Genomic DNA, 54817 nt, shown 5'->3' with positions numbered 1-54817 from the left:
GGCGCCTTGGCGTGTAGGAAACGTCCCGGGCCCAAAGGGCCTGCATGATCCGTGACATCGGCCGGCGACGGCCCGCGGCCCGCTCAGCGGTCGGCGATGATGAGGTCGGCGGCGTGCCAGGCCATGGCCATGACGGGGCCGTTGAGGTTGCCGGAGACCATGGTCGGCAGGATCGAGGCGTCGACGACGCGGACGCCCTCGAAGCCGCGCAGGCGCAGGCGGGAGTCGACGACGTCGTCGTCGGACGGGCCCATCGCGCAGGTGCCGATGGTGTGGTACCCGCAGAAGCCCTGGTCGAGGGCCGCGTCGATGATCTCGTCGTCGGACCGGACGCCTGGTCCGGGGAGCGTCTCGTGCTTCAGCCGGGAGGCGATGGGTTCGGCGGCGAACAGGTCGCGCATCCGGCGGAAGACGGCGGCCCCGGCCTCGCGGTCGGATTCCGAGCGCAGGTAGCCGGGGTCGAGGTCCAAGGGGGCGTCGGGGTCGGACGAGGTGATGGCCAGGGAGCCCTCGGAAGTCGGGTTGAGGACGTAGCCGACGCAGGAGACGCCCGGTTCCCGTTCCACGCCGACGCTCTCGCCGGCCCGGTAGGTGCCGGGGGACATCGGGCCCATGAGGAGCTGGGCGTCGGGGCGGGCCAGGCCGGGCCGGGACTTGAGGAAGGCGATGACGTCGTAGGCGGGTGTGGACAGCGGTCCCGCGCGGTCGACGAGGTACTTCAGGGCGGTGAGGGCCTGGCGGCCGGGGGTGCTCAGCAGGCGGTTGTAGCCGATGTTCTCGTGCAGGCGGAACTTCAGCGCCATGCAGCGGTGCTCCCGGAGGCGGGCTCCGACGTTCGGGCGGTCCAGGCGCACCGGGACGTTCGCGGCGCGCAGCACGTCGGCGGGGCCGATGCCCGACAACTGGAGGAGTTTCGGGGTGGCGAGGCTGCCCAGGGACAGGACCACTTCGCGGGCCGCCCGGTATTCGACGGCGTCGCCCCGGCGGTCGCGGCCCCAGACGCCGACGACCCTGTCCTTGAGGAACAGCAGCCCGGCGACGGTGGTGCCGGTGACGACGGTGAGGTTGGGGCGGTCGGCGACCGGGGCGAGGAACGCACGGGAGGCGCTCACCCGGCGCCCGTCCCTGATGGTGGCGACGGTGTAGCCGATGCGCTCCTCGTCGGACTCGTTGGGGTCGTCGACGGGCTTCAGGCCCAGGGCCGCGCCGGCCTCGATCATCTCGTCGCACAGGGGCTCGGGGCGCCGGGGCGGGGAGACCCGCAGCGGACCTCCCGAGCCGCGGGTGCCGGACGGGCCGAGCGCGTGGTCCTCGATGGCGAGGAAGGCGGGGAGGAGGGTGTCCCAGCCCCAGCCGGGGTTGCCCAGCCGTTCCAGTTCGTCGTAGTCGTCCCGGTGGCCGCGGTTGTAGACCATCCCGTTGATGGAGCTGGACCCGCCGAGGGCGCGGCCGCGCGGCCAGATCTCGTGCCCTCCCGCCGGCCCGAACGGGCGGGTGGGGTGCCGCCAGGCGGTGCGCGGGTCGTCCATGAGCCTGCCGAAGCCCTTGGGCATGGTGAACATCAGCCCCCGGTCCGGCCCGCCCGCCTCGATGAGCAGCACGCTGACGCCGGGGTCCGCCGACAGCTTGTTGGCGAGGACGCATCCGGCAGAACCCGCGCCGATGACGAGATAATCGAACATGGTGACTGTCTACTGCACCCTGCCCGTCGTTCCCCGGGTTTCTCCGGACTTACTTTGTCAAGGCGCCTGACGGTGCGACCGGCCGAGAGGAGAACACCCCTCGCGGCCGGGCACCGGATCACGGTCAGGGGCGGTGCCGTACGGCCTCCGGGAAGTGGGAGGCCAGGAGGTCGGGGGACTCCTCGCGGCCGTCCAGCACCCGGTTGGTGCGCCGGGCGGCCCGCCAGCCGGAGGGGGTGCGGCGCAGCTCCCAGCGGTTGGCGGTGGCGCGGCGGACGGTGAAGCCGTCCGGGGTGTTGACGATCATCAGCGTGTAGCAGACCGCGGTCGCCTCGTCCCCGTCCAGCGTGATGTGCGGCGGTCCGGCGAAGTGGGCGCAGCCTCCGCTGATCCACGCCTGGTGCGCGGACGAGCGGACCATCCCGGAGAGCTGCCCGTGCCCCCGCATGAAGATCTCGTCCACGTCGTAGACGCCGTCCTCCTCCCACAGCCCGGCGACCTGCTGGTCGCAGCCGCTGTCGACGAGGGGCGCGTAGGAGAGGATCAGCTTGGTGATCTCCTGCTCGTCCTCCAGGCGCCGGAGGCGGGCCTCCATGGAGGCGAGGCGCTGTTCGAGGTCGCTCACAGTCTCTCCCCGAAGGTCAGGTCGAAGTCGTCGGCCAGGTCGCGCAGGGCGGCGAGCTGGTCGCAGTAGTGGTCGGCGGAGCCGGCCTTGATGCGCACTCCGGCGACGGTGGCGCCGGCCTTCTTCAGTTCGAGCAGCGCGGAACCGGCGGCCTCGGGGGAGGCCAGCGGGTCCAGCGCGCGGGTGGGGGAGAGCACCACGTCGAAGTCCTCGGGCAGCTCGACCTTGCCGAGCATCTCCGTCAGGGCGTCCGAGGGCAGGCCGAAGGGCACCCAGCCGTCGGCCTGGGCCGCGCGGCGCAGGGAGCGCAGGGTGCGTCCCCCGATCCACAGGGGGACCTTCTTCTGGACGGCGTGGGGTTCGACGACCAGGCCGGAGAAGGAGTAGTACTCGCCCTGGTAGGAGGGCTCCCGCCGGGAGAGGGCGGCGCGCAGGGCGGCGAGGGCGTCGTCGGCGCGGGCGCCGCGGTCCTTGAACGGGGCGCCGAGCAGTTCGAACTCCTCCTCCAGGCTGCCCACGCCCAGGCCGAGGACGACCCGCCCGCCGCTGACGGCGTCGAGGGTGCCGTAGCGCTTGGCGATCTCCAGGGGGTGGTGGTAGCCGAGCACGAGGACCTGGGTGGCCAGGCGGACGCGCCGGGTGCGGGCGGCCAGGTAGCCGAAGGTGGCCAGCGGGTCCCAGTAGACTCCGCCGCGCTGGGCGGCGGCCTCGGCGGGCACCGCCACGTGCTCGCTGCAGGTGAGGTGGTGGTATCCCAGCCGGTCGGCGGTCTCGGCGATCAGTCCGAGCTCCTCGATGCCGGCGGAGGCCTCCCACGCGCCGTGGCCCAGGGGTGGCTGGGCCACCACGGGGGTGATGATGCCGATCCGCATCCCGATTCCTTCCTCGTCAGCTGGCGTTCGGCCAGGGATAAGAAAACGTTCTAGTCGACGAGAGGTCCAACAGAGCGGTATCCGCCCAGTCACCGGAACGTGTGAACATGGAGTTAACCAGGCAAGACAGACCCCCTTCACAAGGGGCCGGTGGATTGCTACATTCTGGTTAACAAGAATTCATTTCAGTCGCGTTGGAGGTGCGGTGAACGAGCAGATCGCCGAGACCATGGTGCGCAACGACCCGCCCCCGTCGATGGTGGAGCGGATGACCCTCATCCTCGACGCCTTCAACGGGCGGTCGGCCCGGCTGACCTTGGAGGACGTGGCACGCCATACCCGGCTGCCCCGCTCCACCGCCCACCGGATCCTCGACCAGCTCGTCCGCCAGCGCTGGCTGGAGCACAACTCCTACGGCTACGCGCTGGGGCAGCGCGCCCTCGGTCTCGGTGGGCAGGACCGCGGGCACGGCAAGCTCCGCGAGGCGGCCGCCCCGCTGCTGCACGAACTGCAGGTCACCACCGGTCTGGTGGCCCACCTGGCGGTCCTGGACGCCGCGGAGATCTTCTACCTGGACAAGGTCGGCGGGCGCTTCGCCTCGTCCGTGCCCTCCCGGGTCGGCGGCCGGGCCCCGGCCCACTCCACCGCGCTGGGCAAGTCGATCCTGGCCTGGCTGGAGCCCGAGGAGGTCGACGAGAAGATCGGCGGCGGGCTCGACCGGCTGACCAACCGCACCATCGGCGAGCTGGGCACCCTCCACCAGGAGCTCTACCGGGTCCGCCAGCGCCGCGGCCTGGCCTTCGAACGGGGCGAGACCTTCCCCGGCATCGCCTGCGTGGCCGCGGCGATCCGCGGCCCCGAGGGACCGGTCGCGGGCATCTCGCTGGTCGGGACGCTCAACACCCCGCTGGAGAAGGTGGCGCCCCTGGTGGCCGCCGCCGCCCGCGAGACCTCCCAGATCCTCTTCCCCAGCGCGGCCTCCCCGCGCCGCGACCCCCGGCGCACCCCCCGGAGCCGTACCGCCCAGGACAGCGGCACCTGGTCCGCCGAGACGATGAACCGGCTGATGGCGCTGGACGGCCGCGGCGACTGGATGTGACACGCTCAGCCCCACTGCCCGCCCCCGGACCACGTCTCGGGGGTGAGCAGCGGGGCCGGCCCGTCCAGCCCGAAACGGCTGCGGAAGAAGACCATCGGACGCTCCTCCGACCCGTGCTCCAGGGCGAGGACCCGTCCGATCACCACGTCGTGGTCGCCCGCCGCGTGGACGGCGTGCACCTCGCAGTGGACGCGCACCAGCACGCCGGGCAGGGACGGCGCCCCCCACCGGGAGAGCTCCCAGTCCAGCCCCTCGTACCTGAGTCCTCTGCTCGACCCGAACCTCCCGCACAGGTCCTGCTGCTCCTCACCCAGGATGTTCACGCAGAACCGGCCCGACGTCCGGATCCGTGGCCAGGAGCGGCCACGGTGGTCGGCGCAGAACAGCACCAGCGGCGGCTCCAGGGAGACCGACGCGAACGACTGGCAGGCGAAGCCCACGGGCTCCGCGCCGTCCATGCCGGTGATCACGGTGACGCCGGTGGCGAACTCCGCCATGGCGCGCCGGAGCTCGGCCGGGGCGGGCGGCTGGAGGACGGCGGTCGGGGCGGGCGGGCACTCGGCTGTCATGCGATCACCTCGGGTCTTCGCGGGAGGTCGGGCCGGTCTAGGCTCAGCGCCCCGAACGTAGGACGCGGGTCCGGACCGCGGGCAGGAGGATCCCGATGAGTGGAAGAAGGCCCGGATCTCTCTCCGCCGAGACCGTGGAAGGCCTGCATCCCGCTCATCGGGATCGGTTCGGGCACCGCTGCGGACCGCTCATCTACGTTCCGAACAGCCTGAGAATCCGGAGGACCGAGGGACGATGACCACAGAGCCGACCTACGAATCGACGTTGCGCGAGCTCCCCACCGACCAGGGTGTGCTGCGCTACCACGAGGCCGGCGAGGGGCCGCCCCTGCTGATGCTGCACGGCTCCGGCCCCGGCGTCACCGGCTGGCGCAACTTCAAGGGCAACCTCGCCCGGTTCTCCCGGCACTTCCGCTGCCTGGTCCTGGAATTCCCCGGCTTCGGCGTCAGCGACCCGACCGAGGAGCACCCGATGCTCGCCGCGTCGGGCGCGGTCGGGCGCTTCCTCGACGGTCTCGGCCTGCAGAAGGTCGACATCATCGGCAACTCCATGGGCGGCATCGTCGGCACCCGGTTCGCCCTGGCCAACCCCGAGAGGGTCGGCCGGCTGGTGACCATCGGCGGCATGGGCACCAACGTCTTCAGCCCCTCTCCGGGCGAGGGCATCAAGCTGCTGATGGAGTTCACCGACGACCCCAGCCGCGAGAAGCTGGTCCGCTGGCTGAACTCCATGGTCTACAACCCCGCGATCGTCACCGAGGAGATGATCGAGGAGCGCTGGGCCCAGGCCACCGACCCCGAGACCCTGGCCAGCGCCCGCCGCATGTACGGCAGCAGGGCCATGGCCGCCAACTTCAAGGCGCAGGCCTCCTCCGACACCCCGCCCTACTGGGCGATGCTGCACAAGCTGAAGGCCAAGACACTGATCACCTGGGGCCGCGACGACCGGGTCAGCCCGGTCGACATGGCACTCCTGCCCATGCGCACCATCCGCGACGTCGAGGTGCACATCTTCCCCAACTGCGGTCACTGGGTGATGATCGAGCAGAAGGAAGCGTGGGAGAGCACCGTCTTGGCCTTTCTGACCCGTGAGGAGCAGAAGGCATGACGGACACGCAGAGCTGGGACGCCGAGTACGACCTGGTCGTGGTGGGCAGCGGGGGCGGCGGCATGGTCGCCGCGCTGACCGCCGCCGACGCGGGGCTGAGCGTGCTGATCATCGAGAAGGGCTCGAAGTTCGGCGGCAGCACCTCCATGTCCGGAGGCGGGATCTGGATCCCCAACAACCCGACGCTGCGCGCCAAGGGCCACGACGACAGCCGCGAGTCGATCCGCCGCTACCTCGACCTGCTCACCGAGGGCAAGGTCCCCGCGGCCCGGCTGGACGCCTTCGTCGACAACGGCCCGCCCATGATGGAGCTCCTCCACCAGAGCAAGTGGATGAAGTTCTTCTGGACCAAGGGCTACTCCGACTACCACCCCGAGCTCGAGGGCGGACGTCCGCAGGGCCGGTCCATCGAGGCCAAGCCCTTCGACACCCGCAAGCTGGGCGAGGACGAGAAGTTCCAGCGGCCCAACAACATGAAGGGCCCGCTGGGCCTGTGGGTCACCGGCAAGGACTACCACGACCTGGCGATGGTCAAGCGGACCTGGCGCGGACGCCGGGCCTCGCTGGTCGCCGCGTGGCGGGTCTCGTCCAACCTGGTCCTGCGCCGCCACATGTCGACCGGCGGCCGGGCGCTGGCCGCGCGGCTGCGGATGGCGCTCAAGGACGCGGGCATCCCGCTGTGGGTGCGCACCAGCATGACCGACATCATCACCGATGAGAACGGCGTCGTCACCGGCATCGTCGCGACCGAGCGCGAGGGCAAGACGCACCGTCTGCGCGCCCGTCACGGGGTGCTGCTGGCCACCGGCGGGTTCGACCACAACGCGGAGATGCGCAAGAAGTACCTGCCCGAAGGCGGCCAGGACAACTTCGCGATGGGAGCCCGGGAGCTCACCGGCGACGGCATCACGCTGGGCGAGAAGCTCGGCGCCGCCCTGGACTTCATGGACGACGCCTGGTGGATGCCCGCCGTGCGGCACCCGGCCGGCGCCGTGATCCCGCTGGTCTCCGAACGCGCCATCCCCCGGCACGTGATCGTCGACAAGAACGGCAAGCGCTTCACCAACGAGGCCTCGCCGTACGTCAACTTCGTCCACGACCAGCTCGAGGGCGGCCACGTCCCGGCCTGGTTCGTCATGGACGCCAAGTCCCGCTCCCGCTACCCGTTCGCGCAGATCCTGCCGGGCGCGCCGATCCACAAGAAGTTCTTCGAGAAGGGGATCGCCTACACGGCCCCCACCCTGGAGGAGCTCGCGGAGAAGATCGGCGTTCCGGCGGACGCGCTGGCGGAGACCGTACAGAAGTTCAACGGGTACGCTCGGGACGGTAAAGACCCCGAATTCGGGCGGGGCGAGAGCGCCTACGACCACTACTACGGCGACCCCACGCTGAAGAACCCCAACCTCGACGTCATCGAGACCGCGCCGTACTACGCCTTCCGGCTGGAGGTCGGAGACCTCGGCACCAAGGGCGGCCTGGTCTGCGACGAGAACAGCCGGGTGCTGCGCACGGACGGCTCGGTGATCGAGGGCCTGTACGCCACGGGCAACACCTCGGCGTCGGTGATGGGCAACGAGTACGCGGGACCAGGCGCGACGATCGGCCCCTCGATGGTCTTCGGGTACATCGCCGCCAAGCACGCCGCGGCCAAGCGCAAGGCAGAACCATCATGACGGGATCCCTCAAGGCCCGGGTCGCCCGGGTCATCCGCGAGACCCGGGACGCGCACTCGCTCGTCCTGGAGCCCACGGAAGGCCAGGAAGACCGTTTCTCCTACCGGCCCGGCCAGTTCCTGACCATCCGGGTGCCCGCCGGCGACGGCTGGGCGGCCCGCTGCTACTCGCTGTGCAGTTCCCCCGACACCGACGACGGCCTCCAGGTGACGGTCAAGCGGGTGGACGGGGGCCTGGGCTCCAACTGGATCTGCGACCACGTCACCGAAGGCGACGTGCTGGAGGTGCTGCGTCCCGCCGGGACGTTCACGCCCTCCTCCCTGGACGGGGACTTCCTGCTCGTCGCGGCGGGAAGCGGCGTCACCCCGGTGATGTCGATCCTCAAGTCGGCCCTGGTCCGGGGGACCGGGAAGATCACCCTGCTGTACGCCAACCAGGACGAGCAGTCGGTGATCTTCGCGGAGGAGCTGCGCGGGCTCGTCGCCGCGCACCCCGGCAGGCTGTCGGTGGTGCACTGGCTGACGTCGGTGCAGGGGCTGCCCACCGCGGACACCTTCCGCGCGCTGGCCGCCCCCTACACCGACCGCCAGGCCTTCATCTGCGGCCCCGGCCCCTTCATGGAGCTGGCGACCGAGGCGCTCGCCGGGCTCGGCATGCCCGGGGACCGGGTGCACACGGAGAAGTTCTTCTCCCTGGGCGGCGACCCGTTCGCCGAGACCGGACCCGAGGCAGAGGCCGAAGGCACGGACGGAGCGGACGGCGCGCAGGTCTCGGTGGAGGTCGAACTCGACGGGCAGACCAGCACCGTCACCTGGTCCGGCTCGGGCCACCTGCTGGACGCGCTGCTGCGCGCCGGCATCGACGCCCCCTTCTCCTGCCGCGAGGGCTCCTGCTCGGCCTGCGCCTGCGTGGTGCTGGAAGGAGAGGTCTCCCTGGACGCCAACACGGTCCTGGACGACCAGGACCTCGCGGACGGCCTCATCCTCGCCTGCCAGGCGAAACCCCTCAGCGACAGACTCAAGATCAGCTACGACGGCTGATCGGTACAGAATTCTCACGGGAGATCAGGCGATGAGCGACAGCGTTCTCGACAAGGTGATGGAACAGGCGGAGCAGATCCGCGAACTCGGCCCCGTCAACGAGTCCCTCGGGAAGCTCGACGACAAGGCGGCCAAGGTGCTGCGCGACTCCGGCGTGATGCGGATGCTGCAGCCCGTGACCCACGGCGGTCTGGAGGTGCACCCCCGCGAGTTCGCCGAGACCGTCATGGGGGTCGCGTCCCTCGACGGCTCCACCGGCTGGGTCGCCGGCATCGTCGGCCTCCATCCGTGGGAGATGGCGTTCGCCGACGAGCGGGTGCAGCAGGAGATCTGGGGCGAGAACCAGGACACCTGGATCGCCTCCCCGTACGCGCCGATGGGCGTGGCCCGCCCCGTGGACGGCGGCTACATCCTGAACGGCCGCTGGCAGTTCTCCTCCGGCACCGACCACTGCGACTGGATCTTCCTGGGCGCCATGGTCGGCGACTCCGAGGGCAAGGTCGCCCAGCCGCCGAACGCGCTGCACGTGATCCTGCCCCGCTCGGACTACCAGATCGTCGAGGACTCCTGGAACGTCGTCGGCCTCGAGGGCACCGGCTCCAAGGACATCATCGTCAAGGACGCCTTCCTGCCCGAATACCGGACGCTGAAGTACACCGAGGTGGTCGACGGGACCGCGGTGCGCCGGGCCGGGCTGACCAACCCGCTCTACAAGGTGCCCTACACCTCGATCTTCCCCCTCGGCATCACCTCCGCCGTGGTCGGCATCGCCGAGGGCGCCCTGGCCGCGCACCTGGCCTACCAGCGCAGCCGCGTCCAGATCACCGGCACCAAGATCAAGGACGACCCGTACGTCCTGTACGCGATCAGCGAGGCCGCCGAGGAGATCAAGGCCTCCCGCGTCCTGCTGCTGGACTACATCTCGCGCATGTACGACCAGGCCGCCGCGGGCAAGGAGTTCACCTTCGCCGAGCGCGCCGCGGCCCGCCGCACCCAGGTCCGCTCGGCCTGGCGCGCGGTGCACGCGATGACCGAGATCGTGGTCCGCTCCGGCGGCAACGGCCTGCGCAAGGACAACCCGATCCAGCGTTTCTGGCGCGACGCCCACATGGGCCTGGCCCACGCCATCCACGTGCCGGGCTCCGTCTACCACGTCTCGGCCCTCACCCAGATGGACATCGAGCCCCCCATGGGCCCGATGCGCTCCATGATCTGACGGCTGCTCGGACAGACGAAGGCCCCGCTCCCGTGAGGGAGCGGGGCCTTCCGCGTGCCCGCCGGCCGTTCAGCCGGATCCGGCCGGGGCGTCGAGCCCGGCGACGAGCTTGGGAGTCCAGATCACCTTGCCGAGGAGGCGCTCGGCCTCGGGGGAGGAGGCGAGCCACACGACGGCCCTGCCCGGCGCATCCTCGGAAGCGGGCTCGAAGCCCTGGTCGGCGATGGCGTCGGTGCCGCCCCTGGCCGCGCCCGCCTCGGTGACCACGAAGCCGGGGTCGAGGTTGAAGGCGCGGACGCCGCGGCCCAGGTACTCGGCGTTGACCGCGCCGGCCAGCCGCCCGAACGCGGCCTTGGACGCCGAGTAGGCGACGCCCCAGCCGCCCTCACCGGGCGGGGCGGGCGGGTCGGTGGTGGCCGAACCCGAGCACAGGTTGACGATCGTGCCGCCGCCCTGCTCGAGCATGGCGGGGAGCACGGCCTGGATCAGGGCGAGCTGGTGCAGGTGGTTGCCGGTCATCGTCCGGGCGGCGACGTCCAGGTCGAGGTCCAGGATGCGGTCGTGGTTGCCCGGCAGGTGCGCCACGGCGTTGTTCACCAGGAGGTCGACGCGCCCCCACTGCGAGAGCACGGTTCGGGCGGCGTTCCGGACGCTTTCCAGGTCGAGCAGGTCCATCCGGACGGGCAGGGCGCGGGCTCCGAGCGCCTCGATCTCCGCCCCGGTCGTCTCCAGGCTTCCGGGCACGGAGACCGTCTCGCCACCGCCGTAGCGCGGGGGGATGCTGCCCTGGCCCTCCTCGACGGTGCGCGCGGTGAAAGCGACGTCGTAGCCCGCTCCGGCCAGTGCCAGAGCGATCCGGCGTCCGATGCCGCGGCTGGCCCCGGTCACCAGGGCCACCGGTCGTTCGGAGAGAGGCGCGGCGGCGGATTCGACGGGTGGAGTCATGCCCCGATGAGACCGCCGGGAGGCCGGAGGACGGTGAGCACTCTCACTCAGCGGGAAAGCCCGGACGCCGCACCGCCCCGCTTTGACAGCTTGAACCCTGCGGCCGGAGGCTCGGCCGTGACATCGGAAGACGGGATCGAGGACGTACGGTGACGCTGATCCGAGGACTTGGCTATCTGAAGGTCCAGACGAGCCACATCGATCGCTGGCGCGAGCTGGCGGTCGAGGCGCTGGGGTTCGCCGAGGGGTCGGGTCCGAACCCCGACGGCCTTTACCTGCGCATGGACGAGCGCAGATACCGGCTGGCGCTGCTGCCCGGCGACACCGACAGGGTGCTGGCCATCGGCTGGGAGGTGCGCGACCAGTACGCGCTGGCCGCCGTCCGCGAGGCGGTCGAGAAGGCCGGCGTGGAGGTGACCGCCCTGTCCCGCGCAGAAGCGGACGAGCGCGACGTCGAGGCCGCCATCTCCTTCCGGGACCCGGCGGGCATCCCCGTCGAGGTGTTCTTCGGCCCGGTCCTGGACCACAGCCCGCTGCGCACCGCGCTGGCCCAGAAGTTCATCACCGGAGCCCACGGCATGGGCCACATCGTGCTGCCCACCCCGCGCCAGAAGGAGACCCTCGCCTTCTACGAGCAGGTCCTGGGCTTCCTGCCGCGCGGCGCGATGAAGGTCGGCGGCGGCCCGATGCGGGTGCGCTTCCTGGGCGTCAACCAGCGCCACCACAGCCTGGCGATCTGCCCCGCCCCGCACGACGGCGACCCCGGCCTGGTGCACCTGATGGTGGAGGTCGACGAGCTCGACGCCGTCGGCCGGGCGCTGGACAACATCAACAAGGGCGGTTTCTCGCTCTCCTCGACGCTGGGCCGCCACACCAACGACAAGATGATCTCCTTCTACGTCCGGGCCCCCGGTGGCTGGGACATCGAGTACGGCTGCGAGGGCATGCTCGTCGACGAGTCGCACTACACGGCCGAGGAGATCACCGCCGACAGCTACTGGGGACACGACTGGTCGGGCTCCGAGCCGCTGGCCGCGTTCACCCCTCCCGGGAAGTGAAGGCCATGACCTCTTCTTCCGTGGCACCGGTCGGTCTCGGCGAGATCGGCTCCTTCGACCACGAGTGCGACGTCCTCGTCGTCGGCTTCGGCGCGGCGGGCGCGGCGGCGGCCTACGAGGCCGCGGCGGCCGGCGCCGACGTGATCGTGCTGGAGCGGGCCAGCGGCGCGGGCGGCTCCTCCGCCCAGTCCGGCGGCGAGCTCTACCTCGGCGGCGGCACCTCCGTCCAGAAGGCGTGCGGCTTCGAGGACACGCCCGAGGACATGTACGCCTTCCTGGAGGCGGCGCTCGGCCCCCACGCCGACACCGAGAAGCTGCGGCTGTACGCCGAGGGAAGCGTCGAGCACTTCGAGTGGTTCGTCGCCCGCGGCGTGGAGTTCAAGCCGACGCTCTTCACCGGCCACGCCTGGATGCCGTTCACCGACGACGGGCTCATGTGGCTCGGCGAGGGCGCCTGGCCGTACAACACCCTCGCCAAGCCCGCCCCGCGCGGGCACCGTCCGGCCGCTCCCGGCTTCGCCGGGAACGTCCTGATGCGCGAGCTCGAGAAGGCCGTGACCGCGGCCGGAGCCGCCACCCACACCGACACCGTCGCCGCCAACCTCGTGCTGGACGGCGACCGGGTCGCCGGCCTGGTGGCGCGCAAGTTCGGCAAGCCCGTCACCTACCGGGCGCGCAAGGCCGTCATCGTCACCACCGGCGGGTTCGTCGACAACGAGGAGATGCTGGCCGACCATGCCCCGGCGCTGCTCGGGCTCGGCAAGGTCAGCGACGGCCTCGACGACGGCTCCGGCATCCGCATGGCCTCCGCGATCGGCGCCGCGACCCGGCGCATGGGCGTCGTGGAGATCTCCATGACGGCGCTGCCCGCCCTGGTCGCCCGCGGCATGCTGGTGAACGGCAGGGGCCAGCGGTTCGTCAACGAGGACGTCTACCCCGGCATCTACAGCACCCACGCCATCCTCGAAGAACCCGGCCCGTACTGGGGGATCATCGACGAGGAGGGCTTCGAGGACATCCCGCCGGGCGACCTGTGGCAGGTGCAGCCCAAGTACGTGACCGAGACCCTCGCCGAACTCGAGGAGTCCCTGGGCATGCTGCCCGGCTCCCTGGAGCACACCGTCGAGGTCTACAACCGGCACGCCGAGAACGGCGAGGACCCCCACTTCCACAAGGACGCCCGCTGGCTGCGCCCGCTGAAGTCCCCGTTCGCCGCGGTCGACCCGCGCGACGGGTTCTTCGGGAGCGGCGCCGGCAAGGGCAGCGGCGCGGCCGGATTCACCCTCGGCGGCCTGCACACCACCGTGGACGGCGAGGTCCTCGACGTCTCCGGCGAGCACATCCCCGGCCTCTACGCGGCGGGCCGGGCGTCGTCCGGCATGCACGGCGAGGGCTACATCAGCGGCACCTCCCTGGGCGACGGCACGTTCTTCGGCCGTCGCGCGGGCAAGGCCGCCGCACGAGAGGAATAGCAAGTGAAGTACGCGGTTCTGGCGCCCGTCGCGGCGGGCGTCACCGCCGACCCCTCGTGGATCGGACCCTACGCCGAGCACGCCGACGCCTGCGGCTTCGAGTCGATCGTCGTCGTCGAGCACGCCGTGGTGTCCAGCGGCTACTCGAGCGTCTACCCGTACGACAAGTCCGGGAAGATGGAGCTGGCCGACGACCTGGACATCCCGGACCCGCTGGACCTGCTGGCCTTCCTGGCCGGGCGCACCAGCCGGATCCGGCTCGCGACCGGCGTCCTCGTCCTGCCCAACCACCACCCGGTGGTGCTGGCCAAGCGGATCGCGACCCTGGACGCCCTGTCGGGCGGCCGGGTCCGGCTGACCGTCGGCATGGGCTGGATGCGCGAGGAGATCGAGGCGTGCGGCGTCGAGTTCGAGAGCCGGGGCCGGCGCGCCGACGAGCAGCTGCAGATCCTGCGCGCGTTGTGGGCCGACACCGCTCCTCAGGGCGCGGCGTTCAAGGGTGACTTCTTCAGCTTCGAGAACCTGATGAGCTACCCCAAGCCCGTCCAGCAGGGCGGCGTCCCGATCCACATCGGCGGGCACACCAAGGCCGCCGCACGCCGCGCCGGCCGGTACGGGAACGGGATCCAGCCGCTCGGCCTCGTCGGCGAGGAGCTTCAGGGCGTCCTGAAGCTGATGCGCTCGGAGGCCGAGAAGGCCGGTCGCGACCCCGAGGCGCTGGAGCTGACCCTCGGGCACTCCCTCTCGGTGGTCACTCCGGAGAAGGCCGAGAAGCTGGCGGCGATGGGCGCGGACCGGCTCGTGCTGCGCGCCACCCCCACCAAGGACCTCTCCGAGGCCAAGGACGAGCTGTCGGCGTGCGCCGAACGGCTCGGACTGGACGGCTCTTGACGCTGTCGACGGGCGACCGGGTCGAACTCTCCGACCTGGTCGCCCGGTACGCCCTGTACGTGGACCGGCAGGACTTCACCGCGCTGGCCGGCCTGTTCACCGAGGACGCCGTGCTCGTCCTGCCCGACCCGCCCAAGGCGCTCGAACCCGTCCTGGAGTACTCCGGGCGGGAGGAGGTCCGCAAGGCGATAGGGCGGGTCGAGTTCTTCCCCGTCACCTCCCACTTCCTGGGAGGACAGGTGTTCGACGCCGGGCCGGAGCCCGGAACGGCCGTCGGATACGTCAACTGCGCGGCCAACCACGTCTCCGCCGGCACGGAGGACACGGGCGGACGGCCCGTCGACCTGGTGTGGCACGTCCGCTACACCGACTCCTACCGCAACGAAGAGGGCTCCTGGCGCTTCGCCCGCAGGTCCCTGCACATCGACTGGATCGAGACCAGGCAGGTCCGGCGCATGCGCGGCTGAACCCGCCGGTGAGGAACACCCCATGAGCACTTCCGCGACCCCTCGCGTCAGCATCGTCACCGGCGGCGCCCTGGGCATCGGCGGGGCGACCAGCGCCCGCCTCGCCGCCGGAGGCGACCTGGTGGTCCTCAACGACATCGACGGCGAGGCCGCCGAACGCCGCCGCGCGGAGATCGAGGCGGCCGGCGGCCGCTGCGTCACGGTGGTCGGCGACATCGTCGAGGACGACACCGTCAAGCGCGTCACCGAGACGGCTCTCGAAGCCGGAAACGGCCGCGTGGACGTCCTCGTCAACAACGTCGGCGACTTCCGCCCGGCGGCCAAGTCGTTCCTGGAGAGCACTCCCGAGCAATGGCAGCGCCTGTACGAGCTGAACCTGCTGCACGTCTTCAAGCTGACCCACGCCGTCCTGCCCACGATGCTCGAACAGGGCAAGGGCAGCATCGTCAACAACTCCACCGTCGAGGCGTTCCGCGGCATCCCCGCCCACGCCGTCTACTCGGCCTTCAACGCGGGCGTCTCCGCCTTCACCAAGAGCCTCGCGGTGGCCGTCGGCAACCAGGGCGTCCGCGTCAACGCCATCGCCCCCGACCTGGCGAACACCGAGCAGACCCCCGCCGCCTGGATGCTCCGCGACTACGACCCCGGCCTCATGCACACCTGGGTCCCCATGGCCCGCTTCGGCGAGCCGGAGGACTACGCCTCCGTCATCGCCTTCCTCGCCTCCGACGACGCCGCCTTCGTCACCGGCCACACCATCCCCGTCGACGGCGGCACCCTCGCCGCCTCCGGCTGGTTCGCCCGCGCCGACGGCCTCGGCTGGACCAACCGCCCCCGCCGCACCTGACCCGCCGTCCCACCGCGGATTTCCCACTCGTTTGATATCTCTGTTCGTGGAAGAGAACGAGTTCTGCGGCGGCCGCGTCCGCATCGTCCCCCTGTAGGCCGCCCGGTCCGGCTCGGATCTCCGATCACGGCTCAATCCGCCTCGCCGAGTTCGAAGCGGATACGAGCCGCCTCATAGGACGTACCGGCTCCCGGACGGCTCATGACCTCGGCACGTTTGTCGGACCACATCTTGTGCTCGTCCACGTTCTTCACTCCTCGGTCGGGGATGAAAGCTCTTCGGGTGTGGGTGAGGAGTTCGCGGAGCGCCGGGCCGCTGGTGTCCTTCCAGATCAGGGCGAGGAGGGCGGGGGAGGCGGCGTCGGTGATGGGCAGGGCGGTGAGGCGGTCGCGGTAGGAGGCGGCCATGGACTTGCTGAGGACGGCTATGCCGAGGTCGCGGGCGGCCAGGGCGGCGATGGCGTCGGCGGCGGTGGCCTGGAGGGCGATGCGCGGGTGGAGGTCGCGGGCGGCGCAGGCGCGGTCGAAGACCGTGCGCAGGCCGGTGCCGGGGGGCATGCAGATGATCGGGTGGGCGCACAGGTCCTGCAGGGTGATGCTCTGGTGCGCGGCCAAGGGATGGTCGTGGGGCAGGGCGGCGACGAGGGGCTCGCTGATGATCGTCAGGGACTCCAGGTCGGCGGGGAGGGACGCGGCTCCGATGAGGGCCAGGTTCAGGGCGCCGGTGTGGACGGCTTCGGCGAGGTGGGCGGAGTCCTCCTCGAGGAGGGAGATCTCGACGCCCGGGTGGGCCTCGTGGAATGAGGCTAGGGCGTCGAACAAGGGAGTGATGGTGCAGCCGGTGACCATGCCGACGGTGAGGCTGCCTCGGATCAGGTCGCTCACCTCGCCCACGGCTTGACCCACGGACCTGGCGGCGGCCAGCGCGGTGCGGGCGTGCTCGAGGGCGGCCTTGCCCGCGACGGTCAGGGTGGCGGTGCGCGCGGAGCGGTCGAACAGCTCGGCGCCGAGTTCCCGCTCCAGTTGCCGGATCTGGGCGCTGACTCCGGACTGGCTGATGTGCACGCGTTCGGCGGCCCGGGTGAAGTTCCGCTCCTCGGCGACCGCGACGAAGTACTCCAGCTGCCTCAGTTCCATGACTATGGATTCTAGTTCCCAGAAGAACCATCTGTTGGACTTCTGATCCTGGAGCGGCGAGGCTGAAGGGGAAGGAAACGAGCTCAGGAGGAACCCGTGCCGGATTACGAGAAGTACGAGAAGGCCATGCGGCCGGAGGACATCACCCGCCTGTTCGTCGAACGCTCGAACGCGGGAGACGCCGCCGGAGTGGCCGCGCTCTACGAGGAGGACGCCGTCATGGCCTATCCGCCCGGCGGCCGGACGGCGGGGCGCGAGGCGATCCGCGAACTGTGGGAGAAGGTCCTGGCGAACCGTCCCCGGTTCGAGCCGGAAGAACCCCTCCCGACACTGGTCAGCGGGGACATCGCCCTCACCTCCACCCCGCCGGGGGACGGGGCGGGAGCCCGGGCCCAGGTCGTCCGGCGGCAGCCCGACGGGAGCTGGCTGCGCCTCCTCGACCAGCCGGAGTTCGTCTCCCCGGCCCGCTGACCCCGCCGGAGGACCGGGTCAGGCGGCGGTGAGCCGGAGGTCGTCGCAGGCCGCCCGCATCCGCGGGAGGGGAGCGTCGAAGTCGAGGGCGACGCGCTGGGGGTCCCGCGGATGCACCCGGGCCGCGATCACGTCCAGGTCGCCCGGCCACGGGCCGTGCAGGTAGATCTCCGGGGCCCGCTGCCGCACCCGGGCCTCGTAGGGCTCCATGTCGTCCAGGGCGACGACCACGAGGAACTCGCAGACTCGCTCGACCACCCCGTCGTGGATGCGCACGGTGGTGTTCTGCGGCACGACCCGCAGCACCTCCGCCCGCGCCGGCAGCCCGAACCGCATCGTCTCGGCGTCGACGCCTCCGAGCAGCCCGCTCAGACCCCTGCCGATCCTGCTGAACAGCCTCATGCCACGCTCCCGCGCTCTCCGGCCCTCCGCTTCTCCGGGCGGACCCGAAGGGTGAGACGGCCCCCGTCCCGTCCCGGTTCCAGATCGCGTCATACGAATTACCCGAGGTCGGGGAGACGCCGCGGCGGACCGTGTCCTCCTGGTCGGGGAAGCGCGCGGGGTCACGCTCTCCCGGGGGTTCTCCCGACCTGTGGTCCCGGGACCCCCTGCACGCCTAACATCGGCGGATGTCCAGAGTGGATCTTCTGCTTTCGGTCGGTTTCAGTGTGCCGGCGGCTCTGCTCACCCTCTTCGCCGACGCGATGTTCTGGGATGCGTTCCTGACTCTGGTCGTGCTGGGCCTGTGGGCCGCGGCGGCCGTCTGCTGCAACGCCGCTGCCGTCGACTGATCGGTGAGGTCCGGCCGGGCGCGCGGGGCCCGGCCGGAACCGGTGACGGTCAGGGGGCCGTGGAGACGTACTCGCGGAGGTGGCGGGCGGTGAGGGTGTCGGCGTTCTTCACCAGGTCGGCGGGGGTGCCGGTGAAGACGACGCGGCCGCCGTCGTGGCCGGCGCCGGGGCCGAGGTCGACGATCCAGTCGGCGTGGGCCATGACGGCCTGGTGGTGCTCGATGACGATGACGGTGTTGCCGGCGTCGACGAGGCGGTCCAGGAGGGCGAGGAGCTTGTCGACGTCGGCAAGGTGCAGGCCTGTCGTGGGCTCGTCCAGGATGTAGGTGCGGCCCTGCTCGGCCATGCGGATGGCGAGCTTCAGGCGCTGGCGTTCGCCGCCCGAGAGAGTGGTGAGGGGCTGGCCGAGGCTAACGTAGCCCAGGCCGACGTCGTCGAGGCGGTCGAGGATCGCGCGGCTCTGGCCGGAGGGGAAGAAGTCCCGGGCCTCGGAGATGCGCATGGCCAGGACCTCGCTGATGTCCTTGCCGCGCAGCTTGTACGTCAGGACCTCGGGGGTGAAGCGGCGGCCCTCGCACTGCTCGCACACCGACGCGACGCCCGCCATCATCGCGAGGTCGGTGTAGACGAGGCCGAGGCCCTTGCAGTTCGGGCAGGCCCCCTCGGAGTTGGCGCTGAACAGCGCGGCCTTCACCTTGTTGGCCTTGGCGAACGCGGTGCGGATCGGGTCGAGCAGGCCGGTGTAGGTGGCGGGGTTGCTGCGCCGCGAACCGCGGATCGGCGACTGGTCGACGGTGACGACGCCGTCCCGGCCGCCGAGCGAGCCGTGGATCAGCGAGCTCTTGCCCGAGCCCGCGACGCCGGTGACGACGGTCAGCACGCCCAGCGGCAGGTCGACGCCGACGTCCTTCAGGTTGTGGGCGTTCGCGCCCGTGATCGACAGGACGCCCCGGTGCGGGCGCGCCTCCTCGCGCAGGCGGGCCCGGTGGCCGAGGTGCCGTCCGGTCAGCGTCCCGGACGCGCGGAGCCCGGCGACGTCGCCGGTGTAGCAGACGCGCCCGCCCTCGGTGCCCGCGCCGGGGCCGAGGTCCACGACGTGGTCGGCGATCTCGACGACCTCGGGCTTGTGCTCGACGACCAGCACGGTGTTGCCCTTGTCCCGCAGGCGCAGCAGCAGGTCGTTCATGCGCTGGATGTCGTGCGGGTGCAGGCCGACGGTCGGCTCGTCGAACACGTAGGTGACGTCGCTGAGGCTGGAGCCGAGGTGGCGGACCATCTTGACGCGCTGGGACTCCCCACCGGACAGGGTGCCGGTCTCGCGGTCCAGGCTGAGGTAGCCGAGGCCGATCTCGACGAGGGACTCGAGGGTGCCGCGGAGCGCGGCGAGCACCGGCGCGACCGAAGGCTCCTCGACCTTGCGGACGAACTCGGCGAGGTCGGTGATCTGCATGGCCGAGCAGTCGGCGATGTTGCGGCCGTCGATCCGGGACGCCAGCGCGGCCTCGTTGAGCCTGGCCCCGTCGCAGGCCGGGCAGCGCGCGAACTTCACCGCCCGGTCGACGAACGCCTTGGCGTGCGCCTGCATCGACTCGCGGTCCTTGGACAGGAAGAGGCGCTGGATCTTCACCACGAGGCCCTCGTAGGTGACGTTCATGCCGGCCTGCTTGATCTTCGTGGGGGGCTTGTGGAGGAAGTCCTCCCACTGCTCGGGCGTGTAGTCGCGGAGCGGGGTGTCGGGGTCGAACAGGCCGGAGTCCACGATGGTCTTCCAGTACCAGGAGTCGACCGCGAAGTTCGGGGCGGTGATGGCGCCCTCGTTGAGGGACTTGTCCCGGTCGACGATCTCGTCCACGTCGATCTGGGAGACGCGGCCGAGCCCCTCGCATTCGGGGCACATGCCCTCGGCGTTGTTGAAGCTGAACGCGCTGGACGTCCCGGCGTGCGGCTCGCCGAGGCGGCTGAAGACGATGCGCAGCATGGTGTGCGCGTCGGTGGCGGTGCCGACGGTGGAGCGGGAGTTGGCTCCCATCCGCTCCTGGTCGACGATGATCGCGGCGCTCAGGTTGCGCAGGGCGTCCACGTCGGGGCGGCCGAGGCTCGGCATGAACCCCTGCACGAACGCGCTGTAGGTCTCGTTGATCAGCCGCTGGGACTCGGCGGCGATGGTGCCGAACACCAGCGAGGACTTGCCGGAGCCGGACACCCCGGTGAAGACGGTGAGCCGCCGCTTGGGCAGGTCGAGGGAGACGTCGGCGAGGTTGTTCTCCCGGGCGCCGCGCACCTCGATCAGGTCGTGTCCGTCGGCGGGGGAGGGGGGCGTGCTGTCGAACTGGGTCATACCGGAGCGCCTCCGAACACTTTAGGCCGTATAGAGTTCAGGATGGCACAGTACTCTAGGGCTGAGACAATTTATGCCCTAAGGAGTTTCGTTGACGGTCTACGCGGCGCAGGGCGACCCGAAGCGGTCGATGTCCCTGCTGTGGGGCCGGGACGCCCCGGACCGGGGGAGGCGCCCCGGCCCCAAGCAGGGCCTCAGCGTCGACCTCATCGTGGAGACCGCGATCTCGATCGCCGACGCCGACGGCATGGCGGCGCTGTCCATGCGCGCCGTCGGTGAACGCCTCGGCCGGACGGCCATGGCCCTGTACACCTACGTCCCCGGCAAGGACGAGCTGGTCGACCTGATGTACGACCGCGTCCAGGCCGAACTGCCCGCCGAATACGAGCTCCGGGACGGCTGGCGCGCCGCCGTGACGGCCCGCGCGCACGACATGTGGGAGTTCCACCTGCGCCACCCTTGGACGCTCCAGGTGTCGCAGGCCCGCCCCGTCCTGGGCCCGTGCGAGTACGCGGCGTTCGAGACGTCCCTGAGGATCCTGCGCGAGACGGGCCTGCCCGCGCCCATGCTGCGCCGCACCATCTCGGTGCTGTACCACTTCGTACGCGGCGCCGCCCAGACCGTCGCGGAGGTCAGGCAGGCGGCCGCCGCCACCGGCGTCTCCGACGAGGAGTGGTGGTACGCCCGCTCCGCCGTCCTGGAAGAGGTGGCCCCCGACTTCGCCTCCCGCTACCCCACCCTCACCTGGATGGAGGGCGAAGGCGGCTTCCAGATGGAGGACGAGACCGTCCCCTACCTGGAGCAGGAGGCCCTCGAGACCTTCGCCACCGGCCTCACCGTCATCCTCGACGGCATCGAAACCGCCCTGCGCGAGCCCGGCCCGGCATAGAGGGGCGGCACGAGGACGCGTCGGTGTCCGGGAGGGGGATCCCGCTCAGCAGGACCGGGGGCGGCGGGGGACCGCTCTCGCCCGGTTCTCTGGGGGAAGACGTCTCGGGAGGGGAAACATGCCGCAGGGCAGGGGTTCGGGTGGGGCGCTGGCCGACGACCGGCCCGCCGAGGAGATCACCTTCGCGGGGTTGATCGAGGCCCGGGCCGGCGACGACCGGGTCGGGCTGTGGTTCGAGGAGCGCTGCTGGACCTGGCGGGAGGTCGTCGCCGAGGCGCGGCTGCGCGCGGGGCTCGCCGAGGGGATGCGGCGGCCGGGAGCCCGGCATGTGGGGCTCTTCCTGGAGAACGGGCCCGAGCACATGTTCTGGCTGCTGGGCGCGGCGCTGGCGGGGCTGCCGGTCGTCGAGCTGAACCCGACGCGGCGGGGCGCGGAACTGGCGCGGGACATCACGTTCACCGACTGCGGAATGCTGATCACCGAGACGAGCCGGGCATCGCTGCTCGAAGGGCTCGTACCGGACGTTCCCCGGCTGGTCGTGGACGGCGGGGACTACGCCGGAACGCTGGAGAAGACGGAGCCGTCCGCCTGCGAGGCCTCGGCGGTGAAACCGGAGGCGATCTTCTCGCTGGTGTTCACCTCCGGGACGACGTCCGCGCCCAAGGCGGTGATCTGCACCCAGGGAAGGCTCGGCCGGATCGCCGTCCAGCAGCAGCGGCGCCGGAACCTCACCGGAGACGACGTCTTCTACGTCGTGATGCCCATGTTCCACTCGAACGCGCTCATGGCGGGCATCGCTCCGGCCGTCAGCGCCGGAGGGTGCGTGGTGCTGCGCCGCAGGTTCTCCGCCTCGGGCTTCCTGCCGGACGTCCGCCGCTACGGCGTCACCTTCTTCAACTACGTCGGCAAGCCGCTGAACTACATCCTGGCGACCCCCGAAGGCCCGGACGACGCCGACAACCCCCTGCGCATCGCCTTCGGAAACGAGGCCGCCCAGCGCGACATCGAGGAGTTCTCCCGCCGCTTCGGCTGCAAGGTCTTCGACTCCTACGGCTCCAGCGAGGGCGAGATCCGCATCGTCCGGGTGCCCGGCACCCCGCCCGGCTCGCTGGGCGTGGCCGAGGAGGGCACGGTCGTGGTGAACCCGGAGACCCTGGAGGAATGCCCCCGGGCCCGCTTCGACGAGCACGGCACCCTCCTCAACGCGGAGGACGCGATCGGCGAGATCGTCAACAAGGCCGGAGCCGCCGTCTTCGAGGGCTACTACAACAACCCCGAGGCCGCCGCGAAGCGCCTCCGCAACGGCTGGGCCTGGTCCGGTGATCTGGCCTACCGCGACGCCGACGGCTTCTGGTACTTCGCCGGCCGCGACAGCGACTGGCTCCGCGTGGACGGCGAGAACTTCGCGTCCGCCCCCGTCGAACGCCTCCTGTCCCGATTCGAGGCGTTCGCGGACGTGGCGGTCTACGCCGTCCCGGACGAGCACGTGGGCGACCAGGTGATGGCGGCGGTGGTGCTCAAGCCAGGCCTTTCCTTCGATCCCACAGCTTTCGCCGATTTCCTGGACGCCCAGCCTGACCTCGGTACCAAGTGGGCACCCCGGTATATCCGCCTCATCGAAGAACTTCCTCGCACGGCAACCAGCAAAGTGGTCAAACGCCCGCTACGCGACGAGGCCTGGCACACCGCCGACCCGCTCTACCGGCGGGAGGGCGGCGCCTACCGCGGGTGGCGTGCGGAGGATCGCCATGACTTCGCGCCCGGATGATCACCCTTGCGTCACTTCGCTTGTGCGGGGTAGGCGGAAGGTGTTGGCTTTGCGGGTGAATGAGCAGATGATGCGCGGGGGCAACACGCTGGGCCTGGTACGGGTCGGGGACACGGTGCGTCGGCCCGCCCACGAGAGCAGCCCCTACGTGCAGGAGGTCCTGCTGCACCTGGAGAAGGCCGGTTTCGCGGGCGCGCCCCGCTTCCTGGGCGTGGACGAGCACGGACGCGAGATCCTCACGTACTGCCCCGGCGAGGTCGTCGACGACCCCGTGAAGCTGAGCGACGCCCGCCTGGCCTCGGCGGCCCGCCTCATCCGCGCCTTCCACGATGCGACCGCTGGCTCTCCCGTCGCCGACGGCGGCGAGGTCGTCTGCCACGGTGACCTGGGCCCCCACAACACCGTCTTCTCCGGCGAGGACGCCGCCGGCCTCATCGACTGGGACGACGAACTCCGCCCCGGCTCCCGCCTGTCCGACCTGGCCCACGCCGTCTGGTGCTTCGCCGCCGTGGCCGAACCCGTCTTCGACATCCCCGAGCAGGCCCGCCGCACCGCCCTCTTCTGCTCCGCCTACGGCTGGGACGCCCCCGAGCCCGTCCTCGACGAGCTCGCCGCCCGCTTCCGCCACGCCCGCGACACCGACCAGGGCCCCGCCCGCCTCGTCTTTGCCGACCTCGCCGCCTGGATGGACACCCACGGCCCCACCCTCAAAAACGCCCTCAAGGCCACCGGCTCCTGACCGCTGCCGGGCGGCCATCACCCGCCTTCTCCCTGTGTTGACCCGTCGGAGGAGATCTCCTCGGACCAGGCGAGGAAGCGGTGGAGATGGGTGCCGGCGGGGGTGAGGAGGATCCGGGGGCTGCCTGCGGCGACGTCGCCGCTGGTTCCGTCGATGGTGAGGAGGGTGTCGGGGGTGAGGAGGCGGTCGGCGATCGTCGCGGAGCCGTTCGCGGCGTCGAAGACCAGGCCGCCGACGCCCACGACCGCGGGCCTGCCCATGGACCGGGCCACGACGGCGGCGTGGCTGGCCGGTCCGCCGCGCGCGGTGACGATCCCGGCGGCGACGGCGAAGCCGCGCATGTCGTCGGGGGAGGTCTCCGGGCGCACCAGGATGACCGGAACGCCCGCCGCCGCCATGCGCGCCGCCTCGTCCGGGCTGGTCGCGACCCGTCCGGACGCGACGCCGGGACACGCGCCGATCCCCCGGGCGAGGATCTCGGCCTCCGCCGAGTCCAGGCGCGGCGTGCGGGCGTGCCGGAGGTGCCGCGGCGACACCCTCAGCAGCGCTTCACGCTGTTCGATGACCCCCTCGTCGACGAGTTCGACGGCCAGGCGGACGGCCGCCGCCCCGCCGAACCGGCCCGGCCGGACCTGGAGGAACCACAGTTCCCCGGCCTCGTAGGTGAACTCGACGTAGCAGGCGTCGCGGTAGTGCCGTTCGATCCGGCGCAGCGCGTCGCACAGCTCCGCCCACACGGCGGGCTCCCGCCCCGCGAGTTCGCGCAGCGGCCGGGTCGTCGCTCCGCCGGAGACGACGTCCGTCCCCTGGTGTTCGAACAGGACCTCGCCGAACGGCGCGTTCTCACCGGTGTTGGGATCGCGGCTGAACGCGACCCCGCTGCCGCTGTGCTCGTCCTTGTTCCCGAACACCATCGCCTGCACGATCACGGCTGTGCCGAGCCCGTCTGAGATGTCGTTCAACGCGCGGTACGTCCGTGCGCGTGGCGCGTCCCACGACGCGAACACCGCCTCGACGGCGCGTTCGAGCGGCCGGAGGCGCGATCGCGCGGCAGAAGCGCGGTCGTGCGTCTCGGCGGGCACGGGCTCGGGGGTCTCGGTGGCCTCGGGAGTGAGGCCGAGGTCGAGGATCGTGGTGAGCATGCCGGGCATCGACACGGGCGCGCCGGAGCGGACCGAGACCGCCAAGGGCCTTTCCCGTGCGCCGAAGACGCGGCCGGTGCGGTGTTCGAGGTCGGCGACGGCCGTCGTGAACTCGTCGTGGAGGCTTTCGGGGAGCCGTCCCTCCCGCAGGAAGACGCGGCACGCCTCCGCGGTGACGACGAAGCCGTCCGGCACCCGAAGTCCGAGGCGGCGCAGAAGGACGAGGCCGAGCGCCTTGCCGCCCAGGTTCTCGGCGGTCTCCTCGACCTGGGAGGAGATCGCGCGAATCCACCTCATCGGCTCTTCCCGAGGGTGACGAGAAGGTCTTCGTGCCACTCGGCCCATACCGTGTGATACGAGGCGGTGCTGTCGGTCACGTACTCCAGCGCGCCGGAGGAGGCGAGGCCGAGCGCTTCGGCGAGCCGGACGCGGTAGCGGCCGAAGCGGGGCAGGGCCGCGGACAGTTCGGCGCAGACGGCCGCGGCGCGCCGGTCGAGGTCGGCGAACCGGTCGAGGACGCGCGCGTCGTAGGCCGCGTCGTCGTGGTCGTTGGCGACCATGACGCCGTCGACGGAGCGGAGCTGCCAGGCCGTGCAGAGGTCGAGGAGTTCCGGGTTGAGCACGAGGAACCTGTCGAAGGACTCCTCCACGAACGCGCGGGCCCCGGCCGTCATGAGCTCGTCGGCGATCAGCCTGGCGTGCTCGGCGCGCCCGGCGTCGGTGAGCCGCCAGCAGGGCGGGTCGTCGAACACCCGGGCGAGGAGCCCGTCCACCGTGTGGTCGATGAGGACGAAATCAAGCCGGGACTCGTCCAGGCCCGTCACCGCGCGGATGCGTGCGAGCCCGCACGCGCCCGCGCAGCGCAGCGCGTGCAGGACCAGCAGGCGCGGGTCCGGCTGGCCGGTTCGTGGCCGGTTCATGGTCTGTTTCCTTCGGGGTGGCGTCGTCATTCCTGACGGCTGTAGGCGCGGACGGCCAGCGGGCAGAAGACGGCGAACAGGAGGCCCGACCACAGAAGGGCGAGGCCCGCGCTCCCGCCATCGGGCGTCCCGTTGAGCAGCGCGCGGCAGGCGTCCATGACGTGGGTGACAGGGTTGACGTCGGCCCAGGCGCGCAGCCATCCGGGCAGGGTGCCGGTCGGCGCGGCGAGGCTGCTGCCGAGCTGCAGCGGCAGGAAGGCGAGGAAGCCGAACGCCAGCACGGCTTCGGCGCTCCTGACGAGCACGCCGAGGAAGACGGTGACCCAGCTGAGGCAGAACCCGAACAGGACGGCGAGCCCGGCCGCTCCCAGCGCGGCGAGTGCTCCTCCCTGCGGGCGGAACCCGAGAAGCACCCCGAGAGCGGACAGGACGGCCACGGCTATCGCGTACCGGAGGATGTCGGCCAGCACCGAGCCGAGCAGCGGTGCGGTCCGGCTGATCGGCAGGCTGCGGAACCTGTCGGTGACGCCGTTCTTCAGGTCGAGGTTGATCGCCGCCCCGGTGGAGATCATTCCGGCCAGTCCCGCGCCCATGACGAGGATTCCGGGAAAGAGGTACTGGAGGTATTCGGCGGTGGAGCCCGCGACGGGGCGGCCGAACAGGTAGAGGAAAAGGACCATGAACAGCGCGGGCGTGACGACGCCGTTCACGATCGGGCCGGGGTTGCGGGCGGACTTGGCGAGGCTGCGCCGGGCGAGGATGCCGCTGTGCCGCAGGACGGCGAACCGCCGGGGCCGTGCCGTGCGGGAGAGAGTCGTGGTCATGCCGCCTCCTTGGCGTCGCGGGCGGGGGCTCCGGTCAGGGAGAGGAAGACCTCGTCGAGGCTGGGAAGGCGGAACGCGAGTTCGCCGACGGTGACGCCGTGCGCCTGGAGGCGTTCGGTGATCTCGAAGAACGCGGTGTCTCCGGTGACGGGCGTGGCGAGTTCGTGGCGGCGGGTCCGGTCGGGGTCGCGTCCCGTGACCTGGGCGAGGATCGCCGCCGCGCGTTCGAGGTCGCCGGTGTCGGCGGGGCGCAGGACGACGGTGTGCCCGCCGACCCGGCGCTTGAGGTCGGCGGGAGTGCCGGACGCGATCACGCGGCCGTGGTCGATGACGGCGATCTCGTCGGCGAGGGCGTCGGCCTCTTCGAGGTACTGCGTGGTGAGCAGGACCGTGACGCCGCCCTCGGTGAGTTTTCGGATGATCTGCCACAGTTCGTCGCGCTTGGCGGGGTCGAGCCCGACCGACGGCTCGTCGAGGAAGATCACTTCGGGCTCGCCGACGAGGGCGGCGGCGAGGTCGAGGCGGCGTCGCATCCCGCCCGAATAGGTGGCGGCGGGCCGGTCCGCCGCTTCTTCGAGCCCGAACCGGGACAGCAGTTCGCCGGCCCGCCGGACGGCGCCGGCGCGGCCGAGGTCGAGCAGCCCGCCGATCATGACGAGGTTGGACCGGCCGGAGAGCTCGTCGTCCACGCTCGTGTGCTGGCCGGACAGGGCGATGCGCCTGCGCACCCCGGCCCGGTCGCGCCGGACGTCGAGCCCGGCGACGCGCGCCGTGCCCGCGTCGGGGCGCAGGAGGGTGGCCAGGACGCGGATGAGGGTGGTCTTGCCCGCGCCGTTCGGGCCGAGCAGCCCGAGGACCCGTCCCCGGGCGACGGACAGGCTCACCCCGTCCAGCGCCGTCGTCCGGCCGAAACTCTTGGTCACCGCGTCGATCTCCAGGCCGTGGTCGGTCATGGCCCACCTCCGATGTTCACTGTTTTCAGATGACGCCAACATCTGGATGTTGTTTGTATCATGACACGGGCGGAGCGGAAGGAGAACCGATGGCGAGGCTGACCCGTGCCGAACGGCAGGAGCGGACCCGGGGGGCGGTGCTGGCCGCGGCCCGGCACGAGTTCGCCGAGCACGGCTACGCCGACGCCAAGGTCGACCGGATCGCCGAGCGGGCCGACCTGACCAGGGGCGCGGTCTACTCCAACTTCACCGGCAAGCGCGCGCTCTACCTCGCGGTGCTCACCGACGACGCCGAACAGGCCCGCGACCGCGCGCGTCCCCCCGAACGGTCGCCGGGCTCCGCCGCCGCGGCGCTCGGCGCGTTCGCCCGGATCTGGCTCGAACGGCTGCCGCTCGCAGGCGACACCCCCGGGAAAGGACACCTTCGGCTGCGTTCGCTGTCCGGAGTCCTCGACACCGACGAGACCCGGATCGCGCTGGCCGAACTCGTCAGGTTCGAGGCCCTGCTGCTCGCGCTGGCGCTCGAACCGCGCCGCGCGCCGAGTGCGCGGACCGTCCGGCTGGCCGGCCTCACGCAGACCCTCCTGCAAGGCGCGGCACACCTCGCGGAGAACGCGCCCGGGGTCGGCGACCCGTTCGACCTGGCCCGCGCCGCCGAACATCTCGCCGACATCACCCTCACCGACGAAGCCGACCCGGCGCACCTGCCCTTCGTCGCCCCCGCCCGGCCCGCGGCGGACCGGTGGACGCCGCCGCGCGGGCTCCGCGACGAGATCACCGGCCGCCGGGTCGACCTCGGAGACGACGGCCTGGTCGTCGCACTGGGCGTCGGACGGCTTTCCGCGGCCCGGGACGCGGTGCGCTCGGCGCGACCCGGGGACGCGGTGACATTCGCCGTCGTGACGGGCGATCCCGCCGAGACCGGAAGGCTTGCCAGACTGCGGATCGCCGACCTCGTCGGCTGCCTGCGCCGGGTGTTCGCGGCAGGAGACCTCCCGTGGCCGCACGTCGTGATGGACGACGGCGCGGAGGTGCCCGCCGCCCTCGGCCTCTCCTCGGCCGACGACCTCACCGAGGCGGCGATCCGAGTCCGCGACGGCGTGGTCGTGGCACGCGCGGACGGCCGCGGCTCCGGTCACGCCGTGGCGAAGCTCGACGGTCGGCGCCCTTCGGCCGAACCGATCGAGCAAGCCGGTGGCGGTTCGTCCGGTCGTTGAGCCGCGCCGATCAATGGTGTCCAGGTTGAACAGCGGGTTCCACGAAATGCCCGGCACGATGAGGCGCACAGGCTGACGAAGCCCTCCCGGCCGGCGCCGGAGACGCGGATGAACTCCGTGGAACCCGTCCATCAGCGGCGGTCCCGGCCCGGGTCGTCGTCCGAGGGCCGGGACTTCCAGGTCATCACGGGAGGCCGATGCGGTGGTTCAGCGCGAGGCGGCGGCCGGGGTCTCACGAAGGAGACCGGCTCGGGCCCGGATGGCGGCTGCGGCCTCCGGTTCGTGTTCGCCGGTGAACGTGGTGTTGTCCTCGTAGGTGACTCCGGAGGGCGGCGCGTCGGCGCCGACCGGGTCGGCGTCCCAGAAGTTGCCGCGGTAGACGACGTTGTCCAGCGGCGGCGACACGTGCAGGACGGCCGTGCTGTCGGCCCGGACGACCACGTTCTCCTCGACCGTCACCCACGCCGCGCCGTAGTCGGTGTACAGGCCGAAGTTGTACGGGGTGAGGGTGTCCTCGATGACGTTGCCCCGGATGACCGCTCCCGTGCCGTGGGAGCCTCCCTGCGGCCCGGACAGGTAGACGCCTCCGCCGTCGGCCAGCACCTGCATGGTGTTCGTGGTGAGGTTGCGCAGGATGCGGGTGCCCTGGCCGGGGCCGGCGACGATGCCGCAGTGGGGCACGTCGGCGATGTGGTTGTGCGCGACCGTGCATCCGGTCGTGCCGATCAGAGAAATGCCGGGTGAGCCGGAGAACTCCAGGGCGACGCGGTGGACCCGGTTGTCCTCCACGAGGGCGGAGCGGCTGCCGTCGAGCACGAGGGCTCCGGCGGAGAGCGTGTCGAAGTCGCACCCGCGCACCGTGATGTCCGCGCCGCCGGACACGCCGAGCCCGGCGGCGCCCAGCCGGGTGAAGCGGCAGCCCTCGATCCGCACGTCGGACGCGTCTTCCAGCACTACACAGGCGGGGATCGTGGCGGACTCGCCGGGCACCGTGACCGAGCCGACGCCCTCGCCGAGGGAGACGGTGTCGACCGGGCCTCCGGTGTAGAAACCGTTCCCGTGGTAGTGCAGGAACCCGTCAGGGCCGCTCGGCCGGAGCCAGGTCGCGTCGGCGAACGTCAGTCCGCGGAACGTCACGCCGCTCACGCCGGTGGCGCGCAGCAGCGTCTCCAGGACCGGCGCGACAACCTGCGTGCGTTCCGGGTGCTCGCCGGGGCGGGGCAGGTAGCGCAGGACGTGGTGGCCGGGACGTGAGCGGTCGAGGACGAATGTGCCCGGTTCGGTGAGGAAGGCGGCGTCGTTCTCCGCCCGGGTCGGCAGACCGGGTCCGCGTGAGGTCTGGCCTTCCCAGGTGGAGTTGTACAGCTCGAGGGCGTGGCCGAACGCGGGCTGCGTCATGGTGATCACGGTGCCGTCGCCGCCGGCCGAGACCGCGGCGACGCCGCAGCGGGCCTCCGTCCAGGGGTAGACGCCCCGGTGGACGAACTCCACGTCGCTCGGGCTGTGCCAGGCCAGGGGCGCCGTGCTGTCGGTGGTGTAACCGGTCTCGGTCATGGTGACCCGGCCGGGAAGCCCGCCGGCTCCGGCCCGTTCGGCCCGGCGGCCGTCCACGTACAGCTGGCGGGTGTCCAGGTCACCGACGTCGGCCAGCCACACGCCGTCCTGTTCCCGCCAGCCCGTGATGAGTCGGCCGCCGCTGACGACGACCTCCTCCTGCTCGGCCGTGCCGTATCCGTGGGGCTGGTAGACGACGCAGTGGCCGTCGCGACCCGAGTCGTCCTCGGTGATCTCCAGCGGCTCGGCCAGCAGGTGGGTCCCGGCCCTGAGCCGGACGACGATCTCGCCGGTGAGCGCGCGAGCCATGTGCCGGGCCCGGTCCAGGGTGGCGAACGGGTGCTCGCGTGTGCCCTGCGCGGCGTCATCCCCGTCCGGAGCGACGAACAGTTCGGTCATGGACATGCCATCTCCAGTCATGTTTATGGCGTACACCTGGTGTATACCATAAACGAAGGAGGAGATCATGGCACGCGGAAAAGCGGAAGATCCGGACCACGCGGTGGAGCTGTTGTGGCGTGAGGGCGGCGAGAAGCCCCGGCAGGGGCTGAGCCTCGACCGGATCGTGCGCGCGGGCGTAGAGCTGGCCGACGCCGAGGGCCTGGGCGGGCTGTCGATGCGGAAGGTGGCCGAACGGCTGGGTTTCACCACCATGTCGCTCTACCGGCACGTCCCCGGCCGCGACCAGCTCATCGACCTCATGTGCGACGAGGTGGCGGGTGAGACGGCGAGTGCCGGGCCCGTGGTGCGGGAGGAGGGCGACTGGCGGGTGCGGCTGGAGGCGTGCGCGCGGGAAGGGTGGGAGCTGCGCCGCGGGCATCCATGGCTGGCAGAGGTCAGGGGCGGCCGTCACGTGCCCGGCCCCCGCACCGTCGCCCGCTACGAGCAGATGCTGAGCGCGGTCGCCGGCACCGGCCTGCCCCCCGCCGAGGTGATCGCCGTGGTCGGTCTCGTCGGCAGGTTCGTCGACTCCGAGGCGCTGCTGCTGGTGGAGTCCGCCGAGGCCGAACGTCGCAGCGGCGTCAGCCACGAGGAGTGGTGGGGAGGTCGCGACACGCTGTTCGAGCGGTTGTACGCCTACCCCACGATCACCCGCCTGTGGGAGGAGGGAGGTTTCGACCGGCCGGAGGACACCTTCGAGTTCGGCCTCGCGCGACTCCTGGACGGCATCGAGCTGCTGATCCAAAAGCGTTACGAATCGAGTGACGAAACTGGGCTGTGCGTCGTGTGCGGCACGCCGGTGGAACGACCCGCCTCCGGTCGCCCCCGGGAGTACTGCTCCGCCTCCTGCCGGCAGCGGGCCTATCGCAGACGCAGAACCGGCCGGGATGGACAGAGCCGAGAAAAGTGACGGCCGGGGGTGCCGGAGCAACGGCTGGAGCCTGCCGCCACCGGGACGGTACGGTCGCCGGATGAGAATGCGTCCGGTGTTCGCGGCCCTGGCGTTGCTCGCCCTGTCCGCCTGCGGATCCCAGGTGCTCAGCGCCGCCCAGACGGAGCGGCTCGAGCGGGACGGCGTGGACCTCGTGCTGGTCTATCTCGTGGAGATCCCCGGTTACGCCCTCGCCGAGCAGTCGCTCGGCGTCATCGGCGAGGACGGCTTCGGCGCCTCGTACACGGACGGCGGTGGAAGGGTCGCTCATCTGCGCGTCGAGCGCGGCGCCTACACCGATGAGCTCTGCGCCGGGCCGTTCACGGACGCTCCGTCCGACGCCCCGGTCACCTGCGTCCGCGATGACGTCGGCTGGTACCGTGCCTCGAACGGCCGTCACGAGTACATCGCCGTCTCCGGCGATCACCGGCTCAGCCTGAACGCTCCCCTGGACGACCCGGACCGCGCCGTCCTCGGCCGGGCGCTCGCCGAAGCAGAGGACCGGTTCGGTGACAAGGCGCGTTTCGGCAGCCCGCCGCCCGTGCGTCTCAGTGATCCGTCGCCGACCTCCCCGGCGCCCCGAGGCGACCTCCCGACGATCGGCGATGGCGCGCCCGTCCACCCGTCCGGCCCCGGCGGATGACAGTGGAGACGGGCCGGGCGGATGAGCGGGAACGGGTGACGCCCCCTAAGCGGAGGTCCTGCGGCGGAACAGGAGCGCCGCGACCGGCGCGCTGACCACCACGATGCCCGTGAGCCAGGCCGCCGCCAGCGCGCCGGACGAGCCCATCGGCTGGTCCAGGAGCAGCGACCTGAGCGTGTCCACGATCGGCGTGATCGGCTGGTGGTGGGCGAAGCCGCGCAGCGCCTCCGGCATGGTCTCGGCCGGCACGACCCCGTTGGACAGGTAGGGCAGGAAGAGCACGAAGAAGCTGAAAGCGCCGGCCGCCTGGGGAGAGCCGACCAGCAGCCCCCAGAGGACGGACAACGACGACATCGCCAGGACGTATCCCGCCACCACGGCCAGCACCAGGAGCCAGTCGACGGGTGAGGCGTCCGGCCGGAAACCCATGAGGAGCGCGGCGATCAGCGCGAAACCACACGTGGTCACGTTGCGGACCACCGAGGCGACCACGTGCCCGGCGGGGACCGCCCAACCGCCGACCGGCAGGGTGCGGAAGCGGTCGATCATGCCCCCAGTCATGTCCTCGGAGATGCTCACGGCCGTCAGCGCGGCGCCGTACCCGCCGGCCATCAGCAGCACGGCGGGCACCACGAAGTCGACGTAGTCCAGCTTGCTGGAGCCGGTGGTGATCGCCCCGCCGAAGACGTACACGAACAGCACCATGATGATCACGGGCAGGGCGATGTTCACGATGAGGCCGTCGATGAGGCGTGTCTCGCGGCGCAGGTTGCGGGTGACGAGGAGGCGCAGGTCGCCCGCCGAGGTGAGGACGGCGCTCATGCCGCGGCTCCCGTGAACTCGAAGAAGACGTCGTCGAGGGTGGGGGAGCGCAGTTCCGTGCGCTCGATGGCGACGCCCGCGTGGTGCAGCAGGTTCAGCGTGTGGCGCAGATGGTCGGGGCCCTGGACGGCCAGCGTGATCTCGTGTGCTTCGGCTTCGCCGCCGGCCCCCGTCTCGCCGAGCGCGGATCTGGCGCGCTGTACGTCCTCGGCCCGTGCCAGGCGCAGGACCAGGCGTTCGGTGCCGACCTGGCGCTTGAGGGCGTCGGGGGAGTCGTCGGCCACGACACGGCCGCCGTTGATCACCACGACGCGGTCGGCGAGGTGGTCGGCCTCCTCCAGGTACTGCGTGGTGAGCAGGATGGTGGTGCCGGAGGCCAGCAGTTCGCGGATCACCGACCACAGTTCGGCCCGGCTGCGCGGGTCGAGTCCGGTCGTGGGCTCGTCGAGGAAGAGGATCCGGGGCTCCGAGACCATGCTCGCCGCGAGGTCGAGGCGCCGCCGCATCCCGCCGGAGTAGGCGGAGACCCGACGGTTCGCGGCCGCGGCCAGGTCGAAGCGCTCCAGGAGCTCCTGCGCCCGCTGCCGTGAGCGCCGCCGGCCCAGGTGGTAGAGGCCGGCGAAGAGTTCCAGGTTCTCCCGCCCGGTCAGCAGGTCGTCCACCGTGGCCTGCTGGGCGGTCAGGCCGATCATCGGGCGCACCGCCGCGCCCTCGCGCACGACGTCGTGCCCGCCCACCGTCGCGGTGCCGCCGTCGGGCGCGAGCAGCGTGGTCAGGATGCGCACCACGGTGGTCTTGCCCGAGCCGTTGGGACCGAGCAGGGCCAGCAGTGAGCCGGTGGGCACGGTCAGGTCGATCCCGGCCAGCACCCGGGTCTCGCCGAAGGATTTCGTCAGGCCTCGGGCATGGATCGAATCTGTGAGCGTCCTACTGTGTATGAGCGTCATGGTTTTAAAATAGTGCACAATCCTGGGAGCGGGTCAAGGAGGGATTCGATGGCGCAGGAGCGGCCGCTGCCGTCCGTGGTGGAGCGCATGTGGGGACGCGAGCCGGTGACGCGCCGGGGTCCGCGGCCGCGCCTGGACCTGGCCACGATCACCGACGCCGCCATCGAGATCGCCGACGCCGAGGGTCTGACCGGTGTCTCCATGGCCGCCGTGGCGTCGCGGGTGGGAGTGGCGGCGACGGCGCTCTACAGGTACGTCGACAGCAAGGAGGACCTGCTCACCGCGATGACCGACGGCATCGTCCCGCCGCCTCCCGAACCGGAGGGCACGCCCTGGCGGGACTACCTCGCCCTGTGGACCCGGATCCAGCGCGACCTCCTGCTGGAACACGCGTGGCTGCTGTCCGTCGTCCGGCTCGTCCCGCCGCTGGGACCGCAGCGGCTGCTGTGGTTCGACCGCGCGCTGACCGCCCTGGAGGGCACGGGACTCGGCCCCGGCGAGAAGGTCAACGTGGTGACCTCCCTGACCGGATACGCGCTCACCGACGCCACGCTCACCTACGGCCTCGGCGTCGGGGACCCGCAGATGGAGAGCGCCTCGATCTCCGGCGCCGCCGACTACGGCGAGATGCTCACCGGACTCATCGACCCCGAGACCTATCCGTCCCTGTCGGCCGTGCTGCACGAAGGCGCCATGCACGGCGCCGAGGGCTGGGTGGAGGACGCCGATTTCGTCTTCGGACTCGACCTGCTGCTCGACGGCGTCGAGGCGCTGATCGGACGGAGGGCGCGGTAAGGCCGCTTCCCCGGCACCCCCGAAGTGCCGATGAACCTCTTCCTTCACGTGCGAGCCTCACTGTTCCGAAGGAAGAAGAACCGCGAGTGCGACGCGCAGTACCCGCGTGGTCAATCAAGAATCACTGGTCTGGGTTTCGGAGGCGTCGTGGGGCGGTTCCGCGGTGGGGAACAGGATCGGGCTCAGTATGTGCGGTGTGCGGTGCGGCGCGGGGCGGTTCTCCAGCCGGGGCGTGATCGCGTCGCGCATCTCTTCGATCATTTCGGCGCGTTCGTCCGGGCTGAGCCAGAGCACGTGTTGCCGGTAGCCCACGGCGTCGGCGGCCGGATCGGCGCCGTCGTGGTCGAGATAGGCGTTGAACTCGGCCAGCAGGGTGGCCATGGCGGCGGCGAACGCGCGGCGGTGGTCGGCGGGCGACATCGACGCGGCCGTGTCGGCGTCGATCACGGCGCGTTCGCGGCACAGCCGGTAACGGCGTTCTACGGCGCCGCGTACCCGCTGCTCGCCTTCCACCTCCAGGACACCGCCCTCGGCGAGTACGCCGATGTGCCGGTACACGGTGGCCTTGTGCACGTCGCGGATGCGATCGCACAACTGAGAGGTCGTGAAAACGCGCCCGCCGGACATGGCCTGCACGATGCGCAGCCGCACCGGATGCGCCAGCAGCTCCAAGGTGTCCACGGCCACAATGATCGCATATCTGCTAACGTTCGCGAAAATTGCGAACGTTAGTCGACGTTCGCCGAACCCCCGGGCATGCCCTGGAATCCGAAGGAGCAGTGATGCGAAGTCAGTCATTCGAAGGCCCGCCTGCGACGGAGGGCGACGCGGGGGATCCGGCGACACCACTGGGGCGCCGGTACGACGTGAAGGGACGACGGCTGTTCCTGCACCGCTCAGGTACAGGGGGCCCGAGCGTGGTGTTCCTGCCCGGCGCAGGCCTGGTCGGGTTGGACTTCTGGAACATCCACGAACGCGCCGCACAGTTCACCACCAGCGTCCTCTACGACCGCGCCGGGACGGGCTGGAGCGACCCGGCCGACCTGCCCCGTACCCCCGCCCAGGTCACCGACGAGCTGCGCGGGCTGCTGCACACCGCCGAGGTGCCCGGCCCTCATCTGCTGGTCGGACACTCCCTGGGAGCCTTCTACGCGCGCCGCTATGCCCAGCGCTTCCCCGATCAGGTGGCGGGCCTGCTGTTGCTGGACCCCGGCCATGAGGACATCGCGGACTACATGCCGACCGAAGCGGTCCGCATGAACGAGCAGGCGAAGCCCGATCCCGAACGGCTACCGGACCTGACCGACGAGCAGCTCCATGCGGCTCGCGGCCAGTACGCGCAGCTGTATGCGTCGTGGCCGGACGCGATCCGCCGCGGCCTCATCGACCATCACCTCACCTCGTGGCGCACCGGCCTGCGGGAGAGTGGGAACTTCGAGACCGAGGTCTACGACGAACTCCGGCGCGGCGGGGACCTGCCGGATGTGCCGCTGACCGTGCTCACCGCCGGAGGCGACAATCCCTACTGGGCACAGTTCCTGTCCGAACAGGCCATGCGCGAGGCACTCGATGGCCTACGTGCCATGCACGCGGCCCTGACCGCGTCCGTCCCCGGCGGCGAACAACGCGTACTCTCCAGTGCCTCCCACCAATACGCACACATCGAACAGCCCGACGCGGTTCTCCATGCACTCCGCGACCTGCACGACAAAATCGTCGAACGGCGGTAACAGGTCCCTTGGCGCATCCGGTCTGGCCGGAGGCGGTGGCCGCCCGCTGATCGTGCTCACCGCCGGAAGCGGCAATTCCCACTGGATCGTAGGGGGCGGGCGTCGCCGATGCCCCGAAGGAGGGTGTCGACGACGCGGGCGGCGAGGGCGTCGCGGTCGTGCGCGGCTTCGTGGATCAGGGAGTAGTAGACGCGGCGGGCCCAGGCCAGGTCGGTGCCGGGGCGGAGGAGGCCGGTGTCGCGGGCTCGCCGGAACAGGGCGTCGGCGCCCGTCGCGGAGGGGACGTGGGGCGGTCGGGTCATGGCGGCGTCAGGCGGCCGTCGTGCATGGTCGCCACCCGGTCCGCGCGGTCGAGATGGCGGCTGTCGTGGGTGACCAGGACGGTGGCGAGGCCGTGGTGCCGGGTCAGGTCGGCCAGCAGGTCGACGATCTGGGCGCCGCGGTGCTCGTCCAGGGCCGAGGTGGGCTCGTCCACGAGCAGGACCTCCGGGGCGCCCATGAGGGCGCGGGCGATGTTGACGCGCTGGCGTTCGCCGCCCGACAGCTGGTGCGGGCGGGAGCGCAGCCGGTCCTTCAGGCCCACGGTGGCCAGCAGCCGTTCGGCGTGGTCGGGGCGGGATGCGCCGCCTCGCATGCGGTCGGTGACCTGGAGCTGCTCCACCGCTGTGAGCGAGGGGAGGAGGTTGGGCTGCTGGAAGACGATCCCCACGCGGTTCAGGCGCAGCCGGGTGCGTGCGGCGTCGGACAGGGCCCCGGCGTCGGTATCGCCGACCAGGATCCGGCCCGCCCGCGGGCGGACCAGCGTGGCGGCCACGGCCAGCAGGCTGGACTTGCCCGACCCGGACGGGCCGACCACGGCGGTCAGGGTGCCGTCGGGGACGTGCAGCGACACCTCGTCCAAGGCGACCAGTTCGCGGTCGCCGTCGGGGTAGACCAGGCGGACGTCGGTCAGGGTGAGGCTCATCGTGCGGCTCCCAGCGCGGTCAGCGGGTCGACGGAGGTGATGCGGTACACCGCCAGCGCCGCGCCGAGCATCCCCAGCGCGATCATGCCCAGGGCGGGGGCCAGGGTGGTGGAGAGCGTCAGGGCGAACGGCACCGAGCCGGACGCGACGGCTCCGGCCGCGGCCCCCGCGGCCCCGCCCAGTCCCGCGCCGGCGGCCAGCACCAGCAGCGCCTGGACGAGCGCGTCGCGCACCAGGTAGCCGCCGGAGCCTCCCAGCGCGCGCAGGACGGCGATGTCGCCGCGCCGCTGGACGGTCCACACGGTGAAGAACGCGCCGATCACCAGGGCGGAGATCGCGAACAGGAACCCGCGCATCAGGGTGAGCGAGCCGTTCTCCGCGCTGTAGGAGCCGATCGCGTCGACGGCGTCCCCGGTCGTGGCGGTGAGGGTGCGGGCGGCCCGGTCCCCGGCGGCGGGGTCGACGCCGTCCTCCAGCCTCAGGGCGATGACGGTGCCCGCGACGCCGGGACGGGCGCCGTCGAGCTTCCGCCAGGCGTCCAGGGGGATCCGCACCACAGGGGTGTGGGAGTACCACCGGTCGGCGGTGATCCGCGTGACGGTGAGCCGCTCGCCTCCGATCTCGATCGGGTCTCCGGCCGAGACGCGCAGCGCGGTGGCGGCGGTCCGGCTGAGCAGGACCCCGGCGTCCGGTCCGCCGAACACGGTCACGCCGAGGCCGGTCCCATCGGCCCTGGCCCGTGTCTGGGTGATGCCGAGCGGGTGCGCCGACCGCACGCCGGGCTGCCGCCGCCACTGTTCCACCTGCCGGTCGGTGACGCCGCCGTCGCCGAAGGACCTGCCGGTCTCGGCGTCGAAGGCCAGGTGGGTGGCGGGCAGCCGCTGGACGGCGGAGATGTTCTGGTCGGCCAGCCCGGCCGTGAGTCCCGACAGGAACACGATGAGAAAGGTGATCAGGGTGACGACACCGCTCATCAGGGCGAAGCGCCCCTTGGCGTAGCGGATGTCGCGTAGAGCGACGAACATAAGGTCCCCATGTCTTCGGTGGTGACTCCACGATCGCCGTTCCGGAGCCGGCTGCCATCGCCGTGAAGGTCGGTTCGCGGACGCCATGGGATCGACCGCGACATCCATCAAAAGGTTGACTCTTCCGCCCGGGTTCGCCGCAGCCGGGGAATGTTTGCTTATCTGGTGGCTGTGACCAGCGAGAACGGGGACGCCGAGGAGGACGGCCGGGTGCTGCGGCTGATGCGGACCGCGGTGCACGGCGTCTTCGCGGTGCTGCTGGCGGTGGCGCTGACGCGCACCCTCCTGTCCGGGTACTGGCCGCCGCTGGTGCCCGCGGTGCTGCTGGGCGCCGTCTACGGGGCCGGAGCCGCCCTCGACCACCGGATGACGGCCGCGGGCGCCAGGCTCTGGCTCGCCGGGGTGATCGGCCTGTGGGCGGTGACTCTGGCGCTCAGCGTGGACTACAGCTGGCTGGCGTTCCCCATCTTCTTCCTGTGCATGCACCTGCTCCCCGTGCGGGCGGCGGTGGCGCTGATCATCGGACTCACCGCCGCGGTGATCGCCGCGGTCGCGGTGCACCAGGGCGGCCTGGGGACGGGCCTTGTGCTGGGCCCGAGCATCGGCGCGATCGTCGCGGTGCTGCTGGCGCTGGTCTACGCGGGCCTGTACCGGGAGGCCCGGCGGCGCCAGGCGCTGATCGAGGACCTGGTGCGCACCCGCGCGGACCTGTCCTCCTCCCAGCACCGGGCGGGGGTGCTGGCCGAACGGGAACGGCTGGCCCGCGAGATCCACGACACCGTCGCGCAGGGCCTGTCGAGCGTGCTCCTGCTGTTGCGCGCGGCCGACGCCGCACTGCCCGGGCAGGCCGAGCGGATCGGCCGGGCCCAGGTGGACGCCGCGCGCGGCAAGCTCCGCCTCGCGCAGGCCGCGGCCGCCGACAGCCTGGCCGAAGCCCGCCGCTTCGTCCTCGATCTGGCGCCGCCCGCCCTCCAGGACACCCCGCTGGCGGACGCCCTGCGCAGGGTGTGCGACGGCCACGGAGCCCTGTTCCACCTCGAAGGCGAGCCGGTGGAACTGCCCACAGGCCACGAAGTGGCCCTGCTCCGGGTGGCCCAGAGCGCCCTGGCCAACACGGGCGCGCACGCCGGGGCCACCCGGGTCGGCGTGACCCTCAGCTATCTCTCCGGCAGCGTGGTGCTGGACGTGTTCGACGACGGCCGCGGCTTCGACCCCGCCCGCGTCCGCCCCTCGGGCACCGGCTACGGGCTGCGGGCCATGCGCGACCGCGTCACCGAGCTCGGCGGCACCCTGGTCGTCGAGTCCACTCCCGGCGAGGGCACCGCCGTCGCCGCCACGATCCCCTTGGAGCGGGCATGACCGCACCCGTCCGGCTGCTGCTGGTCGACGACCATCCGGTCGTCCGCCGCGGCCTGCGCGCGGTCTTCACCGACCATCCCGGCATCGAGGTGGTCGGCGAGGCGGGCGACGGAGAGCGGGCACTGGCCCTGGTGCCGGACCTCCGCCCCGACGTGGTGCTGATGGACCTGCGGCTCGGCCCGGGCATGCAGGGCGCGGAGGCGACCCGGCGCATCACCGCGCTGCCCGGCCCCCCGCACGTCCTGGTGCTGACCACCTACGACAGCGACGCCGACATCCTCGCCGCGGTCGAGGCGGGCGCCACCGGCTACCTGCTCAAGGACGCCCCGCCCGAGGAACTGCTGGCCGCCGTGCGCGCCACCGCCCAGGGCCGGGCCTATCTGGCCGCGCCGGTGGCGTCCCGGCTACTGGGACGGATGCGTTCCCCCGGGCCCGCGCTGTCGGTCCGCGAGCTCGAGATCCTGGAGCTCCTGGCCCGCGGGCTGTCCAACAAGCAGATCTCCAGGCGGCTGTTCATCAGCGAGGCCACCGTCAAGACCCATCTGGTGCACATCTACGGCAAGCTCGGCGTCGAGAGCCGCACCGCGGCCCTCGCCGCGGCCTTCGACCGCGGCGTCATCCGCCCGCGCTGACCCGGCGCCCGCGGAAGGCTCCCGGGAAAAGGAGAAGGGGAGCGGCGCGCCGCTCCCCTCTCTTCGCAGTCCCGAAACGCTCAGCTCGCCGGGGGCAGCATGCGCTTCATGGCGGCGTGGGCCTTGGCGACGAGGACGGAGCGGGGGAAGCCCGCCCGCTTCTGGACGGCCTCGTAGTTGCCGCCGGCGACCCAGATGGGGCCGTCGGAGAGGTGCTCCAGGCCTTCGCGGGCGACGTCGTCGGGGTCGGCGACGTTCAGGCCCGGCATGTCCATGTTCAGGCCGGCACGTTCCATGGCGGGGGTGCGGGTGACGCCGAGGATCAGCTCGAGGACGTCCACGTCGTACTCGCGCATCTCCAGCCACAGGCCCTCGGCGAAGACGCGGCCGAAGGACTTGACGGCGGAGTAGATGCTGATCTGGGCCTGGCCCATGTAGCCCGCCATCGAGCCGACGAGGAGGATGCCGCCGCGGCGGCGCTCCTTCATCAGGGCCCCGAAGTGGTGGGTCAGGGCGAGCTGGGCGGTGATGTTCAGGTCGATGACGTCCTGGAAGCGGTCCAGGTCGCCGGTGACGAACTCGTGCCCGTAGCTGTTGGCGCCCGCGTTGAAGACCAGGAGGCCGACCTCGACGTCGTCGGTGACCTCGCGGACCGCCTTGAGGGGGTTCTCCGCGACCAGGTCGAGCTGAAGAGTGCGCACCTCGACGCCCTTGGCGCGGACCTGCTCGGCGGTCTCCTCCAGGGGGCCGGGCTTGCGCGCGATGAGCACCAGGTTGATGCCCGCGTCGGCCAGGCGGTGGGCGAAGGCCGAGCCGACTCCCTCGGAGCCTCCGGCGATGACGGCCCAGGGGCCGTACTTGGTGCTGTCGATCATTGTTCTCCGTCCAGGTCCGGGGTCCAGGCGACTCCGTTGATGTGGGAGCCGCCGTCCACGAACAGGGTGTTTCCGGTCAGGTAACGGGCGCCCTCACTGGCGAGGAAGAGCGCCACGGGGGCGATGTCGGTCTCGGGGTCACCGAGCCTGCCCATGGGGTTGGCGCGGTCGGCGGCGGCCTCGATCTCGGGGTGTTCGGCGGCGATCCGCCGGAACGCCGCGCTCTTGGCGCCGGGGCAGACCGCGTTGACGACGACTCCGGTGGGGGCCCACTCGCGGGCGGCCGTGCGGGTGAGGGTCCGCAGGGCCTCCTTGGCGGAGTTGTACTCCAGGCTCCCCATGTGGGCGTTGACGCCGTTCAGCGAGCACATGTTGATCACACGGCCCCAGCCGCGCGCCTTCATGTGCGGGAAAGCGGCACGCATCGCCCAGAAGGGCCCGTAGTAGCCCATGGCGAAGCCGCGCTGGAGCTGCTCGTCGGTCTTGGTCTCGACCCGGCTGACGCTGCCCGCGCCCCAGGCGTTGTTCACCAGGACGTCCACCGAGCCCCAGGTCTCGACCGCGGTGCGGACCATGGCCTCGACCTGGGACCTGTCGGTGACGTCGGTGGGAAGGAAGAGGGACTCCGCCCCGAAGTCCTCCTCCAGCTCCCGGGTGACCCGCGCGCCGGTCTCGGGGTTCAGCTCCGCCACCAGGACCTTGGCCCCCTCGGCGGCGAAGCGGCGGGCGACGCCTCTTCCGATGCCGTCGCCCGCTCCCGTCACGACCGCCGTGCGGCCCGCCAGCACGCCGTCACTCATCGACGACCTTGACGGTGCCGTTCAGCGTGGCCTGCTGGATCGTGATCCTCAGGTCCGGGCAGGTCCGGTACCGGTCGGTGCGCAGGTTGGGGCAGTCCTCCATGGCCTGCTCGCTCCACTGGATGGAGGTCTGCTCCCAGCTGGACTTGCGCACCAGCACGGGCCCGTCGCACCGCTGGCAGCGCAGCGGCTGCATGGGCGCGTCGGCCAGCCGGTTGTCGGGGCGGATGGTCATGACTGTCCTTCGGCGGCGGCCCGGGCGAGGTTCTCCTCGCACTCCCTGGCCCAGGACTCGACCGGACGGGTGGTGTCGATCTCGAACTCGAACCGCTCGGTCATCTCGGGCGCCACTTCCGCGGTGTTGACGTAGAACTGCTCGTACCAGCGGCGCAGCTGGTAGACGGGCCCGTCCTCCTCGCACAGCAGCGGGTTGTCGATCCTGGCCTTGTTCTTCCAGATCTGGATGTCCTGGTCGAAGCCCCTGAGGATGAAGCCCGACAGCTTGCCGGCGAGGACCTCTGCGGCCTCCTTCGGCAGCTGGTCGCTGTGCTTGGCGATGATGCCCGAGTGCAGGACGAAGGAGTTCTCGTCGATCGGGTAGTGGCAGTTGATGAGGACCGAGTGCAGGTCGAAGCCCTGGTAGTGGTAGGTCAGCTCGTCGACCATGAACGACGGGCCGTGGTAGGTCGCCACCGAGGTGTTGCCGATCATCGTGTTGCCCTCGGCGTCGGGCCGGGCGACGTCGGGGCGGGTCTTGCCCTTCATGATCTGGGTGGCGGTGGTGCCGTCGAAGATGTTCTTGAAGTACGTCGGGAAGGAGTTGTGGATGTAGAAGAAGTGGGCCATGTCGACGACGTTGTCCACCACCTCGCGGCAGTTGGTGTTGACGATCTGCTCGGTCCACCGCCAGTCGGTCCAGTCGTCGCTGGTGGCGCCCTCGATCCGCGGGATGGTGACGTCGGCGGGGGGCGGGTTGCCCTCGGGGTCGTTCCAGACGAACAGCAGGTGGTCCTGCTCCATGGTCGGCCAGGAGGAGGTGCGGGCGCGCAGCGGCACACGGCGCGAGTAGGGGATCTTGGCGCAGCGGCCGTTGCCGCTCCAGCGCCAGTCGTGGAAGGGACAGGCGATGTCGTTGCCCTTGACGGTGCCCTGGGACAGGTCGCCGCCCATGTGCCGGCAGTAGGCGTCGAGGACGTTCACCTTGCCGTCCTCGCCGCAGAAGACCACCAGCTTCTGGCCGAAGGCCTGGATGGTGTGGGGCTTGCCGTCCTTGAAGCTCTGGGCGAGCCCCAGGCAGTGCCAGCCGCGGGCGAACCGGTTGGGGATCGTCTCCACTTCGATGGCGCGGATCGCATCGGTCTCAGCTGCAGCCACGGTGATCATCCCTTCGGGGGCGGTTTTGATGCCAGAAGAACGCTATGTCGCAGGTCACTGCCCGGATCCGCCGAGTCTCATTGGCCGGGACGCTTTGCCTGGGCCCTCTCGGCACCATGGTCTTCTGCTCAACGTACCCTGAGCACGAGGAGAGTCGCCGATGAGCAACGAGGTCCTGGAGGCGGTACGCGGGCTGCTGCCGAAGATCGCCGAACGGGCCAGAACCGTCGACGAGAAGGGGCGGATCCCCGCGGCGTCCGTCCGCGAGCTGACCGAGGCGGGAGTCTTCCGGATGCTCCAGCCCGTCAAGCGCGGCGGCATGGAGGCCGACCCCCTCTCTTTTTACCGCGTGGTCCGGGAGATCGCCGGCGCCTGCGGCTCCACCGGCTGGGTGGCGGCGGTGCTCGGCGTGCACTCCTGGCATCTGGCGCTCTTCCCCGAGGAGGCCCAGAACGAGGTCTGGGCGAAGAGCCACGACACGCTGGTGGCCTCCTCCTACGCCCCGCTCGGGCGGCTGACCCCGGTGGACGGCGGTTACGAGCTGTCCGGACGCTGGGGATTCGCCTCCGGCTGCGAGTTCGCCTCCTGGATGCTGCTGGGCGGCCTGGTCGTCGGCGAGCAGGGCAGGCCCGTGGACTTCATCACGGTGCTGGTGCCCAAGAGCGACTACGAGATCCAGCGGGTGTGGGACACCACCGGCCTGCGCGGCACCGCCAGCGACGACATCTCGGTGGAGCGGGCGTTCATCCCCCAGCACCGCGTGGTGCGCAACTACGACCAGGCGCAGCTGCGCGCCCCCGGCTGCAGGATCAACACCGGGCCGCTGTACCGGATCCCGTTCGGAACGATCTTCACCACCACCGTCGCGTCCGCGGTGATCGGCGTGGTGGCCGGCTGCTACGACTTCTACGTGGGGGCCATGCGCGACCGCATCCGGCTCAGCCTGGGCGGCGGCCGGTTCGTGGACGACCAGTTCGCCCAGGTCGCGGTGGCCCGCTCCGCCTCGGAGCTCGACGCCGCCGTCCTGCAGATCGAGCGCAACCTGCGGGAGCTCTACGAGCACGCCGTCCGCAACGAGGAGATCCCGATGGAGCTGCGCCTGCGCGCCCGCCGGGACCAGGTGCGCGGCGTGGAGCGGGCGACCGAGGCGGTCGACCGGCTGTTCAAGACCGCGGGCGGCAACTCCCTGCGGCGCGGCAACATCATCGAGCGGGCCTGGCGGGACGCCCACTCCGGCAGCATCCACGTGGCCAACGACCCAGAGCGCGCGCTGGCCCTGTACGGCAGGGGCGAATTCGGGCTGACCATTGAGGACAACCTGGTCTGACGGCTCCTGCCGGAACGCCCTCACGCCTGTCCGCGCCACCTCCCGTCAGAGGGGCAGACGTATGGTGTTAATGGTCACCCCGGGCCCGACGGCCCGGGAGATCCCGGCGGACTGGAGGCGTGAAGGTGGGAGCGTACTCGGAGGCCTATCGGCGGAGCCTGACCGATCCGGAGGGGTTCTGGCTGGACGCCGCCCGTCTCATCGACTGGGAGTCCTTCCCCACCCGGGCCCTGGACGACTCGGGCGCCCCGTTCTACCGCTGGTTCTCCGACGGGGAGCTGAACACCTCCTACAACGCCCTCGACCGGCACGTCGAACGCGGCCACGGCGACCGGGACGCGCTGATCTGGGACTCGGCGATGGTCCCCGCCAAACGCCGCTACACCTACCGCGAGCTGCGCGACGAGGTGGCCAGGGCGGCCGGGGCGCTGGTCTCGCTCGGCGTCGGTAAGGGCGACCGGGTCATCGTCTACATGCCGATGGTGCCCGAGGCGGTCATCACCATGCTGGCCTGCTCCCGGATCGGGGCGGTGCACTCGGTGGTGTTCGGCGGGTTCGCGGCCAAGGAGCTGGCGGTGCGCATCGACGACGCCCGCCCCAAGGTGGTCGTCGCGGCCTCCTGCGGGCTGGAGCCCGGCCGGATCGTGTCCTACAAGCCGATCCTCGACCAGGCGCTGGGCCTGAGCTCCCACCACCCGGACCACGTCCTGGTTTTGCAGCGCGACCAGCAGCGCGCGGAGCTGGGCCCGGGCGAGCACGACTGGGAGGACGTCGTCCCGGACGCCGCTCCCGCCGACCCGGTACCGGTCGCCTCGACCGACCCGCTCTACATCCTCTACACCTCCGGGACCACCGGGAAGCCCAAGGGAGTCCTGCGCACCACGGGCGACCACGCCGTCGCGATGGCCTGGTCGATGGGCGCGGTCTACGACGTCCGCGAGGGCGACGTCTGGTGGACCAGCTCCGACGTCGGCTGGGTCGTCGGCCACAGCTACATCGTGTACGCCCCGCTGCTGGCGGGGGCGACGACCGTCGTCTACGAGGGCAAGCCGATCGGGACCCCGGACGCGGGCGCGTTCTGGCGGGTGATCTCCGAGTACGGGGTGCGGAAGCTCTTCGCCGCGCCCACCGCCCTGCGAGTGATCAAGAAGGTGGATCCGAAGGGGGCCGAGCTCGCGAAATACGACCTCGGCTCGCTGACCGGGCTGTTCATGGCGGGTGAGCGCCTCGACCCGGAGACCTACCAGTGGGCCTCGGAGATGCTGGGCGTCCCGGTGGTCGACCACTGGTGGCAGACGGAGACGGGCTGGGCGATCGCCGCCAACCCGCGCGGCCTGGAGCCGATGCCGGTCAAGCCCGGCTCGGCCACCGTCCCTATGCCCGGCTGGGACGTGCGGATCGTCGGCCCCTCCGGCGAGCCGATGCCCGCCGGCCGGGAGGGCGAGATCGTCATCGGGCTCCCGCTGCCGCCCGGAGCCCTGGCCACTCTGTGGGGTGACGACGAGCGTTTCACCGAGTCCTACCTCAGCCGGCACGAGGGGTGCTACACCACCGGCGACTCCGGCCTCTTCGACGAGGACGGCTACCTCACGGTGCTGGGCCGCGTCGACGACGTCATCAACGTGGCGGGCCATCGCCTGTCGACCGGCGCGATCGAGGCCGCGCTCGCCTCGCACCCCGCCGTGGCCGAATGCGCCGTGATCGGCGTCCCCGACCAGGTCAAGGGTCAGATCCCCTACGGCCTCGTCGTCCTCAAGTCCGGCACGGACGCCGACGAGGCGGAACTGCGCGCCGAACTCGTCGCCGCGGTCCGCCGCGACATCGGCCCCGTCGCCGCGTTCCGCGATGTCACCGTCGTCCACGCCCTCCCCAAGACCCGCTCCGGCAAGATCCTCCGCAAGACCATGCGCGGCCTGGCCGAGGGCCGCGACGAGCAGCCCCCGCCGACCATCGAGGACCCCGCCGTCCTGGAGGCGCTGAAGCCCCTCCTGCGGCCGGGGGCCGCCGGAGACCCGGGGAACTGACCCGGACGCGCGGAGGCCGCCGCCGGACCCGGAGAGGTCAGGGGCGGGTCGCGGCGAGGATGAGGTCGACCATCTTGTCGATCTCGGCGTCGCGGGGGCGGCGGCCCAGCATCAGGGGGCCGAGGAACAGCGGCGCCACCAGCATGGTCACGACCGTTTCCGGGGAGTGGGCGTCACCGGCCTCGCCGCGGGCCGCGGCGCGGGCGACCATCTGCCGCCAGGCGTCGAGGACGGGCCGGTACTGGTCGATGACCAGGGCGTTGAAGTCCGGGTGGCGGCGTCCGGCCATGAGGCCCGACATCGCCAGGTCGACGGGGTCCGCGGCGAACGAGGCCACCAGGTGCGCGAAGGCGCGCACGTCGGATTCCCAGGAGCCGGTGTCGGGGGGCTCGACCTTGCGGACGTGCAGCGACAGGGCCTCGACGAGGAGGTCGTCGTGGGTCGGCCACCAGCGGTAGAGGGTGCGGCGGCTGACTCCCGCCCGTTCGGCGACCTCGACGGTGGTGAAGGTGATCTTCCCCTCCGCCAGGAACGCGAGGACGGCCTCGCCCACGGCGCGGCGCACCCGTTCGCTGCGGCCGCCGCTCCTGGTGCGGACCCGGGCGGGGGCGGGGTCGTCCCGGTCCTCGTCCGGAGGACGACGGTCTTCCGGCTCCACCGCGCTCACCTCGCCTCGTGTCCTCCGCTCCGGGCGGGCCGGGGCTCCCCGCCGTTCGGCCCCGCCAGTTTAGGGCCGGGACGGTGTCGGCCGGATCCGTGGTCGGCTCCGTCTCCCGCGCGCCGGCAGGGTCGGGAGGCCACTTTCCAGACCAATGAAACAGATTCTTAACGACACACAGTGGATACTTTAGCGGCTCCAAGTGCGATGATCCTGCGAGGGCCGAGGACACCCCCCGCCTCAGGTCGACGCCCGAGTCATCGAACGAGGAGAGCAGGACATGCAGGAGCGGTACGACTTCATCGTGGTGGGGGCCGGGCCGATCGGCTCGTCCACGGCCCGCCATCTGGCGGAGGGCGGGCACTCGACCCTGGTGGTCGGGCCCGACGAGCCCGCCGGGTTCGAGGACCACCAGGGGGTCTGGGCCGGCTACTACGACGAGGGCCGCCTCGCCCACGTGCTGGAGGTCCCCCTCATGACCTCCATGCTCGCGATGCGCTCGATCCGCCGGTTCGCGAAGCTGCGCGAGCGCACCGGCGTCGAGTTCACCGTCCCGACCCACTCGGTGTCGGTCATGCCCCGGCAGACGCTCACCACCTCCGCCTCGGACTGGTTCGACCGGGACCTCCTCGCCCGCAACGCCCGCGACCTCGGAGTCGAGGTGTTCGAACTGGACGAGGACGGGCTGCGCGACGCCTACCCCTCCCTCGACTTCGAGCCGGGGCACGTGGCCCTGGTCCAGCGTGATGCCTTCATCCTCAACCCCCGGCGCCTGGTGGAGGCCGAACTCGCCGCGGCCGTCGCGGCGGGGGCCGTGCTGGTGCGCGACGAGGTCGTCCGCACCGAGAACACGGATGACGGCGTCCTCGTGACGGCCGCTTCGGGCGCCTCGTGGCGGGCCGGACGGGTGGTCCTGGCCACCGGCGCCGCCAGCAACGCCACCGGCCTGCTGCCCCGCCCGCTGCTGATGCCGAGTTTCGGGGCGACCGTCGTCCTCGTCGAGGTCGACGGACCGGACGCCGTCGACATGCCCGCCATGATGTACCTCAAGTACCGCGAGGGGCGTTCGCTCTTCGGCGGCATCGTCATGTCCCCGCGGCCCTACCCCGACGGCAAGTGGTACGTGAAGGTCGCCGGCGGGAGCCTGCTGGCCAACCCGCTGGACACCGCGGAGGAGATCTCCGCCTGGGTCCGCACCGGCGGCCGCCGGGAGGACATCGACGAGGCCCTCGCCGTCCTGCACGACCTGATGCCCGGCCGGGAGTTCGGCCCCGCGCGGACCCGGCCATGCATGGTCTCCGCCACCCCGACCGAGCGCCCCTACATCGACTGGGTCGACGGGGGCGACGGGTCCGATGAACCCGATAAAACCACGATCATCGCGGTCGAGGGCGAGCGCGGCGCCATGGCCGCCGACGAGATCGGACGGCTGACCGCCGAACTGGCCGTCCACGGCCGGTGGAAGGACACCATCCCCCACGAGGTGTTCCAGGCCCACTGGGCCGAACCCGGCTGGACCACCGCGGGATGGCTCGCCTCCCAGCGGTGAACCCGCCCGCCCCACGACCGAGAGAACCGGAGAAGACCATGCTGAACAACCAGGTGCCCGTCATCCCCGAAGGGATGCGGAAGATGTACGACGACTGGCACATCGCCCCCGCCGTCCGGGCCGGGGACTTCGTCTTCTGCTCAGGAGTACTGGGCACCGGCGCCGACGGCAGCGCCCTCGCCGACCCGGCCGACCAGTTCGACGCGGTGTTCCAGAACCTGCGCCATGTACTGGCCGCCGCCGGCGCCGACCTGTCGCACGTCGTGGAGATGGTCACCTTCCACCTCGACCTCCAGGCGGACATCTCCGCCTTCACCGCGGCCAAGGACCGGCACGTCGCCGAGCCGTACCCCGCGTGGACCGCCGTCGGCGTCACCCAGCTGGGAGCGGACGCCATACCCGGCGCCCGCGTGGAGCTCAAGGCGACGGCGTACCTGGGCTCCTGAGCCCGCGTCCGGCCCCGCATGACGAAGGCCCTTCCCGGTCGTCGCGGGAAGGGCCTCTCGAAGGAGCGGGGTCGTGTCAGGAGCCGGAGCGGAGTGACTCGACGAAGGCGTAGGAGTCCTCGAAGGACGCGCTCAGGACGCCGCGGTGGTCGGCGCCCTCGTAGACGTCGTAGTCGACCTCGCCGCGTTCGCGCAGCTCGCCGACCAGCAGGTCGGTGGTCTGCTTGGAGACCAGCACGTCCGCGGTGCCCTGCGCGACCTGGGTGGGGACCCGCAGGTCGAGGTCGACCGGATCCTGGGAGCGCAGGTAGGCGGTCAGGGGCGCGAGGTCGGCGCCGGGCCGGAAGACCTTGTCCAGCGGGAAGGTCAGGGCGATCTCACGATGCTTGGCGGTGCACTGGGTGCGGCCGGCCGTCAGCAGCGTGGCGGACGCCTCCTCGGTCAGCATCTCCTCGGGCACGATCGCGGGATCGGCGGCCTCGGCGCCGGTGATCAGGGTCGGTAGGAACGCCAGCGCGTACTGGGCGCCGGGCAGCTGCGACTGGATGTAGTCGACGGTCTGGCTGAGGCCGTAGCCGCCGGGGGCCAGCGAGACCACGCCCTTCAGGTTCAGCTGACCCGTCCGCTGCTCGGCCGCGGCGGAGTACAGGGCGGCCTGGCCGCCCTGGCTGTGGCCGATCGCGAACCAGTCCCGTCCGATCCGGTGGTCCAGCGCGCGGGCGGCGTGCACGATGTCCACGACGGTGTTTGCGGCGCTCTCCCCGTTCATGTAGGGGTGGCCGCCCTCGGTTCCCAGGCCCTCGTAGTCGGTCTGGACGACGGCGTAGCCGCGCGACACCCATTTGTCCAGGTAGGCGGCGGTGATGGAGACGTAGTCGTGGACCGGCCCGTCAGGGGTGTCGGCGGAGGGCGCGCACACGTCGGCGGTGCCGGTCGTGCCGTGCGCCCAGCTGATCACCGGCCAGCCTCCGCGCGGGGCCCGGCCCTCGGGGGTCGACACGGTGCCCGACACCTTGATCTTCTTGCCGCCCACGCCCTGGGAGGTGTAGGTGACCAGCCGGTTGGCCGCGGCGCTGGGCAGCGCCGCCGAGGTGGTCAGCGGACGGTCGGACAGGACCCGGCCGCGCTGCCCGGGCGGGACGTCCTTCGGTCCGGCCGAGGCGGGGACGGAGGCGACGGCCGTCGCCCCGGTGAACAGGGCCGCAGTCGCGGCGAGTACGGACGTGCGCTTGCCTGCTGATCTCAAGACTGCTCTTCCTTCATGTGGTTGACCGCGCGGTAGGCGAAGACCATCGCGGTGCCGATCGGGATGCCGGGCCCCGGGTAGTAGGGGCCGGTGAAGGAGGCGCTGCTGTTGCCGGAGGCGTACAGGCCGGGGACGGGGACGCCCTCGGCGTTCAGGACGCGCCCGTCGGTGTCGGTGCGCAGGCCGCCCTTGGTGCCCAGGTCGCTGAGGACCACCCGGGCGGCGTAGTAGGGCGGCTGATCGACCGGGACGAGGGCGGGGTTGGGGCCCTTGCCGACGGAGAAGAACCGGTCGTAGGCGTCCTCGCCGCGGTGGAAGTCCTCGTCCACGCCCTTTTCGGCGAAGGAGTTGAAGCGCTCGACGGTCGCGGTCAGGGCGTCGGCGGGCAGGCCCAGCCTCTCCGCCAGTTCGGGGAGCGTGTCGGCCTGGATCCAGGTGCCGGCGGCCAGGTGCTCCTCGGGCACGGCGGCGGGGACGGAGATCGCGGGCAGGCCGCCGGAGCGCGAGTCGAAGACCAGGTGGGCGGGCACCCGTCCGGGGGCCTCGGCCATCCTGCGGCCCATCTGGTCGTAGGGCAGGGACTCGTTGGCGAAACGGTTCCCGGACGCGTCGACGATCAGGCCGCCGCGGAAGCCCAGAAGGAAGGCGGCGTTGCCGTCCGGGGTGGCCAGGCCGGGGCACCACCAGCCCTGGTCCATCGAGCCCAGGGCGGCGCCGACCTCGGTCGCCGCCCTGATCGCCGCGCCGGTGTTGGAGCCCGCGGGGGCCATGGTCCATTCGGCCGAGCCGGGCAGGCCGTGCTCCTCGCGCAGCCCGGGGTCCCGCTCGAAGCCGCCGGCGGCCAGCAGCACGCCGCGCTCGGCGCGGATCCGCACGGTCCCGCCGTCGGTCTCGGCCTCCACGCCCGTGACCCGGCCGTCCTCGACGACCAGCCGGGTCACCGCGGTGCCGGTGCGGACGGTTCCGTTGCCGGTGCCGGTGAAGGCCAGCAGCAGCCGCCCGATCAGCGCCCGGCCCTGGACCAGCGGCGCGTCGGGGTCGTGGCCCAGACCGGCGCGGTCGCGGTCGACCGGCGGGCGCACGAGGGCGGCCAGTTCGCCGATCCTCTCGTGGGGCAGGACGCGCGGAATGAAGGAGCGGCCCATGTCGAGCCGGCCGGGGGCGTCGAAGTAGTCGGGGAACGGCTGCCACTTGAACTCGACGGCGGGGTCGCTCTCCAGGAACGCCACCACTTCGGGGGCGGTGGCCAGGAAGACCTCGCGGTACTCGGAGTTCTCCTCGCCCAGCAGCGCCTTCAGGTAGGTGCGGGCCGACTCGGTGGAGTCCCCGGCCCCGTCCCGTTCCTGCACCTGGCTTCCGGGCAGCCAGATGGCCGCGCCCGAGTAGGCGGACGTGCCGCCGAGCAGAGGTGTCTTCTCCAGGACGACGGTGCGCAGCCCGCCGGCCGCCGCCGCCAGCGCGCCGGCCATGGCTCCCGCGCCGGATCCGGCCACGATCACATCGACGTGCTCGTCCCAAGATTCCACGGAATTCACCATAAAATGTCCTTTCACGTTCACGGCGATTCCCAGGCAAGCAGCAGGTCGTGAAGTGCCAGAGGTCTCATCCCACTCACCGGTATCCTGATCCGAGGTGAGCCGTCTCCGCGTCAACATGGTCGGGTCAGCCGTATGTCGAGCATGAACGGGGGAGACCGTGCCGAGGATCGCAGCCGCGAGGCCGCCCGCCGAGCCCAGCTCGCCCGAGCAGCACGACAGAAGGCAGCGGATCCTGCGCACGGCCGTGCGGATCGGCTCGGAGAAGCCGCTGGAGCGCGTGCAGATGCACGAGGTGGCCAAGGCCTCCGGAGTCGCCATCGGCACCCTCTACCGGTACTTCCCCTCCAAGATCCACCTGTTCGCCGCCGTCATGGCCTCGCAGGTCGACCGCTTCCGGGAGAGCATCCGCCCGATGCCCGGCGCGGCCCCCGAGGACGTGGTGAGCGAGCTGCTGGTGGCCGCCAGCAAGGAGCTGCTGCGCCGCCCCGTGCTGGCGACGTCGATGCTCCAGTCGGCCAACACCGCCAACGTGGCGACCGTGAGCGACGCCATCAAGATCGACAACACCTTCAGGGCGATCGTGCTGGAGTCCCTGGGCATCGAGGTGCCCAGCGTCCAGGACGTCACCCTGGTCCGGCTGCTCATGCAGTGCTGGTACGGCGTGCTGCAGTCCAGCCTGAACGGCCGCGCCTCCATGGCCGACGTGGAGAACGACATCCGGATGGCCTGCCGGCTGCTGCTGGCCCCCCGCTCCAACGCCCCGAAGCCCGGCTGACCTCGCGTTCCGTTGACCGGGATCCGGCGGGAGACCGGCGTCACACCTCGGTACTTTCCCGGGCATGAAGCGTTTTGACGGAGTGAAGGTGCTGCTCACCGGGGCGGCTTCGGGGATCGGCAGGGCCACCGCGATCAGGCTGGCGGCCGAGGGCGCTGCGATCTTCGCCGTGGACCGGTCCGAGGAGGGGCTCGCCGGGACCGCCGAGGCGGTGGGCGGCCCGGGGACCCTCACGACCCGCGTCGTGGACGTCACCGACGAGTCCGCGGTGGTCGCCGCGGTGCGGGAGGCCGTGGACGTCCTCGGCGGCATCGACGTCCTGGCCAACGTGGCGGGCGCGCACCGCACCACGCCGATCGACGAGCTGACCGTCGAGGACCTGAACTTCCTGTTCTCGGTGAACCTCGTGGGCACCGCGCTGTTCTGCCGCGAGGCCCAGCGGCACCTGCCCGACGGCACGGGCGTCATCGTCAACGTGTCCTCGCTTTCGGCGACCCAGGGCAACCCCTACATGAGCGCCTACTCGGCGTCCAAGGGCGCGGTCCTGTCGTTCTCCCTCAGCCTGGCCGCCGAGCTGAGCCACCGCCGGATCAGGGTGGTGCCCGTCTCCCCGGGCAGCACCCTCACCCCGCTGACCCTGCGGCCCGACGTGCTGCCCCAGGGCCGGGACCACCGCTACTTCGACCGGATCCTGGCGCCGTTCGGCGCGGCGGACCCTGAGCAGATCGCCTCGGTGATCGCGTTCGCGGCCTCCTCTGACGCTTCCTACCTGACCGGCCTCGACCTGCGGGTCGACGGCGGTTCCCACATGTGAGAGGAAGACGGACATGACACGCACCATCGCGGTGAGCGGATCGGCGTCCGGCATCGGCAGGGCCCTGGCCGGGCTGCTGCGCGACCAGGGCGACAAGGTGATCGGGATCGATCTGGCCGGCGCCGAGGTCGAGGCCGACCTGAGCACTCCGGAGGGCCGCTCCCGCGCGGTCGGGGAGGTGCTGGAGCTGTCGGGAGGGACGCTGGACGGCGCCGTGGCCTGCGCAGGGGTCTCCGGTCTGACGACCCTCACGGTGACGGTCAACTTCTTCGGCGCGGTCGAGCTGCTGGAAGGGCTGCGGCCCGCGCTGGCCCGGGCGGAACGCCCCCGGGCCGCGGTGGTCGGCTCCATCTCCGGCACCCAGCCGGTGGACGACGACGTGGTGCGGGCCTGCCTGGAGGGCGACGAGCCCACCGCGCTGAAGGCGGCGGAGCTGTCCCTGGAGAAGGGGAAGGGCCGCAAGCTCTACCCGTCGGGGAAGTCGGCGGTGGCCCAGTGGCTGCGCAAGGCGGCGGTCGGCCCGGACTGGGCGGGGGAGGGCATCGCGCTCAACCTGATCGCGCCGGGCGTGGTGCGCACTCCGATGAGCGAGCCCCTCTTCGCCGACGAGAAGATGTTCAAGGTCATGAACGAGGCGGTCCCGATGCCGCTGAACGGCTACGCCGACGCCGAGGTGATCGCCGAGACGCTGCGCTGGCTGATCTCCCCGGCCAACTCGCACATGGCGGGGCAGGTCATCTATGTGGACGGCGGCGCCGAGGCGACGCTGCGGGGCCCGGAGGTCTTCTGACACCGG

55 protein-coding genes are annotated in these 54817 nt (G+C 71.5%); 29 read left to right on the top strand and 26 right to left on the bottom strand.

The window, feature by feature from the left end; genetic code table 11:
- Positions 1-83 precede the first annotated feature (83 nt).
- From ABD327_RS17100 to ABD327_RS17090, 3 genes are all read right to left on the bottom strand, one after another.
- Complete coding sequence (locus ABD327_RS17100) at positions 84-1682, bottom strand: GMC family oxidoreductase (RefSeq protein ID WP_344451395.1); 1599 nt, start codon at positions 1680-1682, stop codon at positions 84-86.
- Positions 1683-1806: 124 nt separating this feature from the next.
- Positions 1807-2307 (bottom strand): nuclear transport factor 2 family protein, encoded by a 501-nt coding sequence (locus ABD327_RS17095; protein ID WP_344451394.1) that lies wholly within the window; start codon positions 2305-2307, stop codon positions 1807-1809.
- The gene (locus tag ABD327_RS17090) at positions 2304-3179 is read right to left on the bottom strand and encodes a TIGR03619 family F420-dependent LLM class oxidoreductase (RefSeq protein ID WP_344451393.1); all 876 of its coding nucleotides are present in this window, start codon (positions 3177-3179) and stop codon (positions 2304-2306) included. The genes ABD327_RS17095 and ABD327_RS17090 overlap by 4 nt, the downstream gene beginning before the upstream one ends.
- Before the next feature lie 205 nt (positions 3180-3384).
- Between ABD327_RS17090 and ABD327_RS17085 the strand changes: the two genes are divergently transcribed.
- Positions 3385-4278 carry an IclR family transcriptional regulator gene (locus tag ABD327_RS17085; protein WP_344451391.1) on the top strand — a complete coding sequence of 298 codons (894 nt, stop codon included), beginning with the start codon at positions 3385-3387 and terminating at the stop codon, positions 4276-4278.
- A 5-nt stretch (positions 4279-4283) separates the two neighbouring features.
- Here the strand turns inward: ABD327_RS17085 and ABD327_RS17080 are convergent, their stop codons facing one another.
- Entirely contained in the window at positions 4284-4847 is a 564-nt protein-coding gene (locus ABD327_RS17080; RefSeq protein ID WP_344451390.1) for a flavin reductase family protein, read from the bottom strand.
- A gap of 235 nt (positions 4848-5082) precedes the next feature.
- Between ABD327_RS17080 and ABD327_RS17075 the strand changes: the two genes are divergently transcribed.
- The 4 genes from ABD327_RS17075 to ABD327_RS17060 are packed head-to-tail and all read left to right on the top strand — an operon-like array spanning position 5083 to position 9884.
- Positions 5083-5955: an alpha/beta fold hydrolase gene (locus ABD327_RS17075; RefSeq protein WP_344451389.1), complete on the top strand. Its 873-nt coding sequence runs from the start codon at positions 5083-5085 to the stop codon at positions 5953-5955.
- Positions 5952-7628: an FAD-binding protein gene (locus ABD327_RS17070; protein ID WP_344451388.1), complete on the top strand. Its 1677-nt coding sequence runs from the start codon at positions 5952-5954 to the stop codon at positions 7626-7628. Before ABD327_RS17075 ends, ABD327_RS17070 begins: the two co-directional genes overlap by 4 nt.
- Positions 7625-8668, top strand: coding sequence for a 2Fe-2S iron-sulfur cluster-binding protein (locus ABD327_RS17065; protein WP_344451386.1), 1044 nt, complete (start codon positions 7625-7627; stop codon positions 8666-8668). Before ABD327_RS17070 ends, ABD327_RS17065 begins: the two co-directional genes overlap by 4 nt.
- A 31-nt stretch (positions 8669-8699) precedes the next feature.
- A complete protein-coding gene (locus ABD327_RS17060) occupies positions 8700-9884 on the top strand; it encodes an acyl-CoA dehydrogenase family protein (RefSeq protein ID WP_344451385.1) in 1185 nt (394 codons plus the stop codon).
- A 69-nt stretch (positions 9885-9953) separates the two neighbouring features.
- On the opposite strand, the gene ABD327_RS17055 is transcribed toward ABD327_RS17060, so the two are convergent.
- Positions 9954-10829, bottom strand: a complete 876-nt coding sequence (locus tag ABD327_RS17055) for an SDR family oxidoreductase (protein ID WP_344451383.1) — start codon at positions 10827-10829, stop codon at positions 9954-9956.
- Positions 10830-10978: 149 nt separating this feature from the next.
- Between ABD327_RS17055 and ABD327_RS17050 the strand changes: the two genes are divergently transcribed.
- Genes ABD327_RS17050 through ABD327_RS17030 form a run of 5 tightly spaced genes read left to right on the top strand, consistent with a single transcriptional unit; the run spans position 10979 to position 15564 of the window.
- The gene (locus ABD327_RS17050; RefSeq protein WP_344451382.1) at positions 10979-11887 is read left to right on the top strand and encodes a VOC family protein; all 909 of its coding nucleotides are present in this window, start codon (positions 10979-10981) and stop codon (positions 11885-11887) included.
- Positions 11888-11892: 5 nt separating this feature from the next.
- Positions 11893-13359 carry an FAD-dependent oxidoreductase gene (locus tag ABD327_RS17045; protein ID WP_344451381.1) on the top strand — a complete coding sequence of 489 codons (1467 nt, stop codon included), beginning with the start codon at positions 11893-11895 and terminating at the stop codon, positions 13357-13359.
- A 3-nt stretch (positions 13360-13362) separates the two neighbouring features.
- A complete protein-coding gene (locus ABD327_RS17040; RefSeq protein ID WP_344451380.1) occupies positions 13363-14250 on the top strand; it encodes an LLM class F420-dependent oxidoreductase in 888 nt (295 codons plus the stop codon).
- Entirely contained in the window at positions 14247-14717 is a 471-nt protein-coding gene (locus tag ABD327_RS17035) for a nuclear transport factor 2 family protein (protein ID WP_344451378.1), read from the top strand. The genes ABD327_RS17040 and ABD327_RS17035 overlap by 4 nt, the downstream gene beginning before the upstream one ends.
- Positions 14718-14739: 22 nt before the next feature.
- Positions 14740-15564, top strand: coding sequence for an SDR family NAD(P)-dependent oxidoreductase (locus tag ABD327_RS17030; RefSeq protein WP_344451377.1), 825 nt, complete (start codon positions 14740-14742; stop codon positions 15562-15564).
- A 131-nt stretch (positions 15565-15695) separates the two neighbouring features.
- On the opposite strand, the gene ABD327_RS17025 is transcribed toward ABD327_RS17030, so the two are convergent.
- On the bottom strand, positions 15696-16700 hold the full coding sequence (locus tag ABD327_RS17025) for a LysR family transcriptional regulator (RefSeq protein ID WP_344451376.1): 1005 nt from the start codon (positions 16698-16700) through the stop codon (positions 15696-15698).
- 96 nt (positions 16701-16796) lie between these two features.
- Between ABD327_RS17025 and ABD327_RS17020 the strand changes: the two genes are divergently transcribed.
- Positions 16797-17171, top strand: a complete 375-nt coding sequence (locus ABD327_RS17020; RefSeq protein WP_344451375.1) for a YybH family protein — start codon at positions 16797-16799, stop codon at positions 17169-17171.
- 18 nt (positions 17172-17189) lie between these two features.
- Here ABD327_RS17020 and ABD327_RS17015 read toward each other — a convergent pair whose 3' ends face one another.
- Positions 17190-17573 carry a hypothetical protein gene (locus ABD327_RS17015; protein ID WP_344451374.1) on the bottom strand — a complete coding sequence of 128 codons (384 nt, stop codon included), beginning with the start codon at positions 17571-17573 and terminating at the stop codon, positions 17190-17192.
- A 227-nt stretch (positions 17574-17800) separates the two neighbouring features.
- Here ABD327_RS17015 and ABD327_RS17010 point away from each other — a divergent pair, with 227 nt between their 5' ends.
- Positions 17801-17962, top strand: a complete 162-nt coding sequence (locus ABD327_RS17010; RefSeq protein WP_344451373.1) for a hypothetical protein — start codon at positions 17801-17803, stop codon at positions 17960-17962.
- 49 nt (positions 17963-18011) lie between these two features.
- On the opposite strand, the gene ABD327_RS17005 is transcribed toward ABD327_RS17010, so the two are convergent.
- Positions 18012-20300: an ATP-binding cassette domain-containing protein gene (locus tag ABD327_RS17005; RefSeq protein ID WP_344451372.1), complete on the bottom strand. Its 2289-nt coding sequence runs from the start codon at positions 20298-20300 to the stop codon at positions 18012-18014.
- A 91-nt stretch (positions 20301-20391) separates the two neighbouring features.
- Here ABD327_RS17005 and ABD327_RS17000 point away from each other — a divergent pair, with 91 nt between their 5' ends.
- From ABD327_RS17000 to ABD327_RS16990, 3 genes are all read left to right on the top strand, one after another.
- Positions 20392-21189 (top strand): TetR/AcrR family transcriptional regulator, encoded by a 798-nt coding sequence (locus ABD327_RS17000; protein WP_344451371.1) that lies wholly within the window; start codon positions 20392-20394, stop codon positions 21187-21189.
- 118 nt (positions 21190-21307) lie between these two features.
- Positions 21308-22957 carry an AMP-binding protein gene (locus ABD327_RS16995; RefSeq protein WP_344451370.1) on the top strand — a complete coding sequence of 550 codons (1650 nt, stop codon included), beginning with the start codon at positions 21308-21310 and terminating at the stop codon, positions 22955-22957.
- 55 nt (positions 22958-23012) lie between these two features.
- Positions 23013-23696, top strand: coding sequence for a phosphotransferase family protein (locus tag ABD327_RS16990; RefSeq protein ID WP_344451369.1), 684 nt, complete (start codon positions 23013-23015; stop codon positions 23694-23696).
- 17 nt (positions 23697-23713) lie between these two features.
- Here the strand turns inward: ABD327_RS16990 and ABD327_RS16985 are convergent, their stop codons facing one another.
- The 4 genes from ABD327_RS16985 to ABD327_RS16970 are packed head-to-tail and all read right to left on the bottom strand — an operon-like array spanning position 23714 to position 27535.
- Positions 23714-25135: a PEP/pyruvate-binding domain-containing protein gene (locus ABD327_RS16985; RefSeq protein ID WP_344451368.1), complete on the bottom strand. Its 1422-nt coding sequence runs from the start codon at positions 25133-25135 to the stop codon at positions 23714-23716.
- A complete protein-coding gene (locus tag ABD327_RS16980) occupies positions 25132-25758 on the bottom strand; it encodes a transcriptional regulator (protein ID WP_344451367.1) in 627 nt (208 codons plus the stop codon). Before ABD327_RS16980 ends, ABD327_RS16985 begins: the two co-directional genes overlap by 4 nt.
- Positions 25759-25784: 26 nt before the next feature.
- Positions 25785-26582, bottom strand: coding sequence for an ABC transporter permease (locus ABD327_RS16975; protein ID WP_344451366.1), 798 nt, complete (start codon positions 26580-26582; stop codon positions 25785-25787).
- Positions 26579-27535, bottom strand: a complete 957-nt coding sequence (locus ABD327_RS16970) for an ATP-binding cassette domain-containing protein (RefSeq protein WP_344451365.1) — start codon at positions 27533-27535, stop codon at positions 26579-26581. The genes ABD327_RS16975 and ABD327_RS16970 overlap by 4 nt, the downstream gene beginning before the upstream one ends.
- Positions 27536-27624: 89 nt before the next feature.
- On the opposite strand from ABD327_RS16970, the gene ABD327_RS16965 reads away from it, so the two are divergent.
- The gene (locus tag ABD327_RS16965; protein ID WP_344451364.1) at positions 27625-28752 is read left to right on the top strand and encodes a TetR family transcriptional regulator; all 1128 of its coding nucleotides are present in this window, start codon (positions 27625-27627) and stop codon (positions 28750-28752) included.
- A 207-nt stretch (positions 28753-28959) separates the two neighbouring features.
- Here ABD327_RS16965 and ABD327_RS16960 read toward each other — a convergent pair whose 3' ends face one another.
- Complete coding sequence (locus tag ABD327_RS16960) at positions 28960-30711, bottom strand: right-handed parallel beta-helix repeat-containing protein (protein ID WP_344451363.1); 1752 nt, start codon at positions 30709-30711, stop codon at positions 28960-28962.
- A gap of 61 nt (positions 30712-30772) precedes the next feature.
- On the opposite strand from ABD327_RS16960, the gene ABD327_RS16955 reads away from it, so the two are divergent.
- Entirely contained in the window at positions 30773-31657 is an 885-nt protein-coding gene (locus ABD327_RS16955) for a TetR/AcrR family transcriptional regulator (protein WP_344451362.1), read from the top strand.
- 61 nt (positions 31658-31718) lie between these two features.
- Positions 31719-32321 (top strand): hypothetical protein, encoded by a 603-nt coding sequence (locus tag ABD327_RS16950; RefSeq protein WP_344451361.1) that lies wholly within the window; start codon positions 31719-31721, stop codon positions 32319-32321.
- Between the two features lie 45 nt (positions 32322-32366).
- On the opposite strand, the gene ABD327_RS16945 is transcribed toward ABD327_RS16950, so the two are convergent.
- Together ABD327_RS16945 and ABD327_RS16940 are read right to left on the bottom strand one after the other, a co-directional pair.
- Entirely contained in the window at positions 32367-33143 is a 777-nt protein-coding gene (locus tag ABD327_RS16945) for an ABC transporter permease (RefSeq protein WP_344451360.1), read from the bottom strand.
- Positions 33140-34090 carry an ATP-binding cassette domain-containing protein gene (locus tag ABD327_RS16940; protein ID WP_344451359.1) on the bottom strand — a complete coding sequence of 317 codons (951 nt, stop codon included), beginning with the start codon at positions 34088-34090 and terminating at the stop codon, positions 33140-33142. The genes ABD327_RS16945 and ABD327_RS16940 overlap by 4 nt, the downstream gene beginning before the upstream one ends.
- Positions 34091-34138: 48 nt before the next feature.
- On the opposite strand from ABD327_RS16940, the gene ABD327_RS16935 reads away from it, so the two are divergent.
- On the top strand, positions 34139-34885 hold the full coding sequence (locus tag ABD327_RS16935; RefSeq protein ID WP_344451358.1) for a TetR/AcrR family transcriptional regulator: 747 nt from the start codon (positions 34139-34141) through the stop codon (positions 34883-34885).
- A 114-nt stretch (positions 34886-34999) separates the two neighbouring features.
- Here the strand turns inward: ABD327_RS16935 and ABD327_RS16930 are convergent, their stop codons facing one another.
- A complete protein-coding gene (locus ABD327_RS16930; protein WP_344451357.1) occupies positions 35000-35566 on the bottom strand; it encodes a helix-turn-helix domain-containing protein in 567 nt (188 codons plus the stop codon).
- Between the two features lie 101 nt (positions 35567-35667).
- Between ABD327_RS16930 and ABD327_RS16925 the strand changes: the two genes are divergently transcribed.
- Entirely contained in the window at positions 35668-36615 is a 948-nt protein-coding gene (locus ABD327_RS16925; protein ID WP_344451356.1) for an alpha/beta fold hydrolase, read from the top strand.
- Between the two features lie 56 nt (positions 36616-36671).
- Here the strand turns inward: ABD327_RS16925 and ABD327_RS16920 are convergent, their stop codons facing one another.
- The 3 genes from ABD327_RS16920 to ABD327_RS16910 are packed head-to-tail and all read right to left on the bottom strand — an operon-like array spanning position 36672 to position 38604.
- Positions 36672-36917 carry a hypothetical protein gene (locus ABD327_RS16920; RefSeq protein ID WP_344451355.1) on the bottom strand — a complete coding sequence of 82 codons (246 nt, stop codon included), beginning with the start codon at positions 36915-36917 and terminating at the stop codon, positions 36672-36674.
- Entirely contained in the window at positions 36914-37579 is a 666-nt protein-coding gene (locus ABD327_RS16915; protein ID WP_344451354.1) for an ABC transporter ATP-binding protein, read from the bottom strand. Before ABD327_RS16915 ends, ABD327_RS16920 begins: the two co-directional genes overlap by 4 nt.
- Positions 37576-38604 carry an ABC transporter permease gene (locus ABD327_RS16910; protein WP_344451353.1) on the bottom strand — a complete coding sequence of 343 codons (1029 nt, stop codon included), beginning with the start codon at positions 38602-38604 and terminating at the stop codon, positions 37576-37578. Before ABD327_RS16910 ends, ABD327_RS16915 begins: the two co-directional genes overlap by 4 nt.
- Positions 38605-38769: 165 nt before the next feature.
- On the opposite strand from ABD327_RS16910, the gene ABD327_RS16905 reads away from it, so the two are divergent.
- Complete coding sequence (locus ABD327_RS16905) at positions 38770-39963, top strand: sensor histidine kinase (protein ID WP_344451352.1); 1194 nt, start codon at positions 38770-38772, stop codon at positions 39961-39963.
- The gene (locus tag ABD327_RS16900; protein WP_344451351.1) at positions 39960-40595 is read left to right on the top strand and encodes a response regulator; all 636 of its coding nucleotides are present in this window, start codon (positions 39960-39962) and stop codon (positions 40593-40595) included. Before ABD327_RS16905 ends, ABD327_RS16900 begins: the two co-directional genes overlap by 4 nt.
- A gap of 80 nt (positions 40596-40675) precedes the next feature.
- Here ABD327_RS16900 and ABD327_RS16895 read toward each other — a convergent pair whose 3' ends face one another.
- From ABD327_RS16895 to ABD327_RS16880, 4 genes are read right to left on the bottom strand one after another with little or no spacing between them, the layout of a single operon-like run.
- Positions 40676-41470 (bottom strand): SDR family NAD(P)-dependent oxidoreductase, encoded by a 795-nt coding sequence (locus tag ABD327_RS16895; protein ID WP_344451350.1) that lies wholly within the window; start codon positions 41468-41470, stop codon positions 40676-40678.
- Positions 41467-42270 carry an SDR family NAD(P)-dependent oxidoreductase gene (locus tag ABD327_RS16890; RefSeq protein ID WP_344451349.1) on the bottom strand — a complete coding sequence of 268 codons (804 nt, stop codon included), beginning with the start codon at positions 42268-42270 and terminating at the stop codon, positions 41467-41469. The genes ABD327_RS16895 and ABD327_RS16890 overlap by 4 nt, the downstream gene beginning before the upstream one ends.
- On the bottom strand, positions 42263-42505 hold the full coding sequence (locus tag ABD327_RS16885) for a ferredoxin (protein ID WP_344451348.1): 243 nt from the start codon (positions 42503-42505) through the stop codon (positions 42263-42265). The genes ABD327_RS16890 and ABD327_RS16885 overlap by 8 nt, the downstream gene beginning before the upstream one ends.
- On the bottom strand, positions 42502-43653 hold the full coding sequence (locus tag ABD327_RS16880; RefSeq protein WP_344451347.1) for a 3-ketosteroid-9-alpha-monooxygenase, oxygenase component: 1152 nt from the start codon (positions 43651-43653) through the stop codon (positions 42502-42504). The genes ABD327_RS16885 and ABD327_RS16880 overlap by 4 nt, the downstream gene beginning before the upstream one ends.
- Positions 43654-43804: 151 nt before the next feature.
- On the opposite strand from ABD327_RS16880, the gene hsaA reads away from it, so the two are divergent.
- Both hsaA and ABD327_RS16870 read left to right on the top strand, forming a co-directional pair.
- The gene (gene hsaA, locus ABD327_RS16875; RefSeq protein ID WP_344451346.1) at positions 43805-44971 is read left to right on the top strand and encodes a 3-hydroxy-9,10-secoandrosta-1,3,5(10)-triene-9,17-dione monooxygenase oxygenase subunit; all 1167 of its coding nucleotides are present in this window, start codon (positions 43805-43807) and stop codon (positions 44969-44971) included.
- 119 nt (positions 44972-45090) lie between these two features.
- On the top strand, positions 45091-46995 hold the full coding sequence (locus ABD327_RS16870) for a propionyl-CoA synthetase (protein WP_425547130.1): 1905 nt from the start codon (positions 45091-45093) through the stop codon (positions 46993-46995).
- A 37-nt stretch (positions 46996-47032) separates the two neighbouring features.
- On the opposite strand, the gene ABD327_RS16865 is transcribed toward ABD327_RS16870, so the two are convergent.
- Complete coding sequence (locus tag ABD327_RS16865; RefSeq protein ID WP_344451345.1) at positions 47033-47653, bottom strand: TetR/AcrR family transcriptional regulator; 621 nt, start codon at positions 47651-47653, stop codon at positions 47033-47035.
- Between the two features lie 280 nt (positions 47654-47933).
- Between ABD327_RS16865 and ABD327_RS16860 the strand changes: the two genes are divergently transcribed.
- The gene (locus tag ABD327_RS16860; protein WP_344451344.1) at positions 47934-49202 is read left to right on the top strand and encodes an NAD(P)/FAD-dependent oxidoreductase; all 1269 of its coding nucleotides are present in this window, start codon (positions 47934-47936) and stop codon (positions 49200-49202) included.
- 38 nt (positions 49203-49240) lie between these two features.
- Positions 49241-49648 (top strand): RidA family protein, encoded by a 408-nt coding sequence (locus ABD327_RS16855; RefSeq protein ID WP_344451343.1) that lies wholly within the window; start codon positions 49241-49243, stop codon positions 49646-49648.
- A 76-nt stretch (positions 49649-49724) separates the two neighbouring features.
- Here the strand turns inward: ABD327_RS16855 and ABD327_RS16850 are convergent, their stop codons facing one another.
- Complete coding sequence (locus tag ABD327_RS16850) at positions 49725-50894, bottom strand: alpha/beta hydrolase family protein (RefSeq protein WP_344451342.1); 1170 nt, start codon at positions 50892-50894, stop codon at positions 49725-49727.
- Positions 50891-52420 carry an FAD-dependent oxidoreductase gene (locus ABD327_RS16845; protein WP_344451341.1) on the bottom strand — a complete coding sequence of 510 codons (1530 nt, stop codon included), beginning with the start codon at positions 52418-52420 and terminating at the stop codon, positions 50891-50893. Before ABD327_RS16845 ends, ABD327_RS16850 begins: the two co-directional genes overlap by 4 nt.
- A 169-nt stretch (positions 52421-52589) precedes the next feature.
- On the opposite strand from ABD327_RS16845, the gene ABD327_RS16840 reads away from it, so the two are divergent.
- From ABD327_RS16840 to ABD327_RS16830, 3 genes are all read left to right on the top strand, one after another.
- A complete protein-coding gene (locus ABD327_RS16840; RefSeq protein WP_344451340.1) occupies positions 52590-53207 on the top strand; it encodes a TetR/AcrR family transcriptional regulator in 618 nt (205 codons plus the stop codon).
- A gap of 64 nt (positions 53208-53271) precedes the next feature.
- On the top strand, positions 53272-54021 hold the full coding sequence (locus ABD327_RS16835; RefSeq protein ID WP_344451339.1) for an SDR family NAD(P)-dependent oxidoreductase: 750 nt from the start codon (positions 53272-53274) through the stop codon (positions 54019-54021).
- Between the two features lie 13 nt (positions 54022-54034).
- Positions 54035-54811 (top strand): SDR family oxidoreductase, encoded by a 777-nt coding sequence (locus ABD327_RS16830; protein ID WP_344451338.1) that lies wholly within the window; start codon positions 54035-54037, stop codon positions 54809-54811.
- The last annotated feature ends 6 nt before the right edge of the window (positions 54812-54817 follow it).

Source organism: Actinocorallia aurantiaca (assembly GCF_039533685.1).
In the GTDB taxonomy this organism is placed as follows: domain Bacteria; phylum Actinomycetota; class Actinomycetes; order Streptosporangiales; family Streptosporangiaceae; genus Actinocorallia; species Actinocorallia aurantiaca.
This window is presented reverse-complemented; position numbering and strand designations above follow the sequence as displayed.

Bases quoted from the DNA above. Each gene is read 5' to 3' on its own strand.
- ABD327_RS17100 (WP_344451395.1), bottom strand. From the start codon at position 1,682: ATGTTCGATTATCTCGTCATCGGCGCGGGTTCTGCCGGATGCGTCCTC.
- ABD327_RS17090 (WP_344451393.1), bottom strand. From the start codon at position 3,179: ATGCGGATCGGCATCATCACCCCCGTGGTGGCCCAGCCACCCCTGGGC.
- ABD327_RS17080 (WP_344451390.1), bottom strand. From the start codon at position 4,847: ATGACAGCCGAGTGCCCGCCCGCCCCGACCGCCGTCCTCCAGCCGCCC.
- ABD327_RS17075 (WP_344451389.1), top strand. From the start codon at position 5,083: ATGACCACAGAGCCGACCTACGAATCGACGTTGCGCGAGCTCCCCACC.
- ABD327_RS17070 (WP_344451388.1), top strand. From the start codon at position 5,952: ATGACGGACACGCAGAGCTGGGACGCCGAGTACGACCTGGTCGTGGTG.
- ABD327_RS17065 (WP_344451386.1), top strand. From the start codon at position 7,625: ATGACGGGATCCCTCAAGGCCCGGGTCGCCCGGGTCATCCGCGAGACC.
- ABD327_RS17060 (WP_344451385.1), top strand. From the start codon at position 8,700: ATGAGCGACAGCGTTCTCGACAAGGTGATGGAACAGGCGGAGCAGATC.
- ABD327_RS17055 (WP_344451383.1), bottom strand. From the start codon at position 10,829: ATGACTCCACCCGTCGAATCCGCCGCCGCGCCTCTCTCCGAACGACCG.
- ABD327_RS17045 (WP_344451381.1), top strand. From the start codon at position 11,893: ATGACCTCTTCTTCCGTGGCACCGGTCGGTCTCGGCGAGATCGGCTCC.
- ABD327_RS17030 (WP_344451377.1), top strand. From the start codon at position 14,740: ATGAGCACTTCCGCGACCCCTCGCGTCAGCATCGTCACCGGCGGCGCC.
- ABD327_RS17025 (WP_344451376.1), bottom strand. From the start codon at position 16,700: ATGGAACTGAGGCAGCTGGAGTACTTCGTCGCGGTCGCCGAGGAGCGG.
- ABD327_RS17015 (WP_344451374.1), bottom strand. From the start codon at position 17,573: ATGAGGCTGTTCAGCAGGATCGGCAGGGGTCTGAGCGGGCTGCTCGGA.
- ABD327_RS17010 (WP_344451373.1), top strand. From the start codon at position 17,801: ATGTCCAGAGTGGATCTTCTGCTTTCGGTCGGTTTCAGTGTGCCGGCG.
- ABD327_RS17005 (WP_344451372.1), bottom strand. From the start codon at position 20,300: ATGACCCAGTTCGACAGCACGCCCCCCTCCCCCGCCGACGGACACGAC.
- ABD327_RS16995 (WP_344451370.1), top strand. From the start codon at position 21,308: ATGCCGCAGGGCAGGGGTTCGGGTGGGGCGCTGGCCGACGACCGGCCC.
- ABD327_RS16985 (WP_344451368.1), bottom strand. From the start codon at position 25,135: ATGAGGTGGATTCGCGCGATCTCCTCCCAGGTCGAGGAGACCGCCGAG.
- ABD327_RS16980 (WP_344451367.1), bottom strand. From the start codon at position 25,758: ATGAACCGGCCACGAACCGGCCAGCCGGACCCGCGCCTGCTGGTCCTG.
- ABD327_RS16975 (WP_344451366.1), bottom strand. From the start codon at position 26,582: ATGACCACGACTCTCTCCCGCACGGCACGGCCCCGGCGGTTCGCCGTC.
- ABD327_RS16970 (WP_344451365.1), bottom strand. From the start codon at position 27,535: ATGACCGACCACGGCCTGGAGATCGACGCGGTGACCAAGAGTTTCGGC.
- ABD327_RS16965 (WP_344451364.1), top strand. From the start codon at position 27,625: ATGGCGAGGCTGACCCGTGCCGAACGGCAGGAGCGGACCCGGGGGGCG.
- ABD327_RS16960 (WP_344451363.1), bottom strand. From the start codon at position 30,711: ATGTCCATGACCGAACTGTTCGTCGCTCCGGACGGGGATGACGCCGCG.
- ABD327_RS16955 (WP_344451362.1), top strand. From the start codon at position 30,773: ATGGCACGCGGAAAAGCGGAAGATCCGGACCACGCGGTGGAGCTGTTG.
- ABD327_RS16950 (WP_344451361.1), top strand. From the start codon at position 31,719: ATGAGAATGCGTCCGGTGTTCGCGGCCCTGGCGTTGCTCGCCCTGTCC.
- ABD327_RS16945 (WP_344451360.1), bottom strand. From the start codon at position 33,143: ATGAGCGCCGTCCTCACCTCGGCGGGCGACCTGCGCCTCCTCGTCACC.
- ABD327_RS16940 (WP_344451359.1), bottom strand. From the start codon at position 34,090: ATGACGCTCATACACAGTAGGACGCTCACAGATTCGATCCATGCCCGA.
- ABD327_RS16935 (WP_344451358.1), top strand. From the start codon at position 34,139: ATGGCGCAGGAGCGGCCGCTGCCGTCCGTGGTGGAGCGCATGTGGGGA.
- ABD327_RS16925 (WP_344451356.1), top strand. From the start codon at position 35,668: ATGCGAAGTCAGTCATTCGAAGGCCCGCCTGCGACGGAGGGCGACGCG.
- ABD327_RS16920 (WP_344451355.1), bottom strand. From the start codon at position 36,917: ATGACCCGACCGCCCCACGTCCCCTCCGCGACGGGCGCCGACGCCCTG.
- ABD327_RS16915 (WP_344451354.1), bottom strand. From the start codon at position 37,579: ATGAGCCTCACCCTGACCGACGTCCGCCTGGTCTACCCCGACGGCGAC.
- ABD327_RS16910 (WP_344451353.1), bottom strand. From the start codon at position 38,604: ATGTTCGTCGCTCTACGCGACATCCGCTACGCCAAGGGGCGCTTCGCC.
- ABD327_RS16900 (WP_344451351.1), top strand. From the start codon at position 39,960: ATGACCGCACCCGTCCGGCTGCTGCTGGTCGACGACCATCCGGTCGTC.
- ABD327_RS16895 (WP_344451350.1), bottom strand. From the start codon at position 41,470: ATGATCGACAGCACCAAGTACGGCCCCTGGGCCGTCATCGCCGGAGGC.
- ABD327_RS16890 (WP_344451349.1), bottom strand. From the start codon at position 42,270: ATGAGTGACGGCGTGCTGGCGGGCCGCACGGCGGTCGTGACGGGAGCG.
- ABD327_RS16885 (WP_344451348.1), bottom strand. From the start codon at position 42,505: ATGACCATCCGCCCCGACAACCGGCTGGCCGACGCGCCCATGCAGCCG.
- ABD327_RS16880 (WP_344451347.1), bottom strand. From the start codon at position 43,653: ATGATCACCGTGGCTGCAGCTGAGACCGATGCGATCCGCGCCATCGAA.
- hsaA (WP_344451346.1), top strand. From the start codon at position 43,805: ATGAGCAACGAGGTCCTGGAGGCGGTACGCGGGCTGCTGCCGAAGATC.
- ABD327_RS16860 (WP_344451344.1), top strand. From the start codon at position 47,934: ATGCAGGAGCGGTACGACTTCATCGTGGTGGGGGCCGGGCCGATCGGC.
- ABD327_RS16855 (WP_344451343.1), top strand. From the start codon at position 49,241: ATGCTGAACAACCAGGTGCCCGTCATCCCCGAAGGGATGCGGAAGATG.
- ABD327_RS16835 (WP_344451339.1), top strand. From the start codon at position 53,272: ATGAAGCGTTTTGACGGAGTGAAGGTGCTGCTCACCGGGGCGGCTTCG.
- ABD327_RS16830 (WP_344451338.1), top strand. From the start codon at position 54,035: ATGACACGCACCATCGCGGTGAGCGGATCGGCGTCCGGCATCGGCAGG.